This window comes from Patescibacteria group bacterium (genome assembly GCA_034520665.1).
In the GTDB taxonomy this organism is placed as follows: domain Bacteria; phylum Patescibacteriota; class Patescibacteriia; order JAXHNJ01; family JAXHNJ01; genus JAXHNJ01.
Genome location: JAXHNJ010000001.1, coordinates 344,736 through 402,406 on the forward strand (window position 1 = coordinate 344,736; position 57,671 = coordinate 402,406).

The window sequence follows — 57,671 nt, forward strand, 5'->3', positions numbered from 1 at the left end:
GGGTCTGACTAACAACTGGATTTATGAGCGTAAAGATAGCCAGATGAATGAAGTACTATCAAAGCTCTATACTGGGCTGTTGGTCGATAATCTCTCATTTATTTCCGCGCCGGAGATAACCTGGCTCGGCAACGATTAATTTCTTCGTATACCTGATCATTGGGTGCGTGAACAGAGTAGCGCACCCGTCTATCTTAGTTTTTAATAATTTAAAAATTGAGACGGATCTTTAACTTGACAAAAGCTTCAATATAGTTATATTATTGAAGTTAGAAAGCTGTCAGTTAAGCCTAAAATTAAAGACTTTACTTTTAAGTTGCAAAATCTCTCTCCTCATCTTAAAATGTTCGCATTTTAAGAAACGCATCGAAAAAAGAAGGTCTTGAAATTAACAAAGCTTACTGGCAGCTTTTTGGTTATAAAATTTTTATTATTAGATTGATTTTAGGCCTAAAATCTGCTAAAATCAGATTATTATGTGGCGAAAAGTCTGGAATAAACTTCAAAACACTGTAGCTGGCGGAGCTATTATTATAGCTTCGGCTTCTGTTTTATCAAAGGTTTTAGGCTTAGTGCGCGACCGGCTTTTGGCTTCTTCTTTTGGAGCCAGTGATATTTTAGACACTTATTTTGCCGCTTTTCGTTTGCCAGATCTTATTTTTAATATTTTAGTTTTAGGAGCTTTGTCTTCGGCTTTTATTCCGATTTTTATTGAGTATTGGAAAAAAGGTAAAAGCGCCCTGGCTAGAAAAGAAGCCTGGCATATTGCTAATTCTATTTTGAATATTATAGTAGTTTTTTTATTTATCTTGGGATTAATATTTTTGATTTTTGCTCCCCAATTAGTTTCTTTAATTACTCCCGGTTTTGACGCGCAAAAACAAGCTATGACCACTAGGTTAACTCGTATTATGTTAGCTTCAATTTTACTTTTTGGCGTTTCTAATGTTTTTTCCAGTATTTTAAATTCTTTTCGCCGCTTTTTGGCCTATGCTCTAGCCCCGATCATGTATAACGTCGGTATTATCTTTGGTATTCTTTTTCTTTATCCGGGTATGGGCATAGAAGGTCTGGCCTGGGGGGTAGTTTTAGGCGCTTTTTTACATATGGTCATTCAGCTGCCAGCTGTTTTAAAAACAGGCTATCGTTATAAACGAGTTTTTAACTACCATCATCCTGGAGTTAAAAAAATGGCCCGACTTATTTTACCTCGCACTTTTGGATTAGCTATTTTTCAGATTAATCGTTTGGTTATAACCATCGTTGCTTCGACCTTAATGGCTGGTTCAATCGCCGTTTTTAATTTAGCTAATAATTTGCAGAGTTTTCCCATCAACGTATTTGGTGTCTCTTTAGCCATAGCTGCTTTTCCTTTGATGAGCAGCGCTTTTGCTGAGAAAGACACTGGCAAGTTTGTGCTTCATTTTTCAGTTACCTTTAGACGTATTCTATTTTTAGTAATACCTGCCTCAGTTTTAATCCTTTTATTAAGAGCTCAGCTGGTGCGAGTAATTTTAGGATCCGGCTCTTTTGACTGGCAAGATACTTATTTAACCGCTCAGACCCTGGGGTATTTTTCATTATCTCTTTTTGCTCAAAGCTTAGTCCCAGTTTTGGCTCGTTCGTTTTATGCTCACCATGACACTAAAACGCCAGTTAAAGTCAGTATTTTTTCTTTGGTTATAAATATAATCGGCTCAGTGATTTTAGGTAAAGTTATGGGAGTGACTGGCCTGGCCCTTTCTTTTTCCATTGCTAATATTATAAATATGATTCTTTTACTGGGTATTTTAAGGAATAAAATGGGCTATTTGGATGATAAAAAAATAATTAATTCCACTTTGAAAATAGCCATGGCCAGTATAGTCATGGGCGGCGTAATCTGGCTGGTTAAGCGTTTTTTGGTCTTAGGTATCGATATGAGCACCTTTGTCGGAGTGTTTTTACAGGGCCTAATAGCTGGTTTATCTGGTATAATAGTTTATTTATTAATAGCTTTGATTTTCCGTTTTGATGAAATTTCAATAATCACTAATTGGTTTAGAAGAACCAAGAAAAAAATTATTAATAATACTAAGAATAATTCCAATAATAATTATAAATAAATATTTCTTAGCCACTTCAGTGGCGTACTGTAACCTTACTCACAAATTCAATCATACGCGACTAAAGTCGCTAGGAAATATCTTATAGAATTTCTTAGCCACTTCAGTGGCGTACTGTAGTAATCCTTAGCAAAAAAATACCTTGTTCACAAATTCAATCATACGCGACTAAAGTCGCTAGGAAATATCTTGTAGAATTTCTTAGCCACTTCAGTGGCGTACTGTAATTTAAATAAATAATATTAAAATTAATTTAAATTATCATGTCTAGATATTTTGTCGATAAATCATATTATTTTGTTACTGTACCAACAAATAAAAGGTATCACTTCTTTAATAGTAATACTAAAAAGAAAATAATTCTGGATCAGATAAACAGAGTATGTAATGCTTATAATTTAAAAGAATTTAATTTTGGTATTATCTCTAATCATTACCATTTTGTGGCTTATTTTAAAGAAGGAAGTATTATGCCAAAAATATTAAAGCAAATTAATGGTCGAAGTTCTTATGAATTAAATAAATTGACTGATAATAAGAAAGAAGTGTGGGGAGAATATTACATATATTTAATTGAAGATGATGTTTTGTTAGCAAAAGCACTCGGTTATGTAGTGGGTAATCCTTTAAAACATAAAGAAATTAAATCGTTTAAAGAATTAGAAAAATATCCTTTTTCCAGTTATAAGTCACTTATTAAAAGAATGGATAAAAAGGATGTTAATCAATATATCCGATCTGTTATTAATATAAGGGAAAATGATTTTACCGCAAGTAATTTTAAAGTTAGATGTGAATAAATTTATGATGAAATATTTTATAGTATTTCTTAGCCACTTCAGTGGCGTAGCTATAATAATCTTTAATAAAAAAATACTTTACTCACAAATTCAATCATACGCGACTAAAGTCGCTAGGAAATATCTTATAGTATTTCTTTATAGAATTTCTTAGCCACTTCAGTGGCGTACTGTAGTAATCCTTAACAAAAACTTTACTCACAAATTCAATCATACGCGACTAAAGTCGCTAGGAAATATCTTGTAGAATTTTTTAACAAATTTTTATATGATTAGTAAAATAAGAAATTTTTGTATTATTGCCCATATCGATCATGGCAAATCAACTTTAGCTGACCGGTTTTTAGAATTAGCCGCTCATGTGCCCAGAAGAAAAATGAAAGAGCAGTTTCTTGATCAGATGGACTTAGAAAGAGAGAGAGGTATAACCATTAAATTACAACCGGTTCGCTTAAATTATCAAAGTTATGAACTAAACTTAATTGATACTCCCGGTCATGTGGATTTTTCTTATGAAGTATCGCGTTCTCTGGCTGCGGTTGAGGGAGCGGTGCTATTAGTAGATGCTACCCAGGGTATTCAAGCTCAGACTTTGGCTAATTTATATTTAGCTTTAGATCATGATTTAGCTATTATTCCGGTTATTAATAAGATAGATTTACCCAATGCTCAAATAGAAGAGTCTGTTAAAGAATTAAGTGATTTATTGGGAGTAGAAGAAAGCGAAGTAATTAAAATATCAGCTAAAAAAGGTACTAATGTAAAAAAAATATTAGAGCAAATTGTTAAACAAATACCAGCCCCGCCAGAACAAGAGAAAAATGAGTTAAAAGCTCTGGTTTTTGATTCAAATTATGATGATTATAAGGGAGCGGTCGTGCATACTCGACTTTTTTCTGGTCAAATAAAAGCTGGTGATAAAATTTTATTTAAGGCCCAAAATAAAATTACTGAAGTTTCAGAAGTAGGCTATTTCAGTCCTTTTTTTAAAAAAACCGAGCAATTAAAAAATGGCCAGATTGGCTATTTGGTGACCGGCTTTAAAAATATTAGTGATATTAGAGTAGGGGATACTATTATCCATCAGGGTTCAAAAATTAAACCTTGTGCTGGTTATAAAGAGGTAAAGCCCATGGTCTTTGCCAGTCTTTTTCCATCTAGTGGAGATGATTATAAAAATTTGAGGAAAGCTATTGAAAAGTTGAAACTCAATGACTCTTCGTTGATTTTTGAACCAGAAAGCTCTCGGGCTTTGGGTTTTGGTTTTCGGTGCGGTTTTTTAGGGCTTCTACACCTGGAAATAGTCCAGGCAAGACTAGAAAGAGAGTATGATATTGGTATCATTACTACTGTGCCCAGTGTGGCTTATCAGGTTAAATTAACTAATAATAGAGCTAAAACCATACACAATGCTGAAGAATGGCCTGAGCCGGAGGAGATAGAAGAGGTTAGAGAACCTTTTGTTAAGCTTGATATTATTACTCCCCAAAAATACATCGGACAAATTATGCCCTTGGCCGAAAATTTTCGGGGGAATTACCTAAATACTGAATATTTACACAGTACTCAGGAAACCAGGGCTATTTTACATTATGAAATGCCGCTTTCTTCCATTTTGACCTATTTTTATGATAAACTAAAGAGTGTCTCTTCTGGCTTTGCTTCCTTAAACTATGAATTTATTGATTACAGGCCAGCTGATATTACTAGGATAGAAATTTTAGTGGCTGAAGAAAAAGTACCGGCTTTATCCTGTCTGGTTTATAAAGACAGCGCTTATAAGCAAGCCCGGCAGATAGTGGATAAATTAAAGGAGATTATTCCCCGTCAACAGTTTGTGGTTAAAATCCAGGCCCTGGTTGAAGGTGATATTATCGCGGCCAGCCGCCTAGCCGCTCTACGCAAAGATGTCACGGCTGGACTTTATGGCGGAGATGTTTCTCGTAAGAAAAAACTTCTTCAAAAACAAAAAAAGGGTAAGAAAAAAATGCAGTCTCAGGGAAAAGTGGAGATACCCACTAAAGCTTATTTAGAGGTGTTAAAACGTTAATAAAATAAGGGGGCGATACCCAAAAATAAAAGCCCTAAAACTGCTAGCACGGCAATAATAGACCAAATAATTCTAACTTTTCTTTTTCGTTTCTTATTTATCATATGAACTTAGATTATTATAACAAAAATCTGGAAGAAAATGAAGAAATAATCAAAGTAGTGCGTCAGCACCCGATTGTTTTAATTAAACCAGTTTTCTGGCTGGGCTTGCTAATCTTACTAGACTTTTTCTTAATTACCTGGCTTTTTGCTAAAGGATTATGGGGGGTTTTGGTTTTTGTTTTAGTGCTTACTTTACCTTCTTTGTTAATTATGCGTAGTTGGGTCATTTGGAAAAAAAATATGATTATTATTACTACTAAAAGAGTGATTGATATTGACCAGCATACTTTATTTCATAAGGTAGTTTCAGAATGTAATTATAGAAAAATTCAAGATGTTAGTTTTAAAGTTAAAGGGATTTTTGCCACTATTTTTAATTTTGGTCAAATTCAAATTCAGACCGCTGGTAATCAGGCTAATCTAGAAATAAGAAATATAAAAAACCCTAATGAGATACAAGAAATAATAACAGATGCCCAAAGACAAGATCTTAAAAATAAGGATAAAAATATAGAGACTGATCTGCAGGAGGCTGTTGATAAGATAAAAAGCCGTCTGGATGACGAAACCATTAAAAAGCTTTTTAAACCGGATAATGAATAAGTTTTACAATTAATTAATATTAAGTTATTATAACTATGCCTCGTAAGAGAAAGTCGCCCTTTATTAAAATAATTTCATCAAATCTTTTTATAGTGGCTAGTATAGCAGTTCTTATATTTTTAGGCGTTTCTTTGAGTAAGGAGATGATTAGACGACACCAAATATCACAAAGAATAAATTCTTTAGAATCCGAGATAGAAGCATTGGAAGAGTCAAATACTGAACTTTCAGATCTGATTGATTATTTAAAAAGTGATGAGTTTCGAGAAAAAGAAGCCAGGCTTAAAATGGGCTTAAAAAAAGAGGATGAAAATGTAATTGTAGTCCCTAATTTAAATACAAATGAGAATATTAATAAATCAACAAAACTAGCCAATAACAGCAATCAAGCGGCGGAAAATATAGAATTTTCTAATTTAAAAAAATGGTGGCGTTATTTCTTTAATTAAAAAAATATATGGAAGCAAATAAAAAAATCAAAAGTAAAAAAAGTAAAGTTATTAGCTTAATATTTTTATTATTAGTGGCTCTGATAATAATTTTTATTTTAATATTTGCTATTGGCATTTATGGTTTTAACTGGCAAGATTCTTTTACCAAAAAAGTGAGCCAAATTGTGCCTTACCCTTCAGCTTTAGTTAATTATAAATTTTTAAGTTATCATGATTTTTTAGAAGATAAAGAAACCTTAAGCTATTATTACGAAAATATGCCTGTTGTTGAGACTAATCAAGCTAAACCTAATAACAGAGAGATTAATCAGCTTTCTATAAGTCGGTTGATAAAAAATGAATTTCTTAGACAAGAAGCCAAAGATTATGATCTTAATGTGACTGATTTGGAGCTTGAACAGGAAATGCAAAAAATTATAAATCAGTCTGAAAGTAAGCAAGGAGTAGAAGATATTTTAAAAGAGATTTATAATTGGCAGCCGGAGGATTTTAAAGAAAATGTTCTTCGTTATTATTTATTACGCTCTAAATTACAGGATGCTTTAGTGGCTGATGAAAATTTATCAGTAAATAAACAAGCCAAAGAAAAGGCTGATGAAGTTTTAGAAAAAGTTAATAATGAAGAGAAGTCTTTTGAAAATTTAGCTAAAGAATATAGCGAAGACGACACAGCCAGCCAAGGCGGTTATTTAGGCTTTTTTAGTCAGGGTGAAATGGTTTCTGAATTTGAACAGGCAGCTATGGCTTTGGAAGAAGACGAAACCTCTGGCTTGGTAAAAACAGAGTTTGGCTATCATATAATAAAATTATTAAGTAAAAAAGGCGAAGGTGAGGATTTAGAGCTTGAAGCCAGTCACATTTTAATAAAAACAGCTAATATTGATACTTATATTAACCAAGAAATTAAAAAAGCTCGTATTTATGTCTTTTTAAAGGATATAAAATGGGATAAAGAATTAGGCAGTGCTTCTTTACCAGGGGTAAACACCAATACTAATCAGTAGTAAAAAATAAAATAAGAAAAGCGCTTTTACTTTTTTAAAAGCTTTTTTTATACTATAATACGAGAGTATTATCATGTTTTAGGTGGGTAGCTTTTGCTTGTTTGTTTAGGCGAGAAATAAAGAGTAAAAAATGATTAATTGATTTGCCAGGAGCCAAGGATCCGAAATAGCTCTCGCCCGCTAGCGCCTTCGCGCAAGCAATGGCGAGCGGGCAACTGGTAGAGCCAGGCTTTTGTCTGCTGAACTTACCGGCCGTCTTAGCTCAACTGGTAGAGCAAACGCTTCGTAAGCGTTAGGTTTCCGGTTCAAGTCCGGAAGACGGCTCCAAGCCTACCCGGACCAATAAAGCCTAGGTTATCGGTTCAAGACGTCTGGCAGTAGAGTAAAGCTTTTTTTAATGGTTAAGTTATTAATTTTCCGAGGAAAAAGGCAATTTAGGATAATTAGCCCGTCTAATAAAACTATTCACAAGTATTAAACTATTGGCTTTTTGATTCATTAATTGGCCTTTAATATAATCTTATGAAACAAGAAAATAATAATTTTTTGGAAAATTCAAAACCTTTTTATTTTTCAGGAAATAAAGTTGGAGTAATTTTAATACACGGTTTTACTGGCTCGCCAGCTGATTTAAGGGTCTTTGGTCGTTATTTAGCCAAGCAGGGCTACACAGTTAAAGGTATCCGTTTAACTGGTCATGGTATTCATCACACAGTTTTAAAAAAAACCAATCGTTATGACTGGTATTATTCTCTGAAAAGATCAATTAATGAAATTAGAGACCAGGTAGAAGAAATTTTTTTGGTTGGCTTTTCTATGGGCGGAGACTTATCCATTTTGTATAATGAAATGGAAAAAGGGGTTAAAGGTATGGTTCTAATTAATACTCCTATTTATACCAAACCCTCCCGTCTAACCTTTTGGTTTATTCCTTTAATAAAAAGATTCAAAAAATTTAAGATAAAGGGTTGGGCTAAAAAAACAGATAATTATTTTGAAAAGCGTTGCGCTTGTTCTTATACCAAAATTCCGCTGGACAGTGCCTGGCAATTTTACAAGCTTGTGCAGGAAAGCAAGGCTGTGGCCGAAAAAATTAAGATTCCTGTGTATTTAATCCAGTCGCGTCATGACCAAGCTATAAACGCTGAAAGTGTAAATTTTTTGGATAAAAAAATTAAAACCGTTTATAAAAAGGATATAATTAATACTCATTTACACGGACTTTTGTCAGAATATGAAAAACGGGAAAATATTTACTCAAATATAAATGATTTTATTAAAAAAAGTTCAAAAATTGTTTAACAAAGTATTAATTTTGTGTTATAATAAAAAAAACCTAAAGTTAAGGTTTTCTGGAGTCGGTAACGGGAATTTCAGCCAGAAGCTGATGCGCCTCAGGCGCAGAACCTGTATTAATACTTAATGAAATAAACTTATTTTCCGTTAATATTTAAGTTTGGAGCAGGTAACGGGAATCGAACCCGTGCCTTATCCTTGGGAAGGATATATTCTACCACTAAACTATACCTGCCTTAACAAAATTATAAACAAAAAATGCCTAAAATTCAAATAGTCAATTGTAAGAAAAAATATTTTTATATACTCTTTATATTTATTTTATTAGGGAGTATTTTTTTACTGATTACTCCGGTTCAAGCTATAGATAAAAATAAGGTCAGTATTCATCTTGGTTCCCGTGAGATTAAGAGGGGATACACCATTGATAAACCGGATGGCTTGATGAGACTAGCTGTTTTCCCATATGTTTTAGACCGCCCGGCCGATATAAAACTGGAAAAAATTTCAGATGAGGGTCTGCCACAGCCAGAAAATCTGATTCGTGTTAGTGATGTTTTTGAATTTGATATTGTTACTGACCCAATTAAAATATTTGCCAAGGAAGTAATTATTGTTCTTGATTATAATTCTGATAACAATAAAACTAAGAAAATTTATTTTTATGATAGTAATCAGGATAAATGGCGACCGCTATATTCAATGACTAATTATCAGGATAAATGGGTCAGAGCCTACACTCATTTACCCTATTCAAAAATTGCTGTTTTTGAAGAAGATTTAACTTCTGAAGGTTATGCCACCTGGTATCGTTCTAAATATACTTATGGTTGTGCTTCTAATGATTATCCCATGGATTCAAGGCTAAGAGTAACTAGTTTGCAGGATAGCAATCAGTCAGTTATTTGCCGGGTTAAATCTACCGGGCCCTTTACTGATAATGCTATTATTGATTTATCATTAACTGCTTTTGAGACTCTAGCACCGGCTGGGCAGGGAAAAGTAAAAGTGCATATAGAACCGTTGGAAGAAGATAATACTAATGTAGGCCCGACGGTTCAAGGGGCTACTATGCCAATAATATCAGCCCCCGTGGCCATGATATATGACGCTGACAATTATAAAGTATTATATGAGAAAAATTCCTCCCAAAAGCGCAGTATAGCCAGTATTACTAAATTAATGACAACAATAGTTTTTTTAGAAACTAATCCTGATTTTGATAAAGTAGTCACTATCCAAGATTCTGATAAACCACGCCCTGAACCGGGAGTAGGAATTAAGGTTAAGGAAGAGGATAGAATTAGTGTACGTGACCTCTTTAACGCCATGCTCACCGGTTCAGCTAATAACGCCGCTTTAGCTTTAGTCAGGTCAACCGGTTTGAGCCAAGAAGAGTTTGTTAATCGTATGAATATTAAGGCAAAAAAAATTAATATGCTCTCTACTCATTTTGCTGACCCGACTGGCCTGGCAGTGGGTAACAAATCGACCAGCACAGATATTGCTCTATTAATCAACTATATAATGAATCGTCCAGGAGTCAGACAAGCGACTACTCAAGCCAATTATACTTACCATATTATAAATGAAAATGATTATAATACAATAAAAAATCCTTTATATCTCTTTTCTAATTCTTTATCCAGTTACCCGGTAGTTGGGGCTAAAACTGGTTTTATTAATGAAGCTGGATATTGCCTGACTGTTGAATTTAAGCATAATAACGGCCGTGAATACCAAGCCGTAGTTTTAGGCAGTTCAACTCGCAATACCCGAATTAGTGATATGGTTAAATTGATTGATTATGCCCAGGAATTTATAAACTAAATTTATGATAAAATTTGTTAACGTTAGTAAAATATATCCGCCAGATACCGTGGGGTTAAAAAATGTTAATCTCCATATCCATCCGGGTGAATTTGTTTCTATTGTTGGTCAGTCAGGTACTGGCAAAAGTACTTTTGTTAAACTAGTTTTGGCTGAAATAAAACCGACTAAAGGGAAGGTTATTATTGGTGGCTGGAATATTACTGATATTAAGCCAAGAGAAGTACCTCTACTAAGAAAGCAAATGGGTACTGTTTTTCAAGATATTAAACTTTTGCCGAAAAAGACTGTTTTTGAAAATGTAGCTTTTGCTATGGAAGTTTGTGGAGAAAAAAGTGAGAAAATTAACGAAGTAGTGCCGCAAGTTTTAAAAATTGTTGGTTTGGAAGATAAAAAAAAGCGTTTTCCTCATGAAATATCTGGGGGAGAACAACAGAGAGTAGCTATTGCCCGGGCTTTAGTACACCGCCCCAAAATTTTACTGGCTGATGAACCGACTGGTAACTTGGATTCAATCAACGCTCATGAAATAATCTCATTACTTAAAAAAATTAATGAATTTGGTACTACCGTTGTTCTAGTGACGCATGATCGGGAAATAGTAAATTATCTCAAAAAAAGAGTAATAGCCTTAGATCAAGGCCAGATAATCTCTGATAAAGAAGGCGGCAAATATATTTTATAAAATTATGATCGGTTTAACTTTAATTAGATCAATAAAACTAGGTTGGCAGAATTTCTGGCGTAATCGCTGGCTTTCTTTAGTCACTGTTATTATTTTAATTTTGACTCTTTTTCTTATCTCTTTAGTCGGAAGTTTAAAGATTGTAGCTGATCAAACTTTTGACTCAGTTAAAGAAAAGGTGGATTTTAGTATTTATTTTGAGCCAAGTGCTGAAAAGAATGAAATAACTGAGATAAAAAATCGTTTTGAAGAAATGAATGAAGTTAAATTAGTGAAGCACATTACCCCTCAGGAAGCCTTAAAGGATTTTAGGGAAGAGCATAAAAATAACGAAGCTATAATTGAAGCTTTAGAAGCCTTGGAAGATAATCCCTTGGGATCTGTTCTAGTAGTCAGAGGTAATGATCTCAATGATTATGAAGCTATTAGCCAGATAGCTCAGTCTAATGAGTATGAAGATATTATCCAAACTAATGAAAATGATTTTGAGGATAATAAAACTCTAATTAGCCGACTTTCCAGTATTACTAGTAACATTAATCATTTTGGCTTGATTTTAATAGTTGTCTTTGCTACTATATCATTTCTAGTTATTTTTAATACTATTAGGATTACTATATACTCTTACCGCAGTGAAATTGGTATTATGAAGTTAGTCGGTGCTTCTAATAATTTTGTACGAGCGCCTTTTATAATTGAGAGTATTTTGTATGCTTTGGTTTCCAGTATTATTTCAGTTATTTTACTTTATTCACTAATAAACAGCCTGGAGCCCTTTTTAAATAATTTCTTTACTGGTTATAATCTTAATATAGTTAATTATTTTAATAATAATTTTTTGTTGGTATTCGGATTTTTAGTGCTAGTCTCTATATTTTTGTGCGTAGTCAGTTCAATAGTAGCTGTGCGCCGTTATTTAAGAGTGTAGGATTTTATCAGGGAAGGGGAAATCTTAACCTTGAACCCTTTCTTTTATTAATAGAGAGTCAGCTTCAAACTCAAAATATATAGCGGGATCGTCTTCGCCTTCGCCCTTTAATTCTCTTTTGACTTATTTCCTTGCTTCAAGATCAATTTCGGGCTTCGGCCGATAAAATGTTAATACTAAAATATTATTACATTGCGGGATCGTCTAATGGTAGGACTCAGGCTTTTGGAGCCTGCTATCCAGGTTCGAATCCTGGTCCCGCAGTATTTTTTAAAATAAAATCGTCGCTGGATTTTATTTTTTTTGTTATAATAAAATTATGACAGCCGAAACAAAAAATAATAAATTCTATGAACACCGGGCTTTTTGGGTAATTTCGATTATAGCTTTAGTAGTAATTTCACTTTGGATTTTAATTTATTTGAATAAAGACTTATGGCAGCTTTTTACTGATCAGGAGGCTTTGCGGCATAGAATAATTTCATTTGGCAATCTGGCTCCAGCTTTTATAATTATTTACTATATTTTCCAAATTTTAGCGGCTCCTTTACCAGGACAAACTATTGATCTGGTTAACGGCTATATATACGGACCCTTTAAAGGAGCTTTAATTTCTCTTATTGGTCTTTTTTTGGGTAGTGTGATTGCTGTTTCCTTAGCTAGAATATTTGGCCGGCCTTTACTCAGACATTTTCTTTCTGATTATAAACTGAAAAAATACCGAAGTTGGATTAACCGCCGGTCTCTTTTTTTCTTTTTTATTTTATTTTTAATACCCGGACTGCCTGATGATTTGCTTTGTTTTGCCGCTGGCTTGACTCGTATTCCTTTATGGCAGCTTATTCTCGTTATACTCTTAGGCAGGACTCCAAGTATTATTACTTCGGTTATTTTCGGAGCTACTGGCCAATCTCTAAATCCAATGCAGTTTACTTTAGTAATTTTAGGAGCTGCTGTTTTGGTGTATTTATTAATTAAATTTTTACCTAAGAGTAAAAGATTAAAAAAATACTTAAAAAAACATGTTTAAAAAATCCCCATTTTATAAAATTAAAACCAGTGTACCACTTAATTATGCCCAGCCAGTGCGAGAAGCTATGAGCCAGGCTGGTGCTGGAAAGCAGGGTAATTATATAAATTGTTCTGGCTCTTACTCAATAACTGGGCGTTTTACGCCGATTAAAGGGGCTAAGCCAACCATTGGTAGCCAAGGGAAAGAGGAAGTGGTTAAAGAAGAAGCTATAGAAATGCTTTGCCATAAAAACAAAATAAAAGCAGTAATTAAGGCTTTAAAAAAAGCTCATCCTTACGAAGAGCCGCCGATTGATATTTTTGAAAGAATTGATATTAAATAATTTTAATAATTTCTAATTTTAGAGTTGTTTATTAGTGGAAAATATGCTACTATTAGCCTAGATTAAAAAATATTTTTTTATGTCTATTAACCGCTGTAAAAAAGAATTTGACTGGATAAATATTCATGATTTGCGTAAAAAAGATATTGAATACTTGCGCCAGCATTTTAATTTTCATCCTTTGGATTTAGAAGATTGCCAAAGTATTAGTCAACGCCCAAAAATTGATGTTTATAAAGGTTATCTTTTTGTAGTTTTGCATTTTCCTTATTATGACCAGAATAGTAAAATAGTAAATTTTCGAGAAATCCATTTTTTTATTAGTAAAGACTATATCGTCAGTGTGAAAAAAACACATATTAAAGTTTTGCATGATTATTTTTTAGATTTCTCACGTGACAAATTACAGCTAAAAAAATCTAAAAATTCGCCTTTTCATTTATTTTATGAGCTTTTGGAGAAACTATATGCCACTTCTTTGCCAATATTGGATATTATCAGTAAAAATTTAAATCATATAGAAGAACAAATTTTTACTGATGAGCAAAAAGGTCTAGCTAATAAAATTGCTTTTACCCGTCGTAATATTCTTAATTTTCGTAAAGTGATTGAACCCCAGATTAAAATTTTTGATAAGCTTATGAATTTACATAAGAAATATATTCCTAAAGGTATTAGCGTTTATTTTGATGATATTCAGGATTATTTAGAAAGATCAAAAGCAAATTTAGATAATTATAAAGATATAATAGAAGGCTTGGGACAAAGCCATGAATCAATGATTTCTCAGCGCACTAATGAAGTCATGAAAATATTAACTATAATTTCAGTAGCTTTACTACCTTTAAATTTAATAGCCGGAATTTATGGCATGAATATTATTGGTTTACCTTTTGCCAAAAATCCTATAATTATTTGGCTATTTTTTATTGTACTAATATTCTTTATTTCTTTGATTATTTTGATTTCTCATAAACGAAATGTGCTTTAATAAATTATAACTAGAGATAGCTTTGAAAATCTGTCTTTTTTTAATTTAGGCTTAAAAATGATATAATAGATCCATGGATAAAATAGAAAATAAAATAAAAAAAATTGCTTCAATAGAAATACAAGGCGCCACTAAAGTGGCCTTAACTTTTATATCAATTGTATTAGATTTAGCTTCTAAGGTAAAGAATAAAAATAAACTAATTAAAGAAATAAAAAGAATAGAAAAAAAGATATTAAAACATCGTCCAACTGAACCCTTGTTGGCTAATTTTTCACATTTGATAATTGAAGCTTTAAAAAATTATAAAGAAGAAAAGAGTCTATATAATTATATTAAAAACCTGACTGATGATATTAAGAATTTCTATGAAGATAAAAAGAAGAAAATCATTAAAAATGGCAGTGCTCTAATAAAAAATGGGGAAAATATTTTTACCCACTGTCACTCATCAAAAGTTGAAGGTATAATTTTTGAAGCTAAAAAAAAGGGAAAAAAGTTTAAGCTTTATCATACAGAAACCAGGCCTCTTTTTCAGGGAAGAATTACCGGACGGAATTTATTAAAACATAAAATAGATGTTAATATGGTCTGTGATTCAGCGGCTCCATTTTTAGTCAGTGACCACTCAGGAGATGATATTAAAATTACCAAAGTTTTTATTGGTTCTGATCTAATAGCTCTAAACGGGGATTGTGTCAATAAGATTGGTAGTTTTGGTATTGCTTTAACTGCTTGGGAATCTAAAATACCGCTATACGTAGCCGCTTCTTTACTCAAAATTGATACAGCTTCCAAAAATAAAATTTCCTACCCCATAGAAAAAAGAAAAGCCAGTGAAGTTTGGTCAGAGGCCCCAAAAGATTTAAATATTATTAACTATGCTTTTGATTTTGTCCCGGCTAAATTTATAACTGGTTATATTACCGAATTTGGCGTAATTAAACCCGAACAGGTTAAAACAACAGTTAAAAATAATTATCAATGTTTATTTTAAAAAAAATATGTATAATTTAGATTATATAAAACTAAATAAAAAATACGATCAAAAAAATTATATTCATGCAGAATTTTATATGGAATCAACTCTTTCTGATAAACAAGCGGCCGCTGCTTTAGCCACAGAATCTTCTATTGGCACTTGGACAAAGGTTTCTACTATGGAAAAAAAGAAGTTTAAAAAGCTAGCCGCGCGAGTTTATGAAATTAGCAAAAAATACAGTCGTATTAAGGTAGCCTATCCTTTAGACTTATTTGAAAAAGGCAATATACCTCAACTCTTATCATCAGTAGCCGGCAACATTTACAGCCTTAAGGAAATTACTTCTTTGCGGCTGATAAATCTGCATTTTCCTCCCGCTTATATAAAATCTTTTCCCGGACCGGCCTTTGGCCAAAAAGGTATTAGAAAAGTAACCCAAGTTAAAAATAGGCCGCTGATAGGAGTGATTATTAAACCTAAATTAGGACTTTCCCCAGCTCGTCATGCCCAGGTGGCCTATCAGGTTTTAAAAAACGGAGCTGATTTGGTTAAAGATGATGAAAATTTGACTAATCAAAAATTTAATCCCTTTAAAAAGCGGGTTAAAAAGACGTTAGAAAAAGTTAAAAAAATAGAAAAAACCTCGGAAACTAAAAAATTAGTCGCTTTTAACGTGACTGCTTCTACTCCTGAGATGATTGAACGAGCCAAGTTTGTAAAAAAACATGGTGGACGCTGTATAATGATCGATTTAGTAACAGCTGGTTTTTCGGGGCTGCAGGCCCTGCGAGAAGCTAATTTAGGTTTAATTATTCATGGCCATAGAGCTATGCATTCTGCTTTTACCCGAGGTTCTCAGCATGGTCTGGATTATTATGTTTTAGCTAAACTAGCCCGCTTAGCTGGTATTGATGAGTTGCATTCAGGCACTATTGTTGGTAAAATGGCCGGTAATAAAGAAGAGGTTTTAAAAGTTAATAAATTTTTAAATGGACAGTTATACGGCCTTAAAAAAACAATGCCGGTTTCTTCAGGCGGGCTGCATCCGGGATTAGTAGAAAAATTAATAAAATTATTGGGACAGAATATAATTATAAATTTCGGCGGGGGAGTACACGGACATCCCGATGGTTCGGCTGAAGGTATGAAAGCAGCCTGGTCAGCTGTTAAGGCTGTTTCTTCTGGTCTCACTTTAAAAAAAGCCGCTAAAAAAAGTCCTTCTTTAAAAAAAGCCATTGAATTTTTTAAATAAAAAATAATGTCATTTTTTCTAAAAGCTAAAAGATTTGATTTTTCTACTGGAGATGTCCCGGTGGCAGTTTTGAATGAAGAAGACGCCAAGTCTTTTGGTATTAGGCCAGGGGATAGGATTGAATTAAAATGGAAAAATAAAACAGCTATATTAAATGTTGACACCACTCAGAAAATGGTGAAAAGTGGTGTTATTGGTTTGTTTGAAGAAGCTGTCCATTTGACAAAAATAAGAAATGGTCAAGTAGTCTATTTTGAAATATTTGATCCGCCTACTTCGATAAAAGCCATTAAAAAAAAGCTTAAAGGCCAGTCTTTAAGTTATCATGAAACTTATAGTATTATTCGTGATTTAATAAAAGGTCGCATTAGTGACCAAGAATTAGCTTTTTATGTAGCCTCAAGTTTTACTCATGAAATGAAGAACCAGGAACTCTATAATTTAACCAAAGCCATGGTGGATACGGGCAAACAGCTTAATTTTAAGGGCCGTCTAGTGGCTGATAAGCACTGTGTTGGTGGTCTCCCCGGCAATCGCACGACCATGATTATTGTGCCTATTTTAGCTTCGTTAGACGTAGATATTCCCAAAACTTCTTCACGGGCTATTACTTCACCAGCTGGTACAGCCGATACTATGGAAATATTAGCGCCGGTTGAATTTAACTTAAAGCAAATTAAGAAGATAGTTAATAAATACAATGGCTGCATTGTTTGGGGCGGCGCTACTTTTATTGCTCCGGCCGATGATATTATTGTTAGATTAACTAAAAAGATATCCTTAGAGCCATTATCCAAAATGATAGTTTCCGTTATGGCTAAAAAAGTAGCCATGGGCATTGACTATCTTTTGATTGACATTCCTTACGGACGAACCGCAAAAATAAAAAGTTTAAAACAAGCCAAAAAAGTGGCCCGTAAATTTAAATGGCTCGGTCGGAAATTTGGTATTAAGATAGTTTTTACTATTTTATCGGCTAAAGAGCCAATTGGTAACGGTATTGGCCCGGCTTTAGAAGCTAGAGATGTTATCAGGGTCTTGCAAAGAAAGGATAAAAGACCTCTTGATTTAGAAAATAAAGCTCTTCATCTCTCTGGTAAACTTTTGGAGCTATGCGGACGGGCCAAGAAAAATAAAGGGGAAACTTTAGCCAAAAACGCCCTTAAAACCGGCCGCGCTTGGCGAAAAATGAAGGAAATTATTAAGGCTCAAGGTGGTAATCCTAATATTGATTCAGAAGATATTACAGTTGGCGCTTCCAGAGCCCGTATATTTGCTAAAAAGGCCGGTAAAATCACTTTTGTTAATAACCGGGCTATTGATGAAGTAGCTCGTTCTCTAGGGGCCCCTCATGATAAATTAGCAGGAATTCGTCTTCATAAGAAATTAAATCAAAAAGTAGAAAAGAAGGATAAGTTAATGACTCTTTATGGCCGTAATAAAGCCAGATTGACTTTAGGTAAAAAAGCTCTGAAACGAGTAGATATTTTTAGCATTAAATAACTTTATGCCTTTTATATCTGATTATAAAAAATACAGAATTTTAGAAATTATCCCGGGTTTTCTTGTCTGGGGTACATTTATTTTAGCAGTAGTTTTATCATTTATAGCTCCTCTTTATGTTATCTATTTTATTATACTTTTCGATCTTTATTGGCTGATTCGCGTTATTTATATTTTAGTCTATTTACTGATGGCCTATAAGCGTTTTTGTCAGGCCAAGAAAGTAAATTGGATAAAAAAATGCCAAAAATTAAAAGGTTGGCAAGATGTTATTCATCTGGTTTTTATTCCTACTTATAAAGATGATATTAATGTTATTCGTACTACTTTAAAATACTTAGCCCGTGTTTCCTTTCCTTTGGATAAATTTTATATTATTTTAGCTTGTGAAGAAAATGAAGGCGAGAAGGCCTTGCCAAAGGCTAATAAATTAAAAGATGAATTTGGCGAGTTATTTAATAAATTTGTTATCACTTATCATCCAAAAAATGTTCCCGGGGAAATGCCCGGTAAGGGCTCAAACATCGCTTATGCTGGGAAAGAAGTAAAAAAAATTATTGATCAAAAAAATATTAGTTATAAAAATATAATTGTTTCCTCTTTTGATGTGGATACCTGTGTTCACCGGCAATATTTTTCTTATTTAACCTATTCTTATTTAACCGATCCTAATCCGACAAGAAAAAGCTATCAGCCGATACCTTTGTTTAATAATAATATTTGGGATTCACCAGCTTTAACTCGTGTGGCTTCTAATTCTACTACTTTTTGGCTTTTGTCAGAAACTATCCGGCCTGACCGATTATTTACTTTTTCCTCTCACAGTATGAGTTTTAAAGCCTTGGTTGATGTTGGTTTTTGGCAGTCGGATATTGTGACTGAAGACTCGCGTATATTTGTTCAAGGTTTAATTAGATATAATGGCCATTATAAGGTCAAACCAATGTATATTCCAATTTCCATGGATACGGTTTTGGGTCACAATTTTTGGGAGAGTATGAAAAATCTTTATAAGCAACAAAGACGTTGGGCCTATGGAGTAGAAAATTTTCCATTTATGTTTTGGAATTTTTGGGGTAATAAACAAATAAAATTAGGCTCTAAGATAAAATATATTTGGAATCAACTTGAGGGGGTTTATTCTTGGGCTACGGCTCCTATTCTTATTTTTGTTCTAGGACATTTACCAATCTGGGTAATTAATAATTTTGAAAGACCTCAAATGTATACCATGGTGGCCCAAAATACTCCTTATATACTGCGTCTATTAATGACCAGTGCTATGATTGGTCTCTTTGTTTCGGCTATTATAAGTTTAGTTATTTTGCCGCCAAAACCAAAAAAGAAATCATCTTGGCGTTACCCTTTGATGTTATTGCAATGGATTCTTTTTCCTTTTTCTATGATTATTTTTGGCAGTCTACCAGCCACTGATGCTCAAACACGTCTAATGTTGGGTAAGTATCTCGGTTTTCAAGCCACTAAAAAAGTGAGAAAGAATTAGTTAAGGTATACCCCGTCAAATTCTTTTTGGCCGTTTATAAATTCAGAGGCAGTCAAAGCTTTTTTACCAGCTAGCTGAATTTTCTTTATTTCAAAAAGATTAGTGTCGGTGGTGACTAAAATTTTGTTTTTTTTATAAAAGAGATAGCCTGGTTTTTTTGAGCTAGCTTGGCCAGTAGTTTGGCCTTCTTTTATTTTAATTAAATTATTTTGGTAATAGGTAAAAGCACCAGGCCAGGGATTAAAGGCTCGAACTTTACTTTCAATTTTTTTTGCTGATTTTGACCAGTTAATACGTCCATCTTCTTTTTTTAAAACCTTGGTATAAGTAGCTTGGCTCTCGTCTTGTTTTTTTAAATTAATATTATAGGAAAAATAGTCCGGTAAAGTGTTAACTAGAAGTTGGGCTCCTTCTTGGGCTAACTTATCATGAAGAGTAGATAAATTATCTTTTTTTTGAATATCTATTTCCAGCTGACTGACAACCGGTCCGGTGTCCATATGTTCGTCCATTTTCATAATGGTGACTCCAGTTTTTTTATCTCCATTTAAAAGAGCATAATGAATGGGTGAGGCGCCACGGTATCTGGGCAACAGAGAAGCATGAAGATTTAAAGTGCCAAACATCGGTAAATCGATAATCTTTTTTGGCAGTATTTTACCAAAGGCTACCACTACAAAAAGAGCCGGCTTTATCTCTTTTAGCTCTTTAAGAAAGTCAGGACTATTTATTTTGGTGGGTTGTAATATTTTGAGGTTATGCTTTTGAGCTAATTTTTTGACCGGTGAAAATCTAAACTTTAAATGCCGACCCCTTGGTTTATCAGGCCGGGTGACACAGGCGATAACCTGATAATTATTTCTTATTAATGATTTTAGAGAGGGAACTGCAAATTCAGGAGTACCAAAAAATACAACTTTAAATTTTTCTTTCATTCTTTGTTTTTGAGACATTTTTTTCTATTTTATCAATAAAAAGAATTCCGTTTAAATGATCCACTTCATGCTGAATTACTCGGGCCAATAAACCCTTAGCTTTAAATTTTATAGATTTATTTTTTAAATTCTTAGCTTTCACTATTATACTTTTATGTCTTTTAACCGGGCCGAACACTCCTGGAATAGAAAGACAGCCTTCTTCAGCCATGTTTTTTAGCCAGGATTTTTTTGTAATTTTAGGGTTTATTAGTATAAGATCACCGTCTTTATTCTTCACACAAATTAACCTCTTAGATAGACCGACTTGAGGGGCCGCCAAACCAATACCATTCTCTTGATTCATAGTTTTAGTCATATTCTGGGCCAGTTTTTGTATATCTTTTTTTTGAGGATTTTTTATGGGTTCAGCTTTTTGGCGTAATATTTTATCACCCTTTAACCTAATATTTAGTTTTGTCATGCTATTGGTAAGCTTATTTTTAAGTAAAAATTATTATAACATTTTTATAGATGTTAGACAATTCTCTTATAATAAATTCTCAGGATTGCGGTCGATAAGCCAATGGTCAGGAACTAATTTAATAATTGATTGTAATTTTTTATGCTTAATATTTTTTGGAAGTTTTAAAATTATATTGTAAAAATAACGATCAAACCTTTTTAGTCTAAAAGCCGGCAGAGGCGGGGAAAGACTGAGAGAAGAGAATTTATTTGATATTTTATGATGTATATCAAGAGCTTCTTTTTTAGCCTGATAAGGACTTTGTGCCTGAGAGGAAAGCTTAATAAGCTGACTATAAGGCGGGTAGTTGAGCAATTTACGATTTTTTAATTCCTGGCGGAAAAAATTTTCATAACGGTTAGGAAAATATTTAAATGATGAATTTTTAGCTGAATAAGTTTGGATTATAAAATCGGCCTGATTGTATCTGGCCAAGCAGTTGAGATTAAAGAGTAATTGAAAAGTTTTTTCACTGGAGCGATAATCTGGTAAATTAAGAATTTGGTCAGCGTTTACAAGGACAATTAATCCAAATTTGTTTTTTATAAATCGACTTAAAGCTATAAAGGTAGAAATAACAATTTCAGATTTTTTTAAATATTGGGATGTTTCAGACTGACTGCTTATTTTTGTAATTTTAACTTTTGGAAAGAGATTAGATATTTCTTCAAAGATTTTCTCCTGGCCTAGACCCAGACTGGATATTTCAGCCGATCCACAATTAGGGCATTTTAATATCATTTTTCTTTGAAAACCACAGCGGTGGCAGAGGAGATAATACCCGGAAGATTTTTTATGTTGGGTCAAAGGTATTTGGCAGTCCGGGCAATTAGCTGTATAGCCGCAGTCGCGGCAAACTGAAGTGCGGGAAAATCCTTTACGGTTGTTTAAAAGCAGAATTTTTTTCTTATCGTTTAGTTTATTTTCTATTTCATTTTTAAGGAAGATTGAGAGAAAGGATTTTCCGCCTCTATTAGAACGAGTTAAATCAACTAGAGTTGATTTTGGCTTAGCCTTTTCTTTACTTTTATATAATTTGTAACGGCCTTTTTTAGCTTGAAAATAAGTGGTTATATTAGGACAAGCTGAGGTTAAGATTAGCCTGGTTTTATAAAGAGAAAATATCTTTTCGGCCACTATTTTATTATGGAAGCGAGGATTTTGGTCATATTGTTTGTGATTTTTATTATCTTCCTCATCAATAACCACGGTCTTTAAATTTTTATAAGGAAGAAAAAAGGCCAGAGAAGTGCCCAGGATAACTTTAATTTTGCCTTGGGCCACTTTTTCATAAATATGATAGAGCTGACTGTCAGAAAGTTGATGATTAATAATAGCTGTCTTTTTTCTCCAAGTTTTATTTAAGTATTGATAAAAATTATAAATATCCGGAATTTGGGGAAAGACAATAAGCGTTTGGTTTTTATCTTCTTTTATTAAATTAAGATAAAGCTTATATTTTTCTTCCATTTGCTTATATTCGAAAAGAGCTTTTTTATTTTTTATCGAGGAGGAAATATCAAGTTTGGTCTTTTTTATTTTTTTATATTTTATTTCCGCACCTTTTTTACTGGCCGGGCGAGGCCTTTTTAAAAGCGGGGGGATTATTTTTTTTATTATTAGTGAAAGAGAAACAAAATAATATTGAGAAATAAATTTTGCCAGTTTAATTTGGTTTTTATTAATAACTGGTTTATCAATAATAATATTTAAAATAGCCCTCACCTTTTTAAAGTTAGAAGTTTTTTTAAAATTAATAACTATTCCTTTTATTTTTTGACGTCGGAAAGGTATTAAAACAACCTGCCCAATTTTTATTTTTTTAGATAATTTTTTGGGTACTTTATAATCAAAATAGTCGATAGATTTAGGTAATTTTCTTAAAGGAATAATTTGAGCGAACATATTTTTGTTTATTGATGTCTGGTTACTGTAAAACGATAAATTTGATAATTATTCTCTTCCGGACTAAAACCGGCCTTTTGGCCGGCTACAGATAATTGCTCTTGCCTGGTCTTAATACCTGCTATATCTGGTAAAAGCAGTCCGACTTGACCTAATTTATTTTTAACTATAATCCCATATTTTTGCGGATCAAGCTCTTTTTTTGACTTAACTAATTGGGGTGGATTTAGCACATCCACTTTTATTTTAAGATTATCAAGCTCATCTTTTTTAAGAGCCGGAAAGCGAGGGTCAGAAAAAGCGGCCGCTCTGGCGTTATCAATAATTTCCTGAGCTAGATTATCTTTAGTCGGCAAAAAAGTGCCAATGCAGCCTCTTAAATGGCCGCTGTCTTTTTTATGCAGAGAGACAAAAACACCGGCTCTTTTTTGAGTCATTTCTTGAGGTAGTTTTTTGACTTCAACTTTCAAGGTTTGGCCGGCTAAATGTGATTTTATACTTTTTTTAGCTAGTTTAATATACTGGTCCATAACTGAATTTTATCATCTTTATCCTTTTAAATAAAGGATTTTATTTAATAAAAAAACTCCAGTTTATTATAATAAGGAGTCTTTTTTATAGAATAATTTAAGCGTGTTTTTTTAGAAATTTCTTAGAGTAAGTGTATTGTTGGTTTACCAGTTTTTTAAGAAAAGATAGACTTGGCACTTGGCTAATTTTATCAAGCAGAGTATTAAAGGCTGGATAAGAAACCCAAATACCTAAAGCAAACAATCCTCTTTCAATAGCCACGATGGGGATTAAGCTAATCCAGACAGCTGAGGGTAGATTAAAGGCGTAGAGAAAAATAACTGAACCAATAGCATGAGCGGTAAAGGTAGCGCCCAAGGCATTAGCTAAGAGTCTTTGTTTTTTAAATATGGACACGACAGGGATAAGCCAATAAAGGGCGTAAAACCAGGCTCCGCGACCTTGCGGATGAACTATAAAAAGAATCATACAAATTAAAGGTATGAGCGCATTTTTTTTGGTTTTAGTTCCTAAATAAACAGCGGCCATAATCATCGGTAAAAACCTTAAAAGAGAAAGCCAGGTGAGATTTTGGCCACCGATTAAAATATTATAAAATTTTACCACAAAAACACTAATAGCCCCGTAAAGCGGTCCTAAGAAAAGACCGGTGGTCGGCCCCATATAATCAAAAAGAGTAAAGCTTTGCTTAGAGCCGATAATATTGGCCAGGGGGATTTGCAGAGCTATTAGGCCAAGTATAATAAAGCCAATTAAAAAGTAAATATTTTTTTTAGGCATATGTTTTTCTTTTTTAATAATTACTTTATATTATTTTACATGATAATGACGAAAAAGGCAAGAGCTAGGTTTTATAAGGAGTTCTTTAGAAAGTTTAGAAGCTTTTAGATTACTTTTTTTAATTTTAAAGTTTTTAATAATAACAAAGGGTATTTTTTGGTTTCTTTCTCCCATTAGGCCATTAGCAGCGGCCGCTAAGTCATCAGCAATATTATGATAAGTTATTTCCATTTTATTTTTAAAAAGGTCATGTTTACCTTTTTCGTTAATAGTACCCTTAAATCCTGATATAGCTATAGCCAGTCCAGTAGTGCCCTGTCTGAGAGGAGAACAGTGTGAATCAACCATAATCAGGCCGATTTTAGGCTTATAGTGGCTCTCAAAGGCTTTTCTAAGTTTATCAAGGTATAGATGTCGGCTAGAAGGCCAAAGAGCCGCTAGGCCTTTTTTTACGTTTGAATGATCAAGGCCGGCATTAGCTAAAACCAAACCGTCTTTAAGGGTTAAAAGGGCTTTTTTTACCCCGCCAATTATTTTATCAGATTCATCTATAACTAACTGACAAAATTCTGGTGATAGCTCATATTTTTTAGCCAGGATTTTAGCTTTTTTTGTCGCTTTAATTTTTTTTAGTTCAACCAGGTTTTCTTGTTCATAGGAAACAATTTTTGAAGCCAGAGCTATGATATCTCCGTTTTTAATTTTATATTTGTTATGTTTTAAAAAAAGATCAAAAACTTTTTCTCCTGGCTTGAGTATTTTAGTTTTTATAGGAATTAATTTCATTTTTACTGCAGGGGAAAATTAGCCACTAAATAGCCGACGCCAAAAGGCCCTTCATAAGAAAGAATATCAACATTGTATTTTTTACGATTTAAAACTCCCAGCAATATTATTATAGAACGCAAGCCACATTCTCCGGCTTCTTCAATTAGTACTGGATCCATTTTTATTATTTTGTCGGTTTCTTTTTTTTGCAAATGTTCAATTAATTTTTTATCAAATTCCTTGCCTCGAGGTGAATAGCCAGCTGGAGCGCTTTCCGTTAATCGGTGCGAGAGGTCACCCGAAGCAATAACGGCTATACGCTCATTGGTATGATGGATTTCGTCAGAAATAATCTTACCAAAATCATATTGAGTTTTTAAATCCATCAAAGAAAAACTAATAGGAGTGATCGGTAAATTTTCATAATGAGGGGTGAGGTAGTAAAGGGGCAGCCCGCTGCCATGATCCAGGTTATTTTTATTAATTAAAACTGAAGGAAAACGATGGTCTTCCAGACGTTCCTTGAGGCGGTGAGCAAAAGAAATATTAGATTTAAAGGACAAACGAGTCGAGAAATCACCAAATTCTTTAAAATTAACTTCAAATTTTTCTGCTAGATTGATGGCAAAGGCATCAGGGATTAAATCTTGATGTGGGGAAATTATTACAACAGAATCTACTTTTCGGGCGTAAAAAATCTGTTCCAGCTCTTTCATGGCTTTTTGAGTTTTTTTAACCTGTTTTATGTTTTCTTTACCAATTTCTGGAATAAGTAAAGGTGGATGCGGACAAATAGATGAAAAAACTAGCATATTTTTTTCTTTAAAATTGTTAGGCAGAAATATAATCGATGGCTTCACCAGTAGGATGAACCTGGACGGCTCTATCAGTAGTCCAGATTATATTAGACCATTTATAACCCATGGCCTGGAATATTTCATAGGAGGGGATAGGTCTTTTTTGACCGTCAGCTACTAAGTAAATACCGTTGGAGTTAGGCGAAGCAATTAACTCGCCGTCACGAAACTTAACATCACGGCCCTTTGGATACGAGTCAATTTCAGACTGGTCAGCCTGTGTCCAACGGCGACGGGGAAAACGGGATTCTAAAATTTCTGGGGAGTGGATGGGATACTTGACGCCATTTTCAATGTAGTAAATGCCGCCGGTTTGCCTGGATTGCAGTAAGACACCGGTAGGATAAGCTTGGTCCAAGGTAATTTTCGCTCCCTCTTCATAAGCTTCTAGCTCTGACCACTCCACTTTTATTAATTCTTCGGGGCTGTAGCCAAGGGTTTGAAAAACTTCCTTAGAAGTAATAGCTCTTTTTTGGCCGTTGATCAATATATAAACCCCGCCATGAGGAGCCTGGAGCAGACTGTATTCAGCAAATTTAATGGGAGCGCCGTATTCATAAGCTTGTATTTCATTTAAAGAAACCTCCACCACCTTGTCTATATCATAGGAAAAAATAAAAGCTGATTTAGAAACGAAATTATAACGTTTGTTGTTTCTAATTAGCCAAATACCGGGTTCTCCTTTGACACGAACTAATGAACCATTAGGATAATGTTTTAAAAACCATCTTGACCAAATCTGCCAAAAAGAATAATTTCCGTCCACGTGAGGAGTGTAGGTATATAAAACAGCGGTGGCGTTATTTTCCGGCGTGACCGGAACATAGATGTAGTCGCCCTGGGCCCGGCCGCAACCGCGACTACAGTCAACCGTCTTGGTAATGCCCGGGGCCCAGCCAGAAATTGTAGTACCGCCACTTTCCAAGCCGCCTAAATAAGCCTGTGAGCGAATACGCTTGGCGGCGTTATAGACTTGATTATAAAAACCTTTGTACTGCTGAATACCAGGATCATTATAAGTACAACCATCACAAACGCCATAACCCATGGCCCAGTCTAGTCTGGTTTGAGAAGGACTGGCCATAGTAATTAAACTTTGCTCTTTTTGGAGAGTAGTTAAAAGATAGCGCGGACTAATACTAAATTCAGCCGCTACTTCATAAATAATACGAGCCGCTGTTTTCATAAGGCCGTTTACATTTAAACTATAAGAGCCTAAATAGCCTCCTTTTTGAGCCAAAAATTCTTGAATACGGCTTTGAGACATATTTAAACCCGTTAAATCGTCATCTGATATAATACGATTTTTATTAAAAGAATAGGCTAAAGAAGAGAGAGGAATAATAAAGAATGAAATTAATAATGTGGCAAGTATTTTTTTCATATTTTTTATTTATTTATTAAATTAATTTTTTGCTGACATTTTGGACATTGACCCTTTTTATCATATCTTTTTATATTATAACCGATTCTTTCAATAATTAAAGAGCCACATTTTGGACAATAAGTATTTTCAAACTTATCTCCGGGTACATTGCCTAAATAAACATATTTTAGACCCTTTTTCTGGGCTATATCATAAGCTTGATAAAGTGTTTTTAGTGGTGTATCCGGCAGGTGATCTAGTTTATGAGAAATAGCTCCGGAAAATCTTGAGATATGCCAGGGAGTTTCTTCTCCTAATTCTGTTTTAATAAAATCAGCTATTTTTTCAAACATTTCTTTTTGGTCAGAAAGAGTCGGTATGGCTAAGGTGGTAATCTCCAGCCAAAGGCCCATTTTTTTGATAGTTTTTAAATTTTCTAAAATTGGTTCAGGTTTACCATGGCAGTATTTTTTATATTTATTATTATCAAAAAATTTTAAATCAATATTAATGGCGTCAAGAAAGGGCTTGGCTATTTTTAAACAATCTTTAGTCATAAAACCGTTAGAAACAAAAACATTTTTCAGTCCTTTATTATGAGCTAGTTTCATAGTTTCCAAGGCGTACTCAAAAAATATAGTTGGTTCAGTGTAAGTATAGGCAATAGACTGGCAGTCATTTTCAAGTGCCTCCTGAACAATTTTCTTTGGCGGTAAGTCCTGGCCAAAAATTTCTTTGTTTAGTCTTGGAGCTTGCGATATTTGCCAGTTTTGGCAATTAGCACACCTAAAATTACACCCTAAAGTACCAAATGAGAGAGCCAAGGTTCCGGGCAGAAAATGGAAAAAAGGCTTTTTTTCAATCGGGTCAATATTTTCGCTAATAGCCTTGCCATAAACCAAAGAGTATAGTTCTCCCTCTCTGTTTTCTCTAACACCACAAAGTCCTCTTTTTTTAGGTAAAATCAGGCAGTGATGATTACACAGCTGGCATTTTACCTTATTATCTGGCTTTTTTTTATAGAGTAAAGCTTTTTTCATACCTCTATTATTATAACACTTTTAAAAAATGTATTACAGCTTTTATTAACTAAATTTATTTTTATCTGTTTAGTCTAATTTTTATCTTAAAAAAAGCGTTATATTCACCTAGTCGTTTATTATATCTTGCTATGTGATTTGCTTATTTAATCATTTATTATATTAAAAAAGTTTTAAATTAATTATTAATAAGATATAAAAAATTTGTTAAAATTGTTTTTTTTATTATAATTAAATTACTATTATTTATTAATTTATAACAATATGAAAATGAGGAAAAAAAACCAGGACGAGTTCGAGAACTACAAGCTGGAAGTAGCGGAGTCTGTAAACGCAGTTCAAGAAAAAATCAGAGAGGAAAAGGAGAATCGCGAGTATGTCGATTTTGATAGCTACCCATCAGAAGAGCTAAGGAGGGAGGTAACGGAAGTCGTACGGGAATCCGTAGGCGTTCAGGATATTGGAAAACTAAAATTATCAGTGCCGCCAGCTCATATATCCGGCGATTTTGCTTTGAAGGTTTTTGATCTAGCGAAGAAGTTAGGAGAAAAACCGAATGTACTTGCAAAGAAAATCGTCGATGGCATAAACGAACATAAAATGGCTTTGATTAAGAATGCTTCTGTCGCAGGAAATTTTGTGAATCTGGAGACACATAAAGAGGTTCTTTATCGCGATATTTTTGCAAAAGTTCTTGAACTGGAGGATCGTTATGGGGAGAGTGATGTCAACGCTGGAAAAGTAGCTCTTATTGATTATTCCGCGCCGAATATTGCAAAGCCAATGGGTGTTGGTCATCTGAGATCTACTATCATCGGACAAGCTCTTTCCAATATTTACCACGAAACTGGTTATAGCGTAATCAAAGATAACCATCTTGGTGATTGGGGTACGCAGTTTGGATCTCTCATTTATGCCTATAAAGAATGGGGCGATGAGAAAAAGATAGCTAAAAATCCAGTCGGAGAGCTTAAAGATCTTTATGTTAAATTCCACCAGTTTTCTGAAGTGCATCCAGAAATCAAAGATAAAGCTCGCGAGTTGTTTACACGACTTGAGAAAAAAGATCCGGAATTAGTTGCTCTTTGGAAACGTTTCAGGGATTTGAGTCTGAAGGATTTCGAGCGTGTTTACAAACAACTAGGAATTGAATTTGACACCAATATTGGCGAGAGTTATTTTACTGAGCAGGCGGATAAATTGGTAAGCGAATGCATGACAAAGGGTTTGTGTAGAAAGGATGAAGCATCAGAAGCTGTGGTCGTGGATCAAATGGGAGAAATTCCCTCCTTTCTGTTAAGAAAGCAAGATGGGTCAAGTATCTATTTGTCAAGAGATTTGGCTACGCTTCTGTTCAGAGTCAACACTTTTAAACCAAGTACCATTTTGTATGTGGTGGGTAATGAGCAAGATCTGAACTTCAAACAACTGTTTGAACTTGGCAAGCGTGCTGAATATCTCCCTGATGATGTAGAGACAAAGCATATCGGATTCGGGATGGTTTTGAGTGATGGCAAAAAGATGTCTACCCGGAAGGGTACACAAATTGAGCTAGAAGATTTGATTGCACGGTCTGTGGAAAAGTCAAAGGAGATATTACTTAAAAAGAAAGCAGATGTAGATTCCAAAGAATTGGAGAGGGTATCTGAGATAATTGGCATCGGAGCAATTATTTACAATGATCTACATCAGTCCAGATTAAAAAATATTTCTTTTAACTGGGATAAGATGCTTGATATGGAGAGCGGAAGCGCAGTTTATCTTCAGTACTCATATGTTCGAATCAATTCAATTCTAAGGAAGCTAACTAAAACTTATGGCGAAATTGATTTGAGCACGTTGGAAAAGGAAAAAATTTCTTTCACAAACAAGAGTGAGTTTGATATTGCGAAGAAATTGATGATGTTTCCTGAGACTGTGTTAATATCTCAGCAAACGGATTCTCCTCATAAGATATGCGTGTACTTGGAGGAACTGGCTCAGCTTTTCAACAGTTTCTACAATGAGGTGTCAATTTTCAGGACTAAAGATGTGAAGCTCCGTGAATCAAGAATAGCTCTGAGCAAAGGCGTGGCCGCGGTGATTAAAAAGGGTTTATCCTTGTTAAGTATCAAGGTTCCAGAGAAGATGTAATTGTACGTTTACCGACAACGTGAGTGCCCTTAACAATGGCAGAAGAGCATGCCATCTTCGAAGGGTAGTTGTTTTTCTATGTTGAAAATTCGAAAGGAGGACGAATCATGTCTGTCGTTTCACGTATCATTAGGGAAAACACCTACGAAGTATCAGACGGGACAGATACGTTGATTTACGCACCGTTGAAGAACCTAATCGTGAAAAAGTGGCTAAAAAATATATCCGAGATGGCCTCAAAGGATGTGAGACTGTTGCTAAATATATTAATAGAGATATTTTTAAAGAAGGAAAGACATTTAGATTATATATTGGACCAAGTTGACAAATTAGAAGACTTAGAAGATAAAAAGTATTTAGCTAGAAAAGTGCTTGAAAACAATGATCAATTAATTTTAATAAATGAAAGACCTGTTGAATCGGATCCAGAAAAGTTTGGTTTAAGCAAGAAAGAATTTAAAAAATTAAAAAAAGAAGCGAGAAATAAATAATATTACTCATAAATATATAAAAAATCCCTGAATATGGGATTTTTTATTTTAAAAATAATACGATTAATTTACAAATAGCCCTAAATTTGTTATAATCTAATTATGAAAAACCGGTTGTTTATTGGTTTTGACTTATCAGAGCCTTTGAAAAAGAGAATATCAAATTTGATAAAATCTTTAAAAAATAAATGGCCGGATTTAAAATATGTTAAAAAGGAAAATCTTCATCTGACTTTAATTTTTCTAGGACAGATTTCTGATCAAGATCTTTGGCAAACAATTGAAACCATTCAAGCTGTAAGCAGAGATTTTTATCCTCTGAGTATTGAAAGTAGGGGAGTAGAACTTTTTCCTACTTTAAAAAAGCCAAAAATTATATCATTAAGTATTAAAGAAAAAAGTAAACTAAATGAGTTAAAAAGGAAAATTAACGATCAATTAGCCTTTTTGAATATTGCCAGGCGGGAAAATAGAATTTTTAGACCACATATTACTTTAGCTAGAATCAAAAAAAATAATAATAAACCAGATCTAAAAAATACTTTCCTAAATTTTGAAGAGAGATTTAATAAAATAGATATTTTTGAAAGCCGCTTAACCAAGCAAGGATTAGTTTATAATATAATACAGAGTATTAAATTATGAAAAATATAAAAATATTAGGAGTCAAAGTAACTAATATAGGTTTAAGAGAGTTAAGAGAAAAAATAAAAGAATACTTAAATTCAAACAAACAGCGTTTTTTAACCACGGTTAATCCGGAAATAATTTTAAAGGCTCATAAAAATGAAGATTATAAGAAAATATTAAATAAGGCCTCACTCTCGCTGCCGGATGGCTTTGGTTTAGTTTTAGCCAGTCGTTTTAAGGGACAAAAAATAAAAAAAAGAATTACTGGAAATGATCTAATCGAAATTATTTGTGCTCAGGCTGAAAAAGAAAGTAAGACTGTCTATTTATTGGGTGGAAGAAAGGATGTGCCAGCTCAAGCTAGTTATCAATTAAAAGAGAAATATCCGGATCTTGAGATAGTTGGCTTTGATAACAGCCGTATTTATAGTGAACGTATTTTTTCAAGAGGAATATTAAAAAAAATTATTCATGCCAAACCGGATATTTTACTGGTAGCTTTAGGCGCTCCTAAGCAGGAAAAATGGATAGCTAGACATTTACGGAAAATGATTAGTGTTAAAATTGCAGTTGGGGTCGGCGGGGCTTTTGACTTTTTAGCTGGTCAGATTAAAAGAGCTCCAAATTTTATGCAAAAGATGGGTTTAGAATGGCTCTGGCGGCTTTTTTGGCAGCCCTGGCGCCTATTTCGTATTTTTAACGCTGTTTTTCGCTTTTCTTGGGTAGTTATTAAAAATAAAAAAAATGAATAAAAAATATTTTTATGCTTTAGCTACTTACACTGGCACTATAGTTGGGGCTGGTATCTTTGGTCTGCCTTACGTGGCTTCAAGAGCCGGTTTAACCGTGATGATAATTTATTTACTGATTATAGCTTTTATGTCCCTGTCAGCGGCCTTGTTGTTTGGCCAGGTTATTTCAGCTACTCATGGCCATCATCGCTTGCCTGGTTATGTGGCTAAGTATATGGGCAATAAATGGCGCCATATTGCTTTTTTCACCACAGTGATTGGTCTAACTGGGGTTTTACTTACTTATATTATTCTGGGGGGAGAATTTTTACACGGTATTTTTAATCCTTTAATTGGCGGTTCAATTTTAGTTTATACTCTGGCTTATTTTGCCTTGGGAGCTTATTTAATTTTTCGCCAGGCTAAAGTAGTGGCCCGAATTGAAATTATCATGCTGGTTTTTATAGTTTTAATGGTTATTATTTTTTTAATTTTTGGCTGGCCCGAAGTTAATTTAAATAATATTAAATTAAGCGGCAATAATATATTTTTGCCTTTTGGTGTGCTTATTTTTTCCCTCTGGGGCCTGTCGGTTATGCCGGAAGTAGTTGATATGATGGAGGGTGAGCAGAAAAAAGTGAAAAGTATTGTTCCGACCGGAATATTAATAGCAGTTTTAATATATTTTGTTTTTATAATTTTAGTCTGGGGTATTTCTGGCGGAAATATATCAACCGAGGCCATTCCCGGGCTTTCAGTGGCTTTAGGCCGTAAGATATTACTCTTTGGCTATATTTTTGGCTTTTTAGCCACCTTTACTTCCTTTATTAGTATTGGTATGGTAGTAAAGAAGATTTATTGGTATGACTATCGTGTGCCTAGAAATTATGCTTGGTTTTTTGCTCTCTTTATTCCCTTGGCTCTTTATCTATTGGGAATGAAAGACTTTATTGAGGTTATTGGTATTACCGGGGCTTTTGCTTTAGGCTTAGAGGGTATTATTATACTTTTACTTTGTTTAAAAACTCGTAAAAAATGCCCCAAAAAAGCGGCTTATCAATATAAACTACCCACCTTTGTCAAAGTCTTATTTATATTACTTTTTGCTACTGGTGTAGCTTTTCAGATTATTAATTTAATTAAGAAATGATTTTAGAAAATAATAAAGAAAAAATAAAGGTCCGCTTTGCTCCTAGTCCGACCGGCGATCCGCATGTGGGTGGCATTAGAACGGCTCTTTTTAACTGGCTTTTAGCCCGCAAAGAAAAAGGCCAATTTATTTTACGTATTGAGGATACTGATCAGGAGAGGTATCAGGCTGACAGTGTGGAAAATATTAAGAAAAGTTTAGAGTGGCTCGGTTTAAACTGGGACGAGGGGCCTTATTTCCAATCAAAGCGTACCGAAAAATACCAGCAAGCGGCTCAGGAACTGATTAGTAAAGAAAAAGCTTATTATTGTTTTTGTTCTAAGCAAAGATTAGAGAAACTAAGAATCAGACAGGCTGAAAATAAAAAACCGCCCAAGTATGATAAACATTGTTTAAAATTATCACCGGACGAAATTAAAGAGAAAATTAACCAGGGTGAAAAATATGTTATCCGGTTAAAAATACCCGAGAAGGGGACTACTGAATTTAAAGACTCAATCCGGGGGCGGGTAAAATTTGAAAACCAGGTTTTGGATGACACTATATTACTCAAGTCAGACGGCTTTCCCACTTATCATCTAGCTAATGTAATTGATGATCATGACATGGGTATTACTCATGTCATCCGGGCTGAGGAATGGCTGCCCTCAACGCCTAAACACATTCTTTTATACCAGGCTTTAGGTTTTGAACCGCCCTGGTTTGCCCACTTGCCTTTGATCTTGGGTCGGGATAATAAGAAACTATCCAAGCGCCATGGCAGTGTTTCTATTTTACAATATAAAGAAGACGGATATTTACCAGCGGCTATTCTTAATTTTCTAGCTTTTTTAGGTTGGAACCCAAAGACCGAAAAAGAATTTTTCTCAAGATCAGAATTAATTGAAGCCTTTTCCCTGAATGGAGTTAATAAGTCCGGCGCTATTTTTAATCTGGATAAACTTAACTGGCTAAACGGTTATTATATCAGACAGATGGATCCGCAAGAATTAAAAAGAGTAGGGGAGCCCTTTTTAAAAAAAGAGTTTAAACAAATAGCTAATGAAAAAAATATTGACTTGGTCAAACTTTGGGAAATGTCAGCCGATAGAATTAATACTCTCAAAGAAATAAATAAGCTTTGTGATTTTGTGTTTGAGCCAAAAGATTATTTGCCGGAGATTTTAATTCCCAGAAAATCAAATAAAACCCAAGCTATAAAAAATCTTAAACTGGTAGAAAGTAAATTAAAAGATCTCTCCGAAAAAGATTTTAAAGCCGATTATTTAAGAGATTTATTTTTAAATTATATAAAAGAAAATAATCTTAATACTGGTGAATTGCTTTGGCCTTTTCGGGTGGCTTTGTCCGGCAAAAGAGCCTCGCCAGATGTTTTTGATATGTCTGAGCTTTTGGGTAAGGAATTGGTTTTAAAAAAAATAGATATGGCTATGGATAAGCTGAATATTCTCTAGGTTTTGATTTGTTATTTTATAAGTAAAGTTATTTGTCAAAAAAGCAAAAATTTGCTATAATTATAAGTGCGTATAAAATTGGCTAAAATTAGCAAAATGAGACAAAAACAAAAATTTGCTAAAACAAAAACTAACCATAAATTAGGGGTAGTAGCTCTTATAATATTAGCTGCTTTTTTGTTTATACCCAGTGTTAGAGCTTTAAATATTAATTCTAAGGACTTGGTTTCTTCTTTAAACGAGCTGGAAGAGAGTGAAGAAATTAGTGAAGAAACTCAGGAATACATTGATGAAGTTAGTCAGGAAATATTTGAAAAAAGAGAGCGTATTTCTGAGATCAATCAGCAAAAAGAAATTTATCAGCAAAATGTTAAAGAAAAACAACAAGAAGCGACTTCCTTAAAAAAAGAAGTTAATGTTTTAGATAATCAGATTGAACTGACAAGCTTGGAAATTTCAAAAAAGGAAACTGAAATTGAAAAAATAAAGTTAGAGATGGAACAGATTCGCTCAGAGATTAAGGAAAAAGATGAAAAAATAAACAGCCAAAAAGACCAGATCTCTGCTTTAATCAGGCAGATTTTTAAAAACGACAAAAAAAGCTATTTGGAAATAGCCCTTTTAAATAAAAACTTTTCTGAATTTTATAATGAAGTTAAATATCTTGATTCTATCCAGAGCAATATTAAAGAAGAGCTTTACAAATTTAAGGAGCTCAAGCATGACCTTAAGATTCAGGAAGAAAATTTAAGCGGTAAAAGAAATGAACTGGATGATTATAAGGCTGGTTTACAAAATGAAAAGTCTGATCTTTCCCAGCAAATGGATTATCAAGAAATTTTACTAGATGAAACAATGAGTACTGAGGCTGAATACGAAGCACTTTTAGAAGAATTGAAAGAAGAAGCCCAACAGACCCAGACAGAAATTTCCTCTCTGGAAAAAAGAGCTCGAGCTAAACTGGCTAAAGAAAATGGGGAAGAGTATTATGGTGAATTTTCCGGCATTTTAGCTTGGCCAACTGACTCCAGACGAATTACCTGCGGCTTTCATGGCGCTGGTTATCCTTATGAAAAATGGCTGGGACCACATGCTGGTATGGATATTGGGGTAAGCCAAGGTTCAAATGTTTACGCGGCTGGTGACGGTTATGTAGCTATTGCTAGGAAACTGGACTGGAAAGTGGATTCCTATGGCCATAAACGCCCGGCTTATAACTATATAAATATTATTCACAATGACGAAATATCTACTGTTTACGGCCATCTCAGTCAGGTTTTAGTTACTGAAGGAGACTTTGTCACTAAAGGACAAGTGATCGGTAGAACCGGGGGATTGCCCGGCACGGCCGGAGCTGGCTCGTTTTCTACCGGAGCCCACTTGCATTTTGAAGTGCGCCAGGTTAATACTAATGGTATCCCAGTTCCTGTTGACCCAGCCGGTTATTTGTTTTAATATAATTACAAGCTATTTTAGCCAAAATATGCAAAAAATAGGGCCCAACTCGGGCTCTATTTATTTTAAGGCTAATAGGTTTTAGGTGTGGCGGCGAGTCAGGTGGTTGGTTGTTAGGCTTAGAATAAAACCCATTGACTCAGCCTAATAACCAAACTAGCAGCTCGGCCCAAAACCCTTTTGTTTTAATGCTAATTGGTTATGGTTATAGCGGCTTCCGCCAAAGGCGGACAGGTGTAAGGTTTTGGTTTGGGTCTTGGAAATTTTTGTTTATAAAATCTAATATAATAATCTCTCCATTCATTTGCCTATGGCAACCTCAGCCTAAATGGTGCGAGACTATAATAATTTCAACCTACCTGGCGCCGGATTTATCCGGCGAGACATTCTTGACCAAAAATGATAATTATGATAAAAAGAAAGACTATTGAAACTTGTACCTTGCAATTTGTTTTTTAAAAAGGAGGACCAAATTGGAAACTCTTTATAATTTGTGGTGGGTATATCTGGCTATATCCTTGGGTATTACTTTTAGTCTTTTCAAAGGGGTTATAAAAGTAAATGGTGAAATTAGAAAAAATCAGCCATTACTTATAGCTTTGGCAATTATGTTTCAGATTTTCGGCTATTTAAGTATCATAAAAAAAATACCAGAACAGTTTCTAGAAATTAATTCTATACATCTTTTAGTCGTTCTATTTATTGGTTTATGGCTATTATGCTATAATATATTTTTTAAAAGAACTAAGCCAAAAAAAGAGTTGTCAAATAAGGACTGCGAAAAAAATAAATTATAATCAGAAGACAAAACATTCCAAAACCCTTTGTTTTGCTAATAGGTTTTAGGTGTGGCGGCGGGTCAGGTTTTGGTGGTTAGGTTTAGAATAAAAAGCCATGTGGATAAGTTATTCTTGACAAAAATTTAGGCTCTGATATGATATTAATAACTTCACATTATAAGGAGTCTATCCGGTACCACTGACCTTATGTCAGTATTCTCTAATCACATATCTTAAAAGTTGTACCACTCCTTATAAATCGCCCTTTCTTACCCATACCCGAGCCCTCGTCACCTGACGACGGGCTCCTTTTTTTTATTTGATGCTATTAGGTTTTGGTGTGGCGGCTAGTAAGGTTTGGGTGGTTGGGCTTGGAATATAAAACCATTGACTCAGCCTAATAACCAAACTAGCGGCTCAGCCCAAAACCCTTTGTTTTGCTAATTGGTTATGGTTATAGCAGCTGGTAAGGTTTTGGTTTAGATCCTGGAATGTGTTATGATGGTCTTTCTTGATTCAAAAAGCTAAGTGGCTTAAAATTAGGGAGTATTAACTAAATAGTCTTTAATAAGACTAGTAATTAAATATGCCAGAAATAATTTGTTCAAATAATAAAAAAATAGCCTACACACTCAAAAAAAGTAAGAGAGCCAAAAAAATGAGGTTATCTGTTAAGCTTGATGGTTCGGTGGTGATAGTTATACCTCATAGATTTAAAGAAAAAAAGGCGGAAAAGTTTATCAAAGAAAAAAGTGATTGGGTTATTTCAAAAAAAGAATTGGTTAAACAATTCAAGGGAAACACAATTTGTCGTTACACTAAAAAAGATTATTTAAGGCATAAAGATCGGGCCCACAAACTGGTTGGTATTCGGGTTGATTATTTTGATAAATTATATAATTTTAATTATCAAAAAATTACCATTAGAAACCAAAAAACCCGGTGGGGGAGTTGCTCCAAAAAAGGGAACTTGAGTTTTAATTATAAAATTATATTTTTGCCCCCACGATACTTAGATTATATTATTTACCACGAACTCTGTCATCTCAAAGAATTTAATCACTCTCTTAAATTTTGGCATTTAGTAGAAACGGTTTTCCCGGATTATAAAGCCATAAAAAAAGCATTAAAGAAATACCACTTAAGTTTGGGTTAAGTATATTCTAATTTTTTTTGTAATAAAAAAAAGAGGTATTTATTAGGATTACTTTAGGTGGCTTTTAAAAGCTTCTTTTTTTGTTTTAATGCTAATAGGTTATGGTTATAGCAGCTGGTAAGGTTAAAAGGTTTAGGCTTAGAATAAAACCCATTGACTCAGCCTAGTAACCAAACTAGCAGCTCGGGGCAGGCAGAGTGAAGAAATCCTTATTTAAAAATATACTAATATATTTTTTTAAAATTATATTTTTTGATATTGACGAAAACCGTTAGTTATGATAAAAAGAAAGACTATTGTACCTTGTAAATTTGTTTTTTAAAAAAGGAGGATTGAAATGGCAGCTCTTTATAATTTATGGTGGGTCCACTTTCTCTTGGCCGCGGGTATTATTATATTTATTTATGATGAATCAGGAATTACGTATAATCTCAAATTTTTTATAGCTCTTATAATCGGATTCATTATAGAAATATTTGGCATCATAAGTTTTTTGTCTGTTGTTACTATTAGTGAGTTTCTTATGAGAAGAATTTATTCGGCGTTCATATTACTGGCTATAGCTGGTTATTTATATCTACTTATAAATTATCTTAAATTATTCATAGATGTGAAGGTTCATAAAGAAGTGAATAGGAGAATTAGTCCAAAGACCCAAAATTTATGTTTGTATCTCACAATAATAGGCCTCGCTGTTCTCTTAGTTATTGGCTGAAAAAAAGAACATTTAATAAAGCAGGTAAAAGATAATTAGCCTGCTTTTTTTTATTTAAGGCTAATAGGTTTTAGTCGTAGCGGCGGGTCAGGTTTTTGGTTGTTAGATTTAGAATGAAAAAACCAAACGAGGCAAACAACCTGGCGCCGGATTTATCCGGCGAGAAATTCTTGACCAAAAATAATAATTATGATAAAAAGAAAGACTATTGTTCCTTGTAAATTGTTTTTTAAAAAGGAGGACCAAATTGGAAACTCTTTATAATTTGTGGTGGGTCTACTTGGCTATATCAATTGGTATTATGAGCAGTCTTTACAGAGGGATAATAAGAGTAAAAGGTGAATTTAGAGACCGACAAACAGCTCTGTTTGCTTTAGCTTTTGCTTTTCAAATTCTTGGCTATTTGTGTATCACCAAAAAAATACCAGAACATTTGTCGGTTATAAACTTTCTAAATGTCTTGGCTATTCTATTTTATATTTTATGGTTTATCTACCATGTATTATTTAGAAGAAGTAATTTTAATTATAAAATACGAGCTGAGCTTAATAATTACGCAAGTAAAACATTTTTTCCGCTCTGGTTGACTCTAATAGTTCTAATGGGGGCTATAACAATCTACCATTTGCTATAGTTCCGATCGGCAGGCCAAATTCCCACGGCCTGCTTTTTTTTATTTAAGGCTAATAGGTTTTGGGCGTAGCGGCGGGTCAGGTTTTAGTTGTTGGGTTTAGAGATCTTGAAAGAAACTTTTTCCAGTATGGCGACGAGCTTGACCTAAAAAAGGCCGGGGCTATTAGTCGTAATAATATCTGTTATCTTGCTATTTGCCTTGAAGATGGCACAACTGCCTTTCCCGCTTCGCCCTAGTGGTTTGAGGGTTAAAACCGGTCAAAATAGACCTTCCGACCATAATATAAAATAATTGCATTTTTATCAATCAATTTGATCTTTTCTTAACGGAGGTTTGACACCTTACGTTTTTTTATATAATCCTTGCTTAATGTGATAATTAAAGGTAAATTTAATAAATAATAAAAAAATAATTTAAATATTTTGAAACAAAAGAGAGCTTTAGAGATTTTAAAAAAAGGACATAATGTTCTTCTGACCGGCGCCGCCGGAAGTGGGAAAACTTTTGTTTTGAACAAGTTTATTAGACACTTAAGGAAAAAAGAAATTAGCGGGGCTATTACCGCTTCAACCGGTATCGCGGCCACCCATATTAATGGCCGAACAATTCACTCTTGGGCGGGCCTGGGTATTAATCATAGTTTTCCCGATAAAGTGATAAAAAAAATTATTAGAAATAAAAAAATAAGAAAAAATATTAGGCAAACCAAAACTCTTATTATTGACGAAATTTCAATGCTTAATGATTATCACTTAGATATTATTGACCATATTTGTAAAGCGATCAAACAAAGCTTAAAACCTTTCGGCGGGATTCAAATTGTCCTGAGTGGTGATTTTTTTCAACTTCCTCCGATTAGTGTCAGCCGAGGGGAGGGGAGTTTCGTTAATGAGGCTGTCATCTGGAATAATATGAATCTTAAAGTTTGTTATCTAACCGAGCAACACCGGCAAGCTGACAAAAAATATCTTAAGTTTTTGAATGATATGCGTTCAAACAATATTTCAAAATCAACCAAAGATATTGTTCTTACTCGTCTTAATAAAAAAATTACAAACAAACTAACCGCGACTAAACTATACACTCATAACTTTGACGTTGATACTCAAAATAATAATGAGCTTAAAAAGATTAAGAAAAAAGCCTATGGTTATGAAATGAAAGAAAAAGGACAGGCTAAATTAATTAAAACTTTAAAAAAGAATTGTCTCTCTCCGGAATACCTTATTTTAAAAAAGGGGGCGATAGTTATGTTTGTAAAAAATAATCTAGATAAAGGTTATGTTAATGGCACGCTTGGGCAGGTGATCAGTTTTAATGAAGGTTTTCCGGTCGTAAAAACGCTTCATGGTAAGAGGGTACTAGCCAAACCGACTCGTTGGATTGTGGAAGAAGATAATAAAGAATTAGCCAGTATTCACCAAATCCCCCTGCGTCTGGCCTGGGCCATAACTGTCCATAAGTGCCAGGGAATGACCTTAGATCTCGCTGAGATAGACCTGAGCGCCTCTTTTACGCCTGGAATGGGTTATGTGGCTCTGTCACGACTAAGAAAGCTAAGTGGGCTAAAACTGGTCGGTATTAACGAAATGGCTTTTGCGGTCAGTGAAAATGCGGTTAAACTGGACAAAGAATTGGCTAAAATGTCTCAGGAGAACGAGTAAATTAGCCCTTGCCAACTTTGGAGCTGGGAGGTAGATTTAAGGGTAGGGGAGACTTAAGCCTCCATTACCTTTCAGTTAGTTTTGATCAGATTTTGGATGAGGTGGAGGGGTGGAGTAATAATTAAAAAATCATATGACTTTATCACCTGAAGAAAAACAAAAAATTTCTGAAGAAGAGAAATATCGCTCTGAACAGAGAAAAAAACATGAAAAAAAGAAGAAGAGTAGCAGCGCAATAGGCTGTTTGGTAATTATTATAATTTTAGTAATTGTGGGATTTGTTTCATGTAGTGGAGACAATGATCAAAATAATAGTACATCCACCACAACTACAACCACATCGGATTCAATGGCATTTGTTATTGCCAAGGGTTTTGTGAGGGATTCTCTTAAGTCTCCTTCGAGTGCTGATTTTCCAATCTTAGATTTTGTAAGTACATCTCTTGGAGAAAATCGATACCAGGTAACATCACATGTTGATGCAGAAAATAGTTTTGGGGTTATGATTCGGAGTGATTGGGTTGCCACTCTTAAATATTTAGAAGGAGATGACGCAGATCAAAATAACTGGGAACTTGAAAAGCTTATAATTGACGATGAAACAATTTATGAATCATTAACTAATGATTTAGTAGAATAAATTTTGGATTGGGGGTATGGTAGGGGAGAGAAGATTCTAAATATTATAAAATGAAATTAAGACTGGCATAAATAATTGAAAATTGAATAAGGTAATTTCATGTACAAATAATGGCAAAAATTAAGAAAAAAAAACTAGAAGATAACATTTCAGTATTTTCGAATACTCTGCCATATTGGGCAAAATATTTAGCAAAAAACATCTCAAATGCCTATATAATCAACGATGATATTTTGGATGCTGCTTATAATTATTTTCTTGAAGATGAAGGTCTTAAAGAAAAAAGTACTAGACCAAATATAGTTGTAGACCCTATAAGTGCCCATGAATCTGGTTATAAAAAGAATCTTGTGTTGAAAAAAATAAAAAATGTTGAAGGAGTAAATATATTAGCAGAGGAACAATTAATTAAGTGCGGACCAAATATAACGATCATATATGGTAAAACAGGTTCTGGTAAAACAGGGTATGGTAGATTATTAAAAAAAACATTTTTTTCTAGAAGCGAAGAAGATATCATTCCTAATATTAATGTGGTAGGCAAACATAAGAATATTACTGCCAAATTTGCTTTTGAATCAGAAGACGATATATATGAATTGAAATATCCTGATGATGCTGATAAGCCAGAATTTCGTCAATTTGCTGTTTTCGATAATAATAGCGTCAAAATTCATCTCGATGAGAGAAATAAATTTGAATTTAGGCCAAAGAGTCTAGAATTTTTTGGCAAATTGAATGATGCTATCGAAAAGATAAAAACAAAATTGGATTTTGATATAGTTGAAAAACAACGATCTAAAGACTATCTGGGTTTATTTGATGGTGAATCCGATATTAATAATTTAATAACTAATATTTCAGACAAAACTAAGATTAAAGATTTAGATAAACATTTACCGTTTACAGAAATTGACAAAGAAGCAATAAAAACACTAGAAGAGGAGAAGATTAAGTTACTAACTCTCAAAAAAGTTAAGGAAATAGATGAATTGGACAGAATTAAAGGTCTTATTGCTAATTTAAAGTTATTAATAAACGATGTAAACAAACTCTTGAATGAGTCAAAAATTCTCGAAGTAAAGGAAGCTATTAAAAACTATGCTAAAAAGCATAACCTTACTAAGAAAGAAGGATTGGATAATTTTAAATCTGACTCAATAAAGAATATTGGTAGTAAAGAATGGAAAAATTTTATTCAAGCTGCTGATAAGTTTGCTAAAATTCAGTATTCTAAATATCCCAAAGAAGATGATAAGTGTATTCTTTGTCAACAAACTCTGTCTGAGGAAGCAATAGATTTAATTAATAGGTACAGAATTTTTATCAAGAGTCAAGCTGAAGTAGAAGAACAAGATGCACTTAAGCAAATTGATAAGCTGAAAGAAATATATAAAGAATTAAATTTAGATTTATTTAATTCAAACGATATTTTAACTATATGGTTATCTGAAAATAAACCAACTATCCTAACCGAATTGAAAAAAACAATTAATTCTCAAAAAAAATTAGTCAAAAGTATAACTGCCGATTTAAAAACAAAATCTTATTCTGCTAAAAAAGAACTGAAAATAGATGTTACAGATTTAGATATAATTGTAACTGAATTAAAAAGTAGGATAAAGAAACTTGAAAATAAAGAACCAAAAAAAGAAATAAAAGAAATAAATAAGAAAATTGATTATTTGAAACACAAAGAAAAATTATCACAACACGAACCAAGTATAAAAAAATATATCAATAAACTAAAGTGGGCAAAAGCTGCTGAGAGAAAAAAAAGTAAATTGTCATCAATAAAATCTAAAAGTACAAAGGAGGAGAAAAGATTATCTGTAATATATTTTAGTGGTGCTTATATCAAATCCTTTAAAAAAGAATGCAAAAGATTGAGAGGTAATTTTGGGGTTGAAATTAAGTATACCGGTTCATCTGGAACTTCATTTCGTGAATTAAAAATCAAAAAATATTGTCCTTCTGGTATTTTAAGTGAAGGAGAACAGAAGGTAATATCATTAGCGGATTTTATTTCAGAGATTAGATTATCCGGTGTAAATAAAGGCATTATTTTTGATGATCCAGTTACATCTTTAGACGACGAGAGAAAAGAAAATATTGCTAAAAGACTGGCCGCTGAATCTAAAGAAAGACAGGTTATTATTTTTACTCACGATTTAGTTTTTCTACATGCACTTATTAGTGGTTGTGCTGATGAAGCAGTAAAACGATCATGTCATTGGATTGAGCAATTAGATGGTGAGGCAGGAAAAATTTCAATAGATTGTTCACCGGCACTAGAAAAAAAATATAAAAAACCCACAAAAGCACAAATTTATTATAAGAAAGCTAAAAATTCCAATCCACAAGATAGAGAAGTTGATATAAAAAACGGCTTTACTTCATTGAGAACTTCGTATGAAGCTCTTGTTATTTTTGAACTGTTTGGAGGAGTTGTAGAAAGATTTAGTGATAGAATAAAAATGGGTAATTTAGAAAAGGTTATATTTAATGTTAAAATAAGAGATAAAATACTTGATAGTTTTGCTAAATGCTGCCGATTTATGGAAGGCCACTTACATAGTGATAAATATTCATATAAAAAGCCAACTTTAGAAGATTTGAATAATGAGATAAATAGATTTATTGAAACTAAGAAAGAACTAAAAGATTTAATAAAATCACAAAAATAATACAATGGACATATTATTGAGAAAGATAGATAATAAAATAGATAAGTTATGTGTCAGATTTCAAGAGAATAAGGGTTATATCTTGACCGAAAGCGATTTAAAGTGTGCGATATATTCAGAATTAGTAAAAATTTCTATACTAAACAAATTTACACAAACGGAAGACAGGGACATTTTTTCAAATCCTGTCCATACAGAATTATCCTGGTATGATGAAAACGATAAATTAAATATTATTCCAGATATAACTATATTAGAACCAAAAAACCTAAGTATTTTGCATTATAAGGGAAGGCCTGGGGTAAAATTGCCAAGTAAACAATGTTCGTTTTGGGGAAATGCAATCGTATTTGAATTAAAGTTCATTCGTAACAAAAAAGGTATTACACCTAAAACAATTCACGAATTACAAAAGGATTACCTAAAAGTTATTAGACTAATAGAAATATTCAGTCGACATGGAAGTTCTAATGAATTATTTGTATTTCTTATAGTATTTAACAAAACAAATATCGTATGTAATGAATTCAAAGATTTTATGAAAGATGTTGATAAAAATCGAAGAGTAAGGTTGCTGTACAAAACAGGAAATGCAAAATTTCCTTCTTTTAACCAGCATCCAAACTAATTCGCGTAAATTCTTATAACTATTGTAAAATAAACATTTTAAACTAACAGGTTTTTTGGGCCTATTTTTATTTAGATTAGGTATATTTACTTATTCTTCAAAGGATGAAACTTCTTCATTGTTTTCTCGGCGTAGCGGTCAGACGCATGAACATACCTTGTGGTGGTGTCTAATGACTCATGGCCGAGTAATATTTGTATAGCGGCCGGATTAGCCCCTTGCTCGGCTAAATAAGTAGCAAAGCCATGGCGCAAAGAATGAGCCGAAGTCGGTACATTAATTTTTAGTCTTTCGCGGTAATGTTTTATTTTATCTTGAAGATAGTTAATAGAAATTCTTTTTTCGTGTTTTGAGGCCCTTTGACCGCGGTAAGGAATAAAAAGAGCCGGTGAATCATCGGTGCGGATATCTAAGTATTTATTTAAATGATCCTGGGCCCGCGGGGTTAGATAAACAAATCTTTCTTTTTTGCCTTTACCCATAACAAATATCTTGCCGGTTTTGTCAATTTGATCGCGGTTTAAATTAACCAGTTCCGAGATACGCAGGCCGGTGGAAAACATAACCTCCAGCATGGCCCGGTTGCGCCGAGCTACTTTTTTATTTTTTTCAAAATTTGTCGGGGCTTTGATAAGTTTAATAAGGTCTTCCAGCTCAGCTACTCGGGGATGTTTTTTTTCAGTTTTAGTTAACTTAACCATCTCCGGCGAAATAGGGGAGTGGTATTCATTATCAATAATATATTTTAGATAAGAACGCAAAGAAGAAAGCATCCGGTTTATTGAGTATGAACCAAGTTTCTTTTGCCCTTGATCATGTTCAGCCGTCTGTCGATCGATTGAAGTGAGGTAGGCTTTATATTGTTCAATATCTTTTCTTTTCAGATTTTTAAACTTTAAATGATTATCTTTTAAATAATCTTCAAAAACTTTTAAATCTCTCTCGTAATTGTAAATAGTTTTGTCGGAATAGTTATTTGTCTGCAACATAAGCAGGTAATCATCAAAATACGGCAGAGAAGGGCTGTTTTTGGTTTTATTAGATTTAGTCATATTTTATTGAGTGTAAGGGATATTATACCCAGTTATATTATTATTGTAATACAGCCTCTTTTAGCTGTCAAGGGGACTTTTTTATTAATTACACCTATAATAGGTCTATTTAATATTTTTATATCAATTCTACTCTTCTGCTCTTAAATAATTTTATTTAATCATTTTATGGCTTTTATAAAAAATTTATGTATTATTATGAATATTATTTATAACTCTATCAAATTTTAAAATAATTAGATACTTATATCTATCCGGAGTTATTTTAAGGCCCTTAAATCGCCGCTTATTTATCCGATATTTATACTAATTGAACCAAACAAGATTTTAATCTCTTTTTAATATACCATTCCCCTCTTGGTTATAAAAAAATTTTAAGTTTAAAGTAATTAACTATTTAAAGAATATAGTGACTAACCTATTATTTATTAATATTGATAGTTAGTTTTAGTGTCGCAAAATATATGAGAAATTTTTATAAAACGAATTAAACGTTTAATTATAGTGATAATTATTTTTTTAGGCGTTAACAAAAGGTTTATCTCCGCTACGAGTCTCAATTAGTCCTCTAAAATATTTATAATATTTTCTTAATCTCATTTATTTCAGCAGCGGCTGCCTCTTCACCCCGTTTGATCAGCTTTTTAGTATTTTTCTGAGCAAAGAATTTTTCTAAACCGACTATCCGGTCACCGCCAACTTTCGGCTCAATAATAATATCAGCTTGGTCCATAGATAGTTTAGCTAAACTGGAAGCAACAATATTATAGGAGCGCATAGCTAGCTTAATCATAGAAATATTCTTATGAAAATTAAGTTTATGGGGAAAATAGCCGTTTTCAATATTAACAGCCAGGATTATATCAGCCCCCATATTTTTAACCTCGTTATCCGGTACTGGATCAACTAAGCCGCCATCAGCTAAAAGTCTTTTTTGATAATAGATGGGATCAAAAATTAAAGGGGCCGAAAAGCTAGCTCGGATGGCTTTGATTAAATTACCAGCATTTAAAATGACCTTCTGACACTTATTTATATCCGTGGTAATCACCGCCAGCGGAATCTTGAGTTCTTTGAAACTATTGACGGTGAGAAAATTATTTATAAATTTTTCTAATTTTTTACCTTTAATTAAACCGCCTTTTTTGCCAAAATCTAAAATTGATAATCCGGTTTTCCAGTCCGCTTCTAGTATTGTCTTTTCCACTTTTTTAATATCTAAGCAAGAAGCATAAAAAGCCCCGATTAAAGCACCAATGGAGGAACCAGCTATATAATCGATAGGTATATTATTTTTTTCTAAAACTTTAATAACACCAATATGAGCTAGACCGCGAAATCCGCCGGAACCCAAGGCCAAACCAATTTTTTTTCTTTTAATCATAGATTAAAATTACTTATTTTTATTTTCGTAATTTTGGATAGCTTTTAATAAGGTGTCAGCGTCCAAGTTTGAACAGAAATATATATTGACTATGAAAATCGCTTTTGATATGATAATATCATCGTTCTTCATAAAATAAGGAGGAAAAACATGATCGATATTATTGATTTTCAGCCGAAGTATTTCGAGAATATGGTAACTTGTTACCAATTTGGTTTTCCGGAGGGACATAATCGTTATACTCTCGGTCGTTTAGCGCGATGGCAGAGAGATACAATCATTTTGGCTCGTCATAATAAAACAGTTGTTGGCGTGTTAATCGGTATTATCTCGTATCAGGAAGCCTGGTTTACTGCACTGACGGTATTGCCGACTGTACCCTTGTTAGATAAATGTTCTCTTCATCTTGTTAAAGCCATGGCGCTTCGATTCATCGAACTAGGCTTTACTGAAGCCTACTTTACTACTGTGCGTCGTAGTGTGCTTCGATTAGCGAAGCGAATCAAAGCTACAAAAATACAAACAGTTCCTCATTGCTACTATGATGGTAATAAACGACATCTTATCACTGTATCTACAGAAAATCTCCCGTTCATTAATCAGTTACTCTAAATGTTTAATACAAGCTAAAGCATACCAAGCTTTAGCTTTTTCTTTAATATCTAAACACACAAAAAATCAAGAATATTTACTGGTATATACTAATATTAGCATTAAAAGAATTGTTTGAGTTTATGATTTACCTTCTCTTTAAAGTAATGAAATTTTATTATAATTAAATAATTTATTTCTTTTTCTTTTCGTAATCCTCAATCGCTTTTTTCAAGGCGTCAGCCGCTAGGTTTGAACAATGCATTTTTATTGTTGGCAAGCCACCAAGTTGGTCAGCAATATCTTCGCGGGTAATTTTACTAGCTTGTTCAAGAGTTTTACCTTTAGCTAATTCAGTAATCATAGAAGAAGTAGCAATCGCGGCCCCGCAGCCAAGAGTTTCAAACTTAATATCTTTAATTTTATTATCTTTAACCTTAATATAAATTTTCATGATATCCCCGCAGGTGGGATTACCGACCTCTCCGACGCCATCCGGTTTTTTCATTTGACCTAAGTTACGCGGATTTTGAAAATGGTCAAGAACTTTTTTAGTATACATGGATTTGGTTAATTAGTGATTAGTTAATTTTAATTAGGGATTAGTTGGAAAATTTGTCGAGTGTCTAATGTCTGTGGTCCTTAATTATACTAAATTCTGCCAGAAAAACCAACCAATTAACCATGAGACAGTTACAGCTGATAAAGTAAAAGGTAGTCCGATTTTGAAAAATTGCCAAAAACTGATATCTTCACCAGCTTTTTTCTTGGCAATACCAACCGAAACAATATTAGCCGACGCTCCTATGGGAGTAATATTACCACCCACTGAAGCTCCAAGCAAGAGTGAAAAATAAAATAAATAAGGACTAACCCCCAAATGAACCGCTAAACCGGCGGTTACGGGTAGCATTATTAGTATATAGGGAACATTATCAATAACAGCGCTGATAATAACTGAAAACCAGAGAATTATAGAGTAGGTTAAAAATACATTGCCAGCGGTTAGGGATTTCATAGTACTAGTTAAGGCCTCAATTATACCACCAGACTCCAACGAACCAACTATTATAAAAATACAGAACAAAAATACCGAAGTGTTCCAATCCAATGGTTTCAACAGCCCGGGCAAGGTATGAATATCCTCTTTTATTAATAACCAGATCAAACCGATTAAAGCGTAAGCTAAAGTAATAATACCGGCTAAATAATGGAATTGTGAGCCATAAATTGAGGCTAGAGCTAAGGAAATAATTAATAAAATTATTAAAATAGTGGGAGTCCAAGACTTAACATTCACCTTATAAAGTTCCCCCACTCCCCGCGTATGGCGGCGAAAGATTAGATACAAAACAAATATAGAGATAATGGCCCCGGCCTGAACAGCAAAAAATATCCCGGGAGAACCTTTAAACCAGAAAAAGTCATTAAAAGTCATTTTAGAAAAACCGGCCAGAATCATACTCGGTGGATCACCGACTAAAGTGGCTGTTCCTTGCAGATTGGAACAAACCGCAATACCAATTAAAAAGGGGGCTACCTTAATTCTTAAGTGTCTGGCTAAAGAAATAGCTAAAGGAGCGATAATTAATACAGTGGCTACATTTTCAACAAAAGCCGAAATAAAACTGGTTAAAGCACAAATAAGTATAAAGGCCATAGCGGTAGTTTTGGCTTTATTGGCCAGAGTACGGGCTAAAAAAGCGGGTACTCTTGAGTCTATAAATAGATCAGCTAAAACTAGCATGCCAACAAAGATAGCCATCACATTCCAATTAACAAAACTAAAGGCTTGTCCAGGGCTAATAGTGCCGCTTAATATAAGTAAAGCTGTGGCCAGGCCAACCACCAGAAGTTTATTTATTTTACCAAAAATAAGAAAAAGATAAGTAAATATAAAAATTGTCAGTATAAAATAGTTCATTGGTAATATATTCTTCTGCCAAATCTAAGATCAATATATTTTAAATTTTCCTCCTGACCTTTTAACTCAGTTTTTAAAACCGTATTAAGTAAATTTATTTGGCTGTTAATATCCTCGGATACGTCAAAGTAAATAAGATATTCTTTTGTGGTTAGTACATTGATATAGTTGGTCTTTTTTAATTTTTCTTGTTCTAGACAATCTTGACTGTAAATTGAATTAGTATTTTTATTTAGATTTAAATTTAGCTTAGAATTATTAGTGTTATTATTAGTCTGGCTATCAGAATTAGTATTGTTATTGGTATTGGTTTCATTTTGCGGTATTAGAGGGCAAGTCATAACCGGGGTTTCAAAGCGCTCAATTTCAAGACCAATTGTGTTTAATGACTTTTTAATTTTTTCTAAATGACTGAGGATATCGTTATTTATAACTTTGTCTCCGGGACTAATATAAAACTCATTAACATCATAAATTAAAGGAAAGGCGGGATTAATTTTTTCTTTTTTGACATCCTGGGCTACTACCCCCTCGCGGTTTATATAAAAATAATTATCTTTACGCTGCCAGGTTATTGAGGGAATAATTTCTTTTAAGGTAATTTTAACAGTGCGAGGAAATTTCTTTTTTAAGGTAAATTGATCCAGGCCAGTTTCTTTTTGAATTTGTTCTTTTAAAAGTCTTTCGGCCTTTTCATCATTAAACATAAAGAAGTTTTTTTGTGAGAAAACCAAAAAACGGTCCTTAGCCAGCTCTTGTTTTACCATTTGCTCAATAGACCCGGCTTTGGTTTTTTGGGCTCCATGAACCTTAATAAATTGGATTTGAAAAACTTCTGAGAAAAATATTAAATAGCCCAAAGCAAAAAAAATAAGAATAAAAAATCCATAATGAACTTTTATTTTTCTTATAAAAATATCCAAAAAATTTTCTTTGGAAAAAAAAGGATTCTTATATTCTTTTTTTGGTTTATTTAAGGGTTTAACACGACGCCTTTTGCGGAATGGATTTAAGCGCATAGCTTATTTATACCAGTCATTTTTTGGCTGATAAGATAATTTTAGTTTTTGATCTTTTTTGTGTCTTTTGATGGCCAAAGATATTAATTCTTCGATTAATTTTGAATAAGAAATACCTTCGTGCTGCCAAAGTTTAGGATACATAGAAATAGCAGTGAAGCCCGGTATGGTATTTATTTCATTAATATAAACCTCTTTATCCTTAACCAGAAAATCAGCCCGGGCCATACCATAGCCATTAAGAGAAATAAAAGCTTTTTTAGCCAAAATCTTTAATTCATTAACCACTTTTTTAGGTATTTCTATACCAGTTAAAGTTTTTGATTGGCCGTCGACATATTTAGCATCATAATCATAAAATTCTCCGGAAGCTATAATTTCTCCGGGATAAGAAACTTTGGGGTCTTCGTTGCCTAAAATAGCAGTTTCAATTTCTCGGGCTTTTTCAATACTCTTTTCCACTAATACTTTATGGTCATATTTAAAGGCTTTTTCGATAGCTTTTTTTAAATTTTCTTTTTGACTTACCTTAGTTATTCCGACCGAAGAACCCATATTAGCTGGTTTTACAAAGCAGGGAAAAGCTATCTCTTTAAAGGCTTTTTCGAGCCAGTTTTTTTTATTTTTTTGCCAATCAAAATGTCTAAAATAGATAAATTTAGGGGTTTTTAGGCCCTCTTCTCTATAAATTTGTTTTTGCACTACTTTATCCATGCCTAAGCTTGAGCCTAATACTCCGGAAGCTACATAAGGAATCCCCGATAAATCAAGCAGACCCTGTATTTTACCGTCTTCACCAAAAGGTCCGTGTAAAACCGGAAAGAAAAGGTCAATTTTCTGGATTAATTTTCCTGACTGAGCATCAAGCAAACCGCGGTGTTTGAAGTTTGTCGGCGGCAAAACAATTTGACTCTTCTTTATCTTGCCTTTTTTAAGATCTTCGAAAGGCTGGCCAATAATCCACTGGCCCTGCTTAGTTAAGCCAATGGGTATAGAGGTAAACTTATTTTTATTTAAAGCCTTAACCACTGACTGGGCTGAAACTAGAGAAACTTCATGCTCTGGCGAAGGTCCACCAAAAAGTATTCCAATTTTTAATTTTTTTACTGGCATATTATTCTTGGAATTAAGGGATTAATACGAGTGGGAATTTCATAGTTAATGGTGCCAATCTTTTCCGCCATTTCTTCAACGGTTATTTTTTCACTACCGTCACATCCAATTAAGGTAACCCTCTCCCCTACTCTAATATTTTTTATAGGGGTAATATCAACCATATGCATATTCATACAAATCCGGCCTAAAACCGAACAGCGCTGGCCTTTAATGAGAACAAAATTTTTGTTCGAGAGATGTCGATCATAACCGTCCCAATAACCCACTGGTAAAACCGCAATTTTCTTTTTTGTTTTAGTTTTATAGGAACAGCCATAGCCAATATTGTGACCGGCGGGCAGTTTTTTGATCTGAATTATTTTGGTGTACCAGGAAAGAACTGGTTTTAAAGAGAAATTATTATATTTATCCTTGACTCTTTTTTTAACCGCCTCGGATGGATAAAGTCCATAAAGAGAAAGACCCAGACGAATTAAATTATAATGAATTTTACTATGACCGATAGCTGCGGCCGAACAAGCCATATGTTTTAAAGGGATATTAATATTTTCTTTTTTTAATTTTTCTAAAATTTGATTAAATCTTTTTATTTGTTTATTAGTAAAATTCCAGTTAGCGTTTTCTGAGTCAGCTAAATGGGTAAAAACTCCTTCAATAGACAGATTTTTCATTTTGGAAATTTTTTTTACAATATTATAGAAATCTTCGGGCCAAAGACCTAGACGGCCGGTACCAGTTTCTACCTTAAGATGAATTTTAACTTTTTTATTTAATTTTCGAGCTAGACTGTTTAATTTACGGGCAAATTTTTGGCTATAGACACTAAAGGTAATATCTTTTTTAATACCTAAAGATAAATCTTCATCAACAAAACTTAAGACTAATAAACGGCCACTAAACCCAAAATGACGAAGTATTAGGGATTCGGATAGGTTTACCGTACAAAAGCCCCAAATAGGCTCATTTTTAAGCAAATTAGCACATTCTATCAAGCCATGGCCATAAGCATTAGACTTTAAAACAGGGGCTATTTGACTGTTTTTAGCCTTTATATTATTGTATTGCTTTAAATTGTGTTTAAGAGCTGATCGGGAAATTTCAACCCAAGTGGGCCAATTTTGGGAATTTGACATAAAAGTTATTTAATTTCTTTTAATGGGCAGTATTTTTGCAAAACCTTTGGTACTTTTATTGATCCTGATGAAGTCTGAAAATTTTCAATGATGGCCACTAGTATACGACCCATAGCCAGAGCGGTGCCGTTGATAGTATGCACAAATTTGGTTTGATTATTTTGGTCACGATAGCGGATATTAAGACGACGGGCTTGAAAATCAGTACAAGTGGAACAGGAATGAGTTTCCCGGTATTTATTTTGCCCGGGCATCCAAGTTTCTATATCAAAAGTTCTGGCTGAAGGAAAAACTAAATCGCCAGTACACATTTTAACTAGGCGGTAAGGAATCTTTAAATTATTCATAATTTCCTGGGCGCAATCAAAAACAAATATTTGCTCCTGATCGCCTTTTTCTTTTTCAGCCAGTGAAACCATCTCCAGTTTATCAAACTGGTGCAGTCTTAAAATGCCTTTGGTATCTTTACCATATGAACCAGCTTCTCTTCGGAAAGCCGGCGTAAAGGCGCCGTATCTTTGGGGTAATTCTTTTTTATCTAAAATTTCATTAGCGTGTAAAGGAATTAAAGACTGTTCAGCCGTGCCGATAAGATAAAGCCCGTCTTTTTTAAAATGGTATTTATCTTTTTCATCCAAACCCTCAATATAGCCTAGTCCTTTCATAATCTTATCTTTAATCATTAAAGGCGGCACAATAAGGGAAAACCCCTTTTTAGTGAGAAAATCCAGGCCAAAAGATAATAAAGCGTACTGCAGCTTAACCAAGTCTCCTTTAAGATAAGTAAAACGTGAACCCGAAACCTTGGCCGCTCTTTCCATATCGATTAAATCAAGTTTTTGGGCCAGCCTTAAATAGTCTTTAATTTTAAAATCAAATTTTGTTTTCTCTCCCTTGGTTTCTAAAATTTCATTTTCTGTATCATTTCGGCCCACTTTAACATCACTGGCCGGTAGGTTTGGTAGAGATAATAACTTCTCTTTAAAATCATTTTTATATTCAAGCAAGCCTTTTTCTAGAGTTTTGATAGTGCCTTTTTTATGGCGCAAGAGTTTTAAATCTTCTTCAGATAAATTTTTACCTGATTTATTATTCATTTCCGAGCGAAGTTCATCCAGGCGTTGTTTAAACTGTCTAATTTTTTTATCTAGCTCAAAAATTTCATCAATTATTCCAGGCTTAACTCCCCTCTTTTCTAAACCATGTTTAACTTCTTTTTTATTATCTCTTATTAATTTAATATCTATCATAATTTTTTATAAGCCAATTTTATTAGAGATGTTTTGCATGGATTTGAGACTAATTTTAACAAAATCTTCTAAAGAAAGACCAAGTTCTTGGCAGCTGGCTATAGCCTGACGATTAGCTCCTTTAGCAAAAGATTTTTCTTTAAATCTTTTTAAAACTGATTTAGTCTTTAAACTCTTTAGCTTTTTATCCGGTAAAACTAAAGTGGCCGCTACTATGAGACCAGTTATCGGGTCGGCACAATAAAGAGCTTTATCGATTTTAGTTTTTCGAGGCAGACCATGCACTTCATTATGAGCTTTGACGGCCTGAACTATATCTTCATCAACTCCTAATTCTTTTAGTATTTGGGCTCCCTTAAGTGAATGCTTCTTTGGATTATCTTTAGTTTCTTCGTAGTCAATATCATGCAGCAAACCAGCCAAGCTCCATTTTTCCTCGTCTTTATTAAAAGTCTTGGCCAAGGCTTTCATCACTGCTTCCACAGCCAGGCAGTGATTAATTAAATTTGGGGTTTTGATTTTTTCTTTGACTAATTTTAAAGCTTGATCTCGGGTCATTTTTTAGGTTTTAATGTGGGAAAAAGTATCACTTCTTTAATATTGTGTCGGTTTGTCAGCAGAGCTGTTAAACGGTCTATCCCCAGGCCAAAGCCGGCTGTCGGAGGCATACCATAAGTTAAGGCTTCGATAAAACTTTCATCAATTCTTTGCGCTTCTTGATCACCTTTTTTTCTTAAAGATTCCTGGGCCATGAATCTTTCCTTTTGATCAAGCGGATCGTTTAATTCAGAAAAAGCATTGGTTAATTCCTGTCCCCCGGCAATTAATTGAAACCTTTCCGTGTAATTCGGTTGAGTGGCCTTTTTCTTACTCAAAGGTGATATTTCCGTTGGGTAATCAATAACAAAAGTGGGGTTAATTAGATTAGGACGTATAAGTTTTTTAAACAAATTATCGATGATACTGCCGCGTTGCTCGTTTTTTTCAATTTCTAAGCCCTTATTTTTAGCTTTTTTAATGAGTTCCTTATCGTTTTTAATTTTATCAAGATCAATAGCCACATATTTTTTCAAGGCTTGGTTAAATGAGATTCTTTTGAAAGGAGCCTTGAAATCTATAGTTCTATTTTCGTATTTTATTTTCGGGCCGATTTTAAGAGAGTCTAAAATATGGCCGATCATTTGTTCAGTTAACTGCATTAAATCCTCATAATCAGCGTAAGCCCAGTAAAATTCAACCTGGGTAAACTCAGGATTATGAGAATGATCAATACCTTCATTACGAAAACAACGGGCTATTTCATAAACTTTTTCAAAACCGCCGATAATAAGCCGTTTTAAAAATAATTCTGGAGCTATACGAAGATATAAGTCTATATCAAGAGCCTTATGGTGAGTTTTAAAAGGTTTGGCATTGGCTCCGCCGGGTATTGACTGAAGGACCGGGGTCTCTACTTCTAAAAAACCTCTTCTATCTAAAAATTCGCGTATGGCTCGTACTATGAGGCTCCGTTTTTCAAAAATAGCTTTTACTTCTGGGTTAGCAATTAGGTCAAGATATCTCTGCCGAAAACGAACTTCGGTGTCCGATAAGCCGTGCCACTTTTCAGGTAATGGCATTAAAGCTTTGGTTAAAAGTTTATAATCATGGACTAAAACAGTTTCTTCGCCCCTTTTAGTTTTAAAGAGGAGGCCGGTTATTTGTATAAAATCACCGATATCAAAATTATTTTTAAAAAGATTATACTTTTCCGGTCCCAGTTTATTTTTTTTCAAATAAATTTGTATTGAATCTGAAGCGTCTTCTAAATCGCAAAAAAGAGAGCCACCATGAAGGCGCAAGCTTTTAAGTCTTCCCAATATAGTCACTTCTTTATTATTTTTGGCCAGTTTCTCAAATTTAGCCAGGGCTTGTTTAATGGTATGAGTACGTTCAGCTTGAGCTGGAAAAGCATTTATTTTTTTTTCTTTTAATTTCTCTAATTTTTCTAAACGGAATCTGTATTGGTCCAGATCTTTTGATTTTTTCATAAAATTTATTTAGCTATTGTCTACATTATAACATAATATATGGCGCGAGAGCAAATAAAAAACTAGTCTTTAATAGAAAAACTAGTTATTTATAAAATCTATTTTAATTCTATTCAATAGAAATAATCTGATACTCTTTAACTCCACTGGGAACTTCAATTTTTATTGTTTCGCCTTTTTTGCAGCCGAGAAAAGCTTGACCAATAGGAGATTTATGGGAAATTTTACCTTCTTCTAAATTAACTTCATTAGTGCCAACAATAATAAAGGTTGAAATTTTATCATCATTTTTTACCTTAATGGTCGAGCCAAGGTTGACTCTATCACCTTTATTATTTTTTTTATCAATAATACTGGCATTTTTTAAAATTTCTTTTAATTCAACAATGCGACCTTCAACAAAAGATTGCTCATTTTTAGCTTCAGCATATTCGGCGTTTTCTGATAAATCTCCCATCTCCTTGGCTTCTTGAATTCTATTAGCTATCTCTTTTCTTTTAACATTTTTAAGATTATCAAGTTCTTTTTTAAACTTTTTTAAACCCTCTTTAGTAATATAGGTTGGTTCAGAAGACATAAAATATTAATTTAATTTCCAAATAAAAAATAGCGCATAAAGGCTTTTTTGGGTATTTGATAGCTGTATTAAATAATTTTAATGATTTTATAAATTATGTCAAGTAGATTTTCCACAAAAGGAATAAAACTATTTATCAGCCAAATACTCTTCTAAGCCAGCTTTAGCTACTGGTAAGGCCGCTGCGTGGCCTTCACCGCCGTTTTCTACCAGGACGGTAATAACAATTTCAGGATTTTCATAGGGAGCAAAGCAGGTAAACCAAGCGTGAGTCGGTTTATTCTGAGCATATTGGGCCGTACCGGTTTTACCGCCAACAGAAAAAGGTAAACTTGAAAGAGCCCGGGCTGAGCCGGATAAAACAGCTTCTCTCATCCCCTCTCTTACAGTGTTTAAGTGTTTTTTTTCTATAAAATCAGTTTTTAATATATCAGGCTCTATATCATCAAGCGTATTATTGTTTACATCTGTTATTTTTTTGACTAAGTGGGGTTTGTATATTGTCCCTTGATTAGCA

General features: G+C 33.5%; 53 protein-coding genes and 3 tRNA genes (2 of these 56 cut by a window edge). 34 read left to right on the plus strand and 22 right to left on the minus strand.

Annotation, left to right across the window (positions count from 1 at the left end):
• The 9 genes from U5L76_01780 to U5L76_01820 all read left to right on the plus strand — a co-directional run.
• Positions 1 to 139 carry the 3' portion of a hypothetical protein gene (locus tag U5L76_01780; GenBank protein MDZ7798329.1) on the plus strand. 410 nt of this gene lie to the left of the window's left edge, so only the last 139 of its 549 coding nucleotides appear in the window; the start codon falls outside the window, past its left edge; it ends in the stop codon at positions 137 to 139.
• A gap of 337 nt (positions 140 to 476) precedes the next feature.
• A complete protein-coding gene (murJ, locus tag U5L76_01785; protein MDZ7798330.1) occupies positions 477 to 2,105 on the plus strand; it encodes a murein biosynthesis integral membrane protein MurJ in 1,629 nt (542 codons plus the stop codon).
• A gap of 263 nt (positions 2,106 to 2,368) precedes the next feature.
• Positions 2,369 to 2,905, plus strand: coding sequence for a transposase (locus U5L76_01790; GenBank protein ID MDZ7798331.1), 537 nt, complete (start codon positions 2,369 to 2,371; stop codon positions 2,903 to 2,905).
• A gap of 268 nt (positions 2,906 to 3,173) precedes the next feature.
• Positions 3,174 to 4,955, plus strand: a complete 1,782-nt coding sequence (lepA, locus tag U5L76_01795; protein ID MDZ7798332.1) for a translation elongation factor 4 — start codon at positions 3,174 to 3,176, stop codon at positions 4,953 to 4,955.
• A gap of 104 nt (positions 4,956 to 5,059) precedes the next feature.
• On the plus strand, positions 5,060 to 5,662 hold the full coding sequence (locus tag U5L76_01800; GenBank protein MDZ7798333.1) for a PH domain-containing protein: 603 nt from the start codon (positions 5,060 to 5,062) through the stop codon (positions 5,660 to 5,662).
• A 35-nt stretch (positions 5,663 to 5,697) separates the two neighbouring features.
• Complete coding sequence (locus tag U5L76_01805) at positions 5,698 to 6,111, plus strand: septum formation initiator family protein (GenBank protein ID MDZ7798334.1); 414 nt, start codon at positions 5,698 to 5,700, stop codon at positions 6,109 to 6,111.
• An 8-nt stretch (positions 6,112 to 6,119) separates the two neighbouring features.
• The gene (locus U5L76_01810) at positions 6,120 to 7,118 is read left to right on the plus strand and encodes a peptidylprolyl isomerase (protein ID MDZ7798335.1); all 999 of its coding nucleotides are present in this window, start codon (positions 6,120 to 6,122) and stop codon (positions 7,116 to 7,118) included.
• A 251-nt stretch (positions 7,119 to 7,369) separates the two neighbouring features.
• Positions 7,370 to 7,445, plus strand: a tRNA-Thr gene (locus U5L76_01815).
• 195 nt (positions 7,446 to 7,640) lie between these two features.
• Positions 7,641 to 8,420 (plus strand): alpha/beta fold hydrolase, encoded by a 780-nt coding sequence (locus U5L76_01820; GenBank protein ID MDZ7798336.1) that lies wholly within the window; start codon positions 7,641 to 7,643, stop codon positions 8,418 to 8,420.
• A 155-nt stretch (positions 8,421 to 8,575) separates the two neighbouring features.
• Here U5L76_01820 and U5L76_01825 read toward each other — a convergent pair.
• Positions 8,576 to 8,649 (minus strand) — tRNA-Gly (locus U5L76_01825).
• A gap of 23 nt (positions 8,650 to 8,672) precedes the next feature.
• On the opposite strand from U5L76_01825, the gene U5L76_01830 reads away from it, so the two are divergent.
• From U5L76_01830 to U5L76_01880, 11 genes are all read left to right on the plus strand, one after another.
• On the plus strand, positions 8,673 to 10,244 hold the full coding sequence (locus tag U5L76_01830) for an RlpA-like double-psi beta-barrel domain-containing protein (GenBank protein ID MDZ7798337.1): 1,572 nt from the start codon (positions 8,673 to 8,675) through the stop codon (positions 10,242 to 10,244).
• A 4-nt stretch (positions 10,245 to 10,248) separates the two neighbouring features.
• Positions 10,249 to 10,929, plus strand: coding sequence for a cell division ATP-binding protein FtsE (ftsE, locus tag U5L76_01835; protein ID MDZ7798338.1), 681 nt, complete (start codon positions 10,249 to 10,251; stop codon positions 10,927 to 10,929).
• A gap of 4 nt (positions 10,930 to 10,933) precedes the next feature.
• The gene (locus U5L76_01840) at positions 10,934 to 11,857 is read left to right on the plus strand and encodes a permease-like cell division protein FtsX (GenBank protein ID MDZ7798339.1); all 924 of its coding nucleotides are present in this window, start codon (positions 10,934 to 10,936) and stop codon (positions 11,855 to 11,857) included.
• A 193-nt stretch (positions 11,858 to 12,050) separates the two neighbouring features.
• Positions 12,051 to 12,121, plus strand: a tRNA-Gln gene (locus tag U5L76_01845).
• A 55-nt stretch (positions 12,122 to 12,176) separates the two neighbouring features.
• Positions 12,177 to 12,887 carry a TVP38/TMEM64 family protein gene (locus U5L76_01850; GenBank protein MDZ7798340.1) on the plus strand — a complete coding sequence of 237 codons (711 nt, stop codon included), beginning with the start codon at positions 12,177 to 12,179 and terminating at the stop codon, positions 12,885 to 12,887.
• On the plus strand, positions 12,880 to 13,212 hold the full coding sequence (locus tag U5L76_01855) for a hypothetical protein (protein ID MDZ7798341.1): 333 nt from the start codon (positions 12,880 to 12,882) through the stop codon (positions 13,210 to 13,212). Before U5L76_01850 ends, U5L76_01855 begins: the two co-directional genes overlap by 8 nt.
• Before the next feature lie 79 nt (positions 13,213 to 13,291).
• Positions 13,292 to 14,203, plus strand: a complete 912-nt coding sequence (locus U5L76_01860) for a magnesium transporter CorA family protein (GenBank protein MDZ7798342.1) — start codon at positions 13,292 to 13,294, stop codon at positions 14,201 to 14,203.
• A 73-nt stretch (positions 14,204 to 14,276) separates the two neighbouring features.
• A complete protein-coding gene (locus U5L76_01865) occupies positions 14,277 to 15,200 on the plus strand; it encodes a translation initiation factor eIF-2B subunit (protein MDZ7798343.1) in 924 nt (307 codons plus the stop codon).
• A gap of 7 nt (positions 15,201 to 15,207) precedes the next feature.
• Entirely contained in the window at positions 15,208 to 16,437 is a 1,230-nt protein-coding gene (locus tag U5L76_01870) for a ribulose-bisphosphate carboxylase large subunit (GenBank protein ID MDZ7798344.1), read from the plus strand.
• Positions 16,438 to 16,443: 6 nt separating this feature from the next.
• Positions 16,444 to 17,940: an AMP phosphorylase gene (locus tag U5L76_01875; protein ID MDZ7798345.1), complete on the plus strand. Its 1,497-nt coding sequence runs from the start codon at positions 16,444 to 16,446 to the stop codon at positions 17,938 to 17,940.
• Between the two features lie 4 nt (positions 17,941 to 17,944).
• On the plus strand, positions 17,945 to 19,444 hold the full coding sequence (locus U5L76_01880; protein ID MDZ7798346.1) for a glycosyltransferase family 2 protein: 1,500 nt from the start codon (positions 17,945 to 17,947) through the stop codon (positions 19,442 to 19,444).
• Here the strand turns inward: U5L76_01880 and fmt are convergent.
• The 9 genes from fmt to amrS form a co-directional block, all read right to left on the minus strand.
• A complete protein-coding gene (gene fmt / locus U5L76_01885) occupies positions 19,441 to 20,397 on the minus strand; it encodes a methionyl-tRNA formyltransferase (protein ID MDZ7798347.1) in 957 nt (318 codons plus the stop codon). The genes U5L76_01880 and fmt overlap by 4 nt on opposite strands.
• Positions 20,363 to 20,842, minus strand: coding sequence for a peptide deformylase (gene def / locus U5L76_01890; protein ID MDZ7798348.1), 480 nt, complete (start codon positions 20,840 to 20,842; stop codon positions 20,363 to 20,365). The genes fmt and def overlap by 35 nt, the downstream gene beginning before the upstream one ends.
• A gap of 66 nt (positions 20,843 to 20,908) precedes the next feature.
• A complete protein-coding gene (gene priA / locus U5L76_01895) occupies positions 20,909 to 22,789 on the minus strand; it encodes a primosomal protein N' (protein MDZ7798349.1) in 1,881 nt (626 codons plus the stop codon).
• Between the two features lie 8 nt (positions 22,790 to 22,797).
• Positions 22,798 to 23,319, minus strand: a complete 522-nt coding sequence (gene amrA / locus U5L76_01900) for an AmmeMemoRadiSam system protein A (protein ID MDZ7798350.1) — start codon at positions 23,317 to 23,319, stop codon at positions 22,798 to 22,800.
• Between the two features lie 97 nt (positions 23,320 to 23,416).
• The gene (locus tag U5L76_01905; GenBank protein MDZ7798351.1) at positions 23,417 to 24,100 is read right to left on the minus strand and encodes a hypothetical protein; all 684 of its coding nucleotides are present in this window, start codon (positions 24,098 to 24,100) and stop codon (positions 23,417 to 23,419) included.
• A 30-nt stretch (positions 24,101 to 24,130) separates the two neighbouring features.
• Positions 24,131 to 24,886 (minus strand): coenzyme F420-0:L-glutamate ligase, encoded by a 756-nt coding sequence (locus U5L76_01910; GenBank protein ID MDZ7798352.1) that lies wholly within the window; start codon positions 24,884 to 24,886, stop codon positions 24,131 to 24,133.
• A gap of 2 nt (positions 24,887 to 24,888) precedes the next feature.
• On the minus strand, positions 24,889 to 25,680 hold the full coding sequence (gene amrB / locus U5L76_01915) for an AmmeMemoRadiSam system protein B (GenBank protein ID MDZ7798353.1): 792 nt from the start codon (positions 25,678 to 25,680) through the stop codon (positions 24,889 to 24,891).
• 19 nt (positions 25,681 to 25,699) lie between these two features.
• Positions 25,700 to 27,109, minus strand: a complete 1,410-nt coding sequence (locus U5L76_01920) for a hypothetical protein (protein MDZ7798354.1) — start codon at positions 27,107 to 27,109, stop codon at positions 25,700 to 25,702.
• Between the two features lie 5 nt (positions 27,110 to 27,114).
• Positions 27,115 to 28,131, minus strand: a complete 1,017-nt coding sequence (amrS, locus tag U5L76_01925) for an AmmeMemoRadiSam system radical SAM enzyme (protein ID MDZ7798355.1) — start codon at positions 28,129 to 28,131, stop codon at positions 27,115 to 27,117.
• A 264-nt stretch (positions 28,132 to 28,395) separates the two neighbouring features.
• On the opposite strand from amrS, the gene argS reads away from it, so the two are divergent.
• The 13 genes from argS to U5L76_01990 all read left to right on the plus strand — a co-directional run bounded on the left by argS (position 28,396) and on the right by U5L76_01990 (position 45,078).
• Complete coding sequence (gene argS / locus U5L76_01930) at positions 28,396 to 30,264, plus strand: arginine--tRNA ligase (GenBank protein ID MDZ7798356.1); 1,869 nt, start codon at positions 28,396 to 28,398, stop codon at positions 30,262 to 30,264.
• Positions 30,265 to 30,371: 107 nt separating this feature from the next.
• Entirely contained in the window at positions 30,372 to 30,755 is a 384-nt protein-coding gene (locus U5L76_01935; protein ID MDZ7798357.1) for a hypothetical protein, read from the plus strand.
• A 102-nt stretch (positions 30,756 to 30,857) separates the two neighbouring features.
• A complete protein-coding gene (gene thpR, locus U5L76_01940; GenBank protein ID MDZ7798358.1) occupies positions 30,858 to 31,400 on the plus strand; it encodes an RNA 2',3'-cyclic phosphodiesterase in 543 nt (180 codons plus the stop codon).
• A complete protein-coding gene (locus U5L76_01945; protein ID MDZ7798359.1) occupies positions 31,397 to 32,137 on the plus strand; it encodes a WecB/TagA/CpsF family glycosyltransferase in 741 nt (246 codons plus the stop codon). Before thpR ends, U5L76_01945 begins: the two co-directional genes overlap by 4 nt.
• Positions 32,130 to 33,266 carry an aromatic amino acid transport family protein gene (locus tag U5L76_01950; GenBank protein ID MDZ7798360.1) on the plus strand — a complete coding sequence of 379 codons (1,137 nt, stop codon included), beginning with the start codon at positions 32,130 to 32,132 and terminating at the stop codon, positions 33,264 to 33,266. Before U5L76_01945 ends, U5L76_01950 begins: the two co-directional genes overlap by 8 nt.
• The gene (gltX, locus tag U5L76_01955; protein ID MDZ7798361.1) at positions 33,263 to 34,720 is read left to right on the plus strand and encodes a glutamate--tRNA ligase; all 1,458 of its coding nucleotides are present in this window, start codon (positions 33,263 to 33,265) and stop codon (positions 34,718 to 34,720) included. Before U5L76_01950 ends, gltX begins: the two co-directional genes overlap by 4 nt.
• Positions 34,721 to 34,816: 96 nt before the next feature.
• A complete protein-coding gene (locus U5L76_01960; protein ID MDZ7798362.1) occupies positions 34,817 to 36,175 on the plus strand; it encodes a peptidoglycan DD-metalloendopeptidase family protein in 1,359 nt (452 codons plus the stop codon).
• Between the two features lie 473 nt (positions 36,176 to 36,648).
• A complete protein-coding gene (locus U5L76_01965) occupies positions 36,649 to 36,972 on the plus strand; it encodes a hypothetical protein (GenBank protein ID MDZ7798363.1) in 324 nt (107 codons plus the stop codon).
• A gap of 568 nt (positions 36,973 to 37,540) precedes the next feature.
• A complete protein-coding gene (locus tag U5L76_01970) occupies positions 37,541 to 38,110 on the plus strand; it encodes a M48 family metallopeptidase (GenBank protein ID MDZ7798364.1) in 570 nt (189 codons plus the stop codon).
• A gap of 1,771 nt (positions 38,111 to 39,881) precedes the next feature.
• Positions 39,882 to 41,123 carry a PIF1 family DEAD/DEAH box helicase gene (locus U5L76_01975; protein ID MDZ7798365.1) on the plus strand — a complete coding sequence of 414 codons (1,242 nt, stop codon included), beginning with the start codon at positions 39,882 to 39,884 and terminating at the stop codon, positions 41,121 to 41,123.
• A gap of 133 nt (positions 41,124 to 41,256) precedes the next feature.
• Positions 41,257 to 41,763: a hypothetical protein gene (locus U5L76_01980; GenBank protein ID MDZ7798366.1), complete on the plus strand. Its 507-nt coding sequence runs from the start codon at positions 41,257 to 41,259 to the stop codon at positions 41,761 to 41,763.
• 110 nt (positions 41,764 to 41,873) lie between these two features.
• Positions 41,874 to 44,450, plus strand: coding sequence for a hypothetical protein (locus tag U5L76_01985; protein ID MDZ7798367.1), 2,577 nt, complete (start codon positions 41,874 to 41,876; stop codon positions 44,448 to 44,450).
• A gap of 4 nt (positions 44,451 to 44,454) precedes the next feature.
• Positions 44,455 to 45,078 carry a hypothetical protein gene (locus tag U5L76_01990; protein MDZ7798368.1) on the plus strand — a complete coding sequence of 208 codons (624 nt, stop codon included), beginning with the start codon at positions 44,455 to 44,457 and terminating at the stop codon, positions 45,076 to 45,078.
• An 86-nt stretch (positions 45,079 to 45,164) separates the two neighbouring features.
• On the opposite strand, the gene U5L76_01995 is transcribed toward U5L76_01990, so the two are convergent.
• On the minus strand, positions 45,165 to 46,130 hold the full coding sequence (locus U5L76_01995) for a tyrosine-type recombinase/integrase (protein ID MDZ7798369.1): 966 nt from the start codon (positions 46,128 to 46,130) through the stop codon (positions 45,165 to 45,167).
• Between the two features lie 577 nt (positions 46,131 to 46,707).
• Positions 46,708 to 47,514 carry a patatin-like phospholipase family protein gene (locus U5L76_02000; protein ID MDZ7798370.1) on the minus strand — a complete coding sequence of 269 codons (807 nt, stop codon included), beginning with the start codon at positions 47,512 to 47,514 and terminating at the stop codon, positions 46,708 to 46,710.
• Between the two features lie 150 nt (positions 47,515 to 47,664).
• Here U5L76_02000 and U5L76_02005 point away from each other — a divergent pair, with 150 nt between their 5' ends.
• Entirely contained in the window at positions 47,665 to 48,126 is a 462-nt protein-coding gene (locus U5L76_02005; GenBank protein MDZ7798371.1) for a hypothetical protein, read from the plus strand.
• A gap of 172 nt (positions 48,127 to 48,298) precedes the next feature.
• Here U5L76_02005 and nifU read toward each other — a convergent pair whose 3' ends face one another.
• The 10 genes from nifU to mrdA form a co-directional block, all read right to left on the minus strand.
• Positions 48,299 to 48,667, minus strand: coding sequence for a Fe-S cluster assembly scaffold protein NifU (gene nifU / locus U5L76_02010; protein MDZ7798372.1), 369 nt, complete (start codon positions 48,665 to 48,667; stop codon positions 48,299 to 48,301).
• Positions 48,668 to 48,751: 84 nt separating this feature from the next.
• Entirely contained in the window at positions 48,752 to 50,029 is a 1,278-nt protein-coding gene (locus U5L76_02015; protein MDZ7798373.1) for an SLC13 family permease, read from the minus strand.
• Entirely contained in the window at positions 50,026 to 51,048 is a 1,023-nt protein-coding gene (locus tag U5L76_02020; GenBank protein MDZ7798374.1) for a hypothetical protein, read from the minus strand. The genes U5L76_02015 and U5L76_02020 overlap by 4 nt, the downstream gene beginning before the upstream one ends.
• A 3-nt stretch (positions 51,049 to 51,051) precedes the next feature.
• The gene (locus U5L76_02025) at positions 51,052 to 52,161 is read right to left on the minus strand and encodes a D-alanine--D-alanine ligase family protein (GenBank protein ID MDZ7798375.1); all 1,110 of its coding nucleotides are present in this window, start codon (positions 52,159 to 52,161) and stop codon (positions 51,052 to 51,054) included.
• Positions 52,152 to 53,297, minus strand: coding sequence for an alanine racemase (alr, locus tag U5L76_02030; protein MDZ7798376.1), 1,146 nt, complete (start codon positions 53,295 to 53,297; stop codon positions 52,152 to 52,154). Before alr ends, U5L76_02025 begins: the two co-directional genes overlap by 10 nt.
• Positions 53,298 to 53,302: 5 nt before the next feature.
• Positions 53,303 to 54,547: a serine--tRNA ligase gene (gene serS / locus U5L76_02035; GenBank protein ID MDZ7798377.1), complete on the minus strand. Its 1,245-nt coding sequence runs from the start codon at positions 54,545 to 54,547 to the stop codon at positions 53,303 to 53,305.
• Positions 54,548 to 54,553: 6 nt separating this feature from the next.
• Entirely contained in the window at positions 54,554 to 55,105 is a 552-nt protein-coding gene (locus U5L76_02040) for an HDIG domain-containing protein (protein ID MDZ7798378.1), read from the minus strand.
• Positions 55,102 to 56,577 (minus strand): lysine--tRNA ligase, encoded by a 1,476-nt coding sequence (gene lysS / locus U5L76_02045; GenBank protein MDZ7798379.1) that lies wholly within the window; start codon positions 56,575 to 56,577, stop codon positions 55,102 to 55,104. The genes U5L76_02040 and lysS overlap by 4 nt, the downstream gene beginning before the upstream one ends.
• A 109-nt stretch (positions 56,578 to 56,686) precedes the next feature.
• Positions 56,687 to 57,154 (minus strand): transcription elongation factor GreA, encoded by a 468-nt coding sequence (gene greA / locus U5L76_02050; GenBank protein MDZ7798380.1) that lies wholly within the window; start codon positions 57,152 to 57,154, stop codon positions 56,687 to 56,689.
• A gap of 129 nt (positions 57,155 to 57,283) precedes the next feature.
• Positions 57,284 to 57,671, minus strand: partial view of a penicillin-binding protein 2 gene (gene mrdA / locus U5L76_02055; GenBank protein MDZ7798381.1) — the 3' end only. The gene runs 1,532 nt beyond the window's last position; only the last 388 of its 1,920 coding nucleotides appear in the window; its start codon lies off the right edge, out of view — the gene reads right to left on this strand; the stop codon is at positions 57,284 to 57,286.

What these genes read in the sequence shown, in the direction of transcription:
- def (MDZ7798348.1), bottom strand. Translation starts at nt 20,842, where the DNA reads ATGACAAAACTAAATATTAGGTTAAAGGGTGATAAAATATTACGCCAA.
- thpR (MDZ7798358.1), top strand. Translation starts at nt 30,858, where the DNA reads ATGAAAAACCGGTTGTTTATTGGTTTTGACTTATCAGAGCCTTTGAAA.
- U5L76_01910 (MDZ7798352.1), bottom strand. Translation starts at nt 24,886, where the DNA reads ATGAAATTAATTCCTATAAAAACTAAAATACTCAAGCCAGGAGAAAAA.
- U5L76_02005 (MDZ7798371.1), top strand. Translation starts at nt 47,665, where the DNA reads ATGATCGATATTATTGATTTTCAGCCGAAGTATTTCGAGAATATGGTA.
- U5L76_01875 (MDZ7798345.1), top strand. Translation starts at nt 16,444, where the DNA reads ATGTCATTTTTTCTAAAAGCTAAAAGATTTGATTTTTCTACTGGAGAT.
- alr (MDZ7798376.1), bottom strand. Translation starts at nt 53,297, where the DNA reads ATGTCAAATTCCCAAAATTGGCCCACTTGGGTTGAAATTTCCCGATCA.
- priA (MDZ7798349.1), bottom strand. Translation starts at nt 22,789, where the DNA reads ATGTTCGCTCAAATTATTCCTTTAAGAAAATTACCTAAATCTATCGAC.
- U5L76_01840 (MDZ7798339.1), top strand. Translation starts at nt 10,934, where the DNA reads ATGATCGGTTTAACTTTAATTAGATCAATAAAACTAGGTTGGCAGAAT.
- U5L76_01805 (MDZ7798334.1), top strand. Translation starts at nt 5,698, where the DNA reads ATGCCTCGTAAGAGAAAGTCGCCCTTTATTAAAATAATTTCATCAAAT.
- U5L76_01985 (MDZ7798367.1), top strand. Translation starts at nt 41,874, where the DNA reads ATGGCAAAAATTAAGAAAAAAAAACTAGAAGATAACATTTCAGTATTT.
- U5L76_01905 (MDZ7798351.1), bottom strand. Translation starts at nt 24,100, where the DNA reads ATGCCTAAAAAAAATATTTACTTTTTAATTGGCTTTATTATACTTGGC.
- U5L76_01855 (MDZ7798341.1), top strand. Translation starts at nt 12,880, where the DNA reads ATGTTTAAAAAATCCCCATTTTATAAAATTAAAACCAGTGTACCACTT.
- U5L76_01865 (MDZ7798343.1), top strand. Translation starts at nt 14,277, where the DNA reads ATGGATAAAATAGAAAATAAAATAAAAAAAATTGCTTCAATAGAAATA.
- U5L76_01990 (MDZ7798368.1), top strand. Translation starts at nt 44,455, where the DNA reads ATGGACATATTATTGAGAAAGATAGATAATAAAATAGATAAGTTATGT.
- amrS (MDZ7798355.1), bottom strand. Translation starts at nt 28,131, where the DNA reads ATGAAAAAAGCTTTACTCTATAAAAAAAAGCCAGATAATAAGGTAAAA.
- U5L76_01950 (MDZ7798360.1), top strand. Translation starts at nt 32,130, where the DNA reads ATGAATAAAAAATATTTTTATGCTTTAGCTACTTACACTGGCACTATA.
- greA (MDZ7798380.1), bottom strand. Translation starts at nt 57,154, where the DNA reads ATGTCTTCTGAACCAACCTATATTACTAAAGAGGGTTTAAAAAAGTTT.
- amrA (MDZ7798350.1), bottom strand. Translation starts at nt 23,319, where the DNA reads ATGGACCAGTATATTAAACTAGCTAAAAAAAGTATAAAATCACATTTA.
- U5L76_02025 (MDZ7798375.1), bottom strand. Translation starts at nt 52,161, where the DNA reads ATGCCAGTAAAAAAATTAAAAATTGGAATACTTTTTGGTGGACCTTCG.
- U5L76_01920 (MDZ7798354.1), bottom strand. Translation starts at nt 27,109, where the DNA reads ATGAAAAAAATACTTGCCACATTATTAATTTCATTCTTTATTATTCCT.
- U5L76_01995 (MDZ7798369.1), bottom strand. Translation starts at nt 46,130, where the DNA reads ATGACTAAATCTAATAAAACCAAAAACAGCCCTTCTCTGCCGTATTTT.
- U5L76_01945 (MDZ7798359.1), top strand. Translation starts at nt 31,397, where the DNA reads ATGAAAAATATAAAAATATTAGGAGTCAAAGTAACTAATATAGGTTTA.
- gltX (MDZ7798361.1), top strand. Translation starts at nt 33,263, where the DNA reads ATGATTTTAGAAAATAATAAAGAAAAAATAAAGGTCCGCTTTGCTCCT.
- amrB (MDZ7798353.1), bottom strand. Translation starts at nt 25,680, where the DNA reads ATGCTAGTTTTTTCATCTATTTGTCCGCATCCACCTTTACTTATTCCA.
- nifU (MDZ7798372.1), bottom strand. Translation starts at nt 48,667, where the DNA reads ATGTATACTAAAAAAGTTCTTGACCATTTTCAAAATCCGCGTAACTTA.
- fmt (MDZ7798347.1), bottom strand. Translation starts at nt 20,397, where the DNA reads ATGTCTCAAAAACAAAGAATGAAAGAAAAATTTAAAGTTGTATTTTTT.
- ftsE (MDZ7798338.1), top strand. Translation starts at nt 10,249, where the DNA reads ATGATAAAATTTGTTAACGTTAGTAAAATATATCCGCCAGATACCGTG.
- U5L76_01860 (MDZ7798342.1), top strand. Translation starts at nt 13,292, where the DNA reads ATGTCTATTAACCGCTGTAAAAAAGAATTTGACTGGATAAATATTCAT.
- U5L76_01810 (MDZ7798335.1), top strand. Translation starts at nt 6,120, where the DNA reads ATGGAAGCAAATAAAAAAATCAAAAGTAAAAAAAGTAAAGTTATTAGC.
- U5L76_01790 (MDZ7798331.1), top strand. Translation starts at nt 2,369, where the DNA reads ATGTCTAGATATTTTGTCGATAAATCATATTATTTTGTTACTGTACCA.
- U5L76_01935 (MDZ7798357.1), top strand. Translation starts at nt 30,372, where the DNA reads ATGTCTGTCGTTTCACGTATCATTAGGGAAAACACCTACGAAGTATCA.
- U5L76_02000 (MDZ7798370.1), bottom strand. Translation starts at nt 47,514, where the DNA reads ATGATTAAAAGAAAAAAAATTGGTTTGGCCTTGGGTTCCGGCGGATTT.
- U5L76_02020 (MDZ7798374.1), bottom strand. Translation starts at nt 51,048, where the DNA reads ATGCGCTTAAATCCATTCCGCAAAAGGCGTCGTGTTAAACCCTTAAAT.
- U5L76_01960 (MDZ7798362.1), top strand. Translation starts at nt 34,817, where the DNA reads ATGAGACAAAAACAAAAATTTGCTAAAACAAAAACTAACCATAAATTA.
- serS (MDZ7798377.1), bottom strand. Translation starts at nt 54,547, where the DNA reads ATGATAGATATTAAATTAATAAGAGATAATAAAAAAGAAGTTAAACAT.
- U5L76_01980 (MDZ7798366.1), top strand. Translation starts at nt 41,257, where the DNA reads ATGACTTTATCACCTGAAGAAAAACAAAAAATTTCTGAAGAAGAGAAA.
- U5L76_01870 (MDZ7798344.1), top strand. Translation starts at nt 15,208, where the DNA reads ATGTATAATTTAGATTATATAAAACTAAATAAAAAATACGATCAAAAA.
- murJ (MDZ7798330.1), top strand. Translation starts at nt 477, where the DNA reads ATGTGGCGAAAAGTCTGGAATAAACTTCAAAACACTGTAGCTGGCGGA.
- U5L76_01880 (MDZ7798346.1), top strand. Translation starts at nt 17,945, where the DNA reads ATGCCTTTTATATCTGATTATAAAAAATACAGAATTTTAGAAATTATC.
- lepA (MDZ7798332.1), top strand. Translation starts at nt 3,174, where the DNA reads ATGATTAGTAAAATAAGAAATTTTTGTATTATTGCCCATATCGATCAT.
- argS (MDZ7798356.1), top strand. Translation starts at nt 28,396, where the DNA reads ATGAAAATGAGGAAAAAAAACCAGGACGAGTTCGAGAACTACAAGCTG.
- lysS (MDZ7798379.1), bottom strand. Translation starts at nt 56,577, where the DNA reads ATGAAAAAATCAAAAGATCTGGACCAATACAGATTCCGTTTAGAAAAA.
- U5L76_02015 (MDZ7798373.1), bottom strand. Translation starts at nt 50,029, where the DNA reads ATGAACTATTTTATACTGACAATTTTTATATTTACTTATCTTTTTCTT.
- U5L76_01820 (MDZ7798336.1), top strand. Translation starts at nt 7,641, where the DNA reads ATGAAACAAGAAAATAATAATTTTTTGGAAAATTCAAAACCTTTTTAT.
- U5L76_01850 (MDZ7798340.1), top strand. Translation starts at nt 12,177, where the DNA reads ATGACAGCCGAAACAAAAAATAATAAATTCTATGAACACCGGGCTTTT.
- U5L76_02040 (MDZ7798378.1), bottom strand. Translation starts at nt 55,105, where the DNA reads ATGACCCGAGATCAAGCTTTAAAATTAGTCAAAGAAAAAATCAAAACC.
- U5L76_01800 (MDZ7798333.1), top strand. Translation starts at nt 5,060, where the DNA reads ATGAACTTAGATTATTATAACAAAAATCTGGAAGAAAATGAAGAAATA.
- U5L76_01970 (MDZ7798364.1), top strand. Translation starts at nt 37,541, where the DNA reads ATGCCAGAAATAATTTGTTCAAATAATAAAAAAATAGCCTACACACTC.
- U5L76_01830 (MDZ7798337.1), top strand. Translation starts at nt 8,673, where the DNA reads ATGCCTAAAATTCAAATAGTCAATTGTAAGAAAAAATATTTTTATATA.